The organism is Sphingomonas phoenicis, assembly GCF_047238005.1.
In the GTDB taxonomy this organism is placed as follows: Bacteria; Pseudomonadota; Alphaproteobacteria; order Sphingomonadales; family Sphingomonadaceae; genus Sphingomonas.
In genome coordinates, this window is record NZ_JBDFMC010000002.1 from 2,696,249 (window position 1) to 2,753,919 (window position 57,671).

Sequence of the window (57,671 nt, forward strand, 5' to 3'; positions counted from 1 at the left end):
GAAGTACGGCGCCAACAGCAATCTTTCGATGGCGCTGCTGATCGGCGGCGTGTCGATGGGCGACCAGATCAAGGCGCTGGAAAAGGGCGTCGACGTGCTGATCGCCACGCCCGGCCGCCTGATGGACCTGTTCCAGCGCGGCAACATCCTGCTGACCGGTTGCTCGCTGCTGGTGATCGACGAGGCGGACCGGATGCTCGACATGGGGTTCATCCCCGATATCGAGGAGATCTGCACGAAGCTGCCGAAACAGCGCCAGACCCTCCTCTTCTCCGCGACGATGCCGCCGCCGATCAAGAAGCTGGCCGACAAGTTCCTCGAGAATCCCAAGCAGATCGAGGTGTCGCGCCCCGCCTCGACCAACCTCAACATCACCCAGTGGCTGGTGCCGGTGAAGGCGTCCGCGTTCGAGAAGCGCGATCGCCTGCGCCAGCTGCTCGCGCAGGAAGAGGTGACCAACGCGATCATCTTCTGCAACCGCAAGACGACGGTGCGCGAGCTCAACAAGTCGCTGAAGCAGCATGGCTTCCGTTCCGGCGAGATCCATGGCGACATGGAGCAGCCGGCGCGTCTGGCGGAACTCGACCTGTTCAAGCGCGGCGAGGTCACGATCCTCGTCGCGTCCGACGTCGCGGCCCGCGGGCTCGACATCAAGGGCGTCAGCCACGTCTTCAATTTCGACGCGCCCTGGCATCCGGACGATTACGTCCACCGGATCGGCCGCACCGGACGCGCGGGCGCGACCGGTACCGCCTATACCTTCGTCGCCCCCGACGATGCCGAGAATATCGAGAATATCGAAAAGCTGACCGGCCAGAAGATCGCCCGGCTGGAGGCTCCCGCCGCCGCCGCCCCCACCCCCGCCCGCAGCGAAAGCGAAGCGGTCGAACCCGCGGCCGAGCGTCCCCGCCGCGAGCGTCGGGACCGCCGCCCGGCCGCACGCGGGGAAGCGGCACCGGCCGCCGCTCCGGTCGCGGCACCCGTCGTCGATCGCGGCACCCCGCCGGCCCGCGACATCGCCCGCGCTCCCCGGCAAGAGGCGCGCCCGCCGCGCGACGACCGCCGCTTCGGCCGCGACGACCGGCACGACGGGCCGGACGAGGGCTGGAACGGTCCGATCCCGGACTTCCTGAACGTGACCCTCGCCATCCAGCCGTGATCGAATATGTCCGGGCGGAGCCGGCCGACGTGGCCAGCCCCTGCGTCAATACCTGCACGCTCCACCCCGTTACCGGCTGGTGTCGCGGTTGCGGTCGCTCCGCCGACGAGATCGCCGGCTGGGGTACCCGCGCCATCGCCGACAAGCGGGCGATCAAGGCGCGCCTGCCCGGCCGCATGGCGGCGATGGCGACGCGGAACGACTGACCGCGCGGGTACGAACCGTCCTGTCCGGGGCCGATCGACATCCAGCTTTCAAGTGGAGATCAGGGGCCGGCAAAATCCCCATCTCCCCGCGCAGGCGGTGATCCATACACGCTAGAGTCGCTGTCGATCAGCTTTGTACAGTCGTCATCCCGGACTTGATCCGGGATCCCGCTGACCGGGGGGATAAGCGGGACCCCGGATCAAGTCCGGGGTGACGATCCTGTTGACCAGACCTGATCGAAACCCAGTCTGGCGAACGACATCGAGCCGAACGCGATGCGTCTACCGGTTCCCGCCTGTGCGGGAACGACGGAAACAGGCAATAGCGCTGAACGTCGATCCGTCCCGGGAGTGCGCTTCAGCCAGGATGGATCATCCTTCAGGTCAGCTCGCGCGACGCGACGTCCCGAGCGGGCATCATCGCCGGCTTGCCGCCGATGATCCGCGCCGCCATCGCCGGCCATTCCACGTCGAACCACTGTGCCGCATTCTCCGCGGCGATCGCCTGCTCGGTATTCAGCCGGTCGCTCAGCACCACGTCTTCGTAGGGCAGGAAGCAGGCGTCGATGGTCGAGTAGAAGACACGGGCGAGGGGACAGCGGTCCGCGTGCTTCGACGGCAGCACCACCGCCAGCCGGTTCGAACGCAGCCGCACCAGCTTGCCCGGCGGGAACACGCCGATGCTGCGCATGAAGCGGAAGGTCAGCGACTGGTCGAACTCGTCGGCCGCCGCCTCCATTTCGGCGAGCGCCGCCGCCGGTGTCATGCCCTTCCGATACGGGCGGTCGGAGGTCATGGCATCGTACACGTCGCAGATCGCGGCGATGCGGGCGGCCTGGCTCACGTCGTCGCCAGCCAGCCCGAACGGGTAGCCCGAACCGTCCAGCCGCTCGTGATGGTGCAGGCAGACGTCGCGCGCCAGGGGCGGCATGTCGGTTTCCTCGTGCAACATCGCGAAGCCGAGCTCGGGATGGCGGCGCAGCGCTGCGGTCTCCTCCGCGGTCAGCGGCTCCTGCTTCTTCAGGATCGCGGCGTCGATCGACACCTTGCCGATGTCGTGGAGCAGGCCGGCGGTTCCCATCGCAAGCAGCATGTCTGGTGACACCCCGGCATCCCGCGCCAGCCCGATCATCAGCGCGCAGACCGCCACGCTGTGGGTATAGGTTTCGTCGTCCTTGGCCTTCAGGCGCGTGATGCTGACGAACGCGGCGCTGTTCTGCTCCAGCGTCGTCGCGATGTCGTCGACGACAGCCAGCACCGCCGGGCCGGCGATCGCGCGGCCGTGCAGACAGTCGTCGAACAGCGCCTTCACCGCCTTCGTCGAACGCTGCGCCAGCGCGGTCGCACGCGCGCGATCCGCGCGCCCGAACGCCGCGGGGGCGACGATGCGGGGCGGCATCCCGGTTCGCCCGGGCACGGACGCTGCCGTCGCGGCATGGGACAGGGGATTGATGGCCCGCGCGACGACGCCGTCCAGCCGGCTGGACATCGGGGCCACGACCGCGTCGGGCGATACCGCCGCCGCCGCGACATCGCGGCCCTTGCCGGTATCGATCAGCACCATCACCCCGGCCGCCCGCAATTTCTCCAGCACCTCGGTGCTTTCGATGACGAAGCGGGGTCGCCAGAACGGGTGCGACAGCCAGCTGCCCTCGAAGCCTTGCACGTACATTCCCATCTCGACTTCGTCGGGCCGGATCGATTTCAACATCCTGGTTGGTCCTTGTGCCGGTTCGGCCGCCCATCCTTCCCGCAGCGGGAGGAGTGGCGGACGATCGCGATCGGGGAGGCGACCGATGTCGGAGCGATAGGTCCAGATTGGCTTAATATACGATATGCGAATGTTAAGAGGTACAAAGTCGACGTTCTCTGGTGCTAAAGCACGGTGCTTTACATCTACTTGGTGCGCGAAAGTGTCGACAAGCGCATTTCAGCGTCGTTCGGGGCAGGTCGCGATGTCCTACTGACCCCGGTCTGCGATAGGACGTCGCAATGTCCTTTCATCGTTCGCTCCCTGCCGGATATATGGCAGCATCACTGTCAAAACATCCGCGTTCCGTCGCCGGCGTTTGCGGCCCGCATGGCACAACATCCTCAACGTTCGCGACGGCGATCTATGGGCGGAACGGCCGGCTCAGGAAACGGGATCCGGCCATGCCGAACCGCCACGGCTCGGCCACCGCCTTGCTGATGCCGATGCGCGGCCCCGTCACGATCGCCGGTTTCGCCGTGCGGGGCAGCAGTGCGAACGGCGCCGCGTCCAGCGGCGCGCCGTCCAGCGCACCGGTAATGCCCAGCGCCTGGCACAGCCGGCCGGGCCCGGCGCACAGCAGTCGCGGATCGTCCAGCCCCCGGCGGACGGCCATCCTGTCCATCCCGTCGGTGGGCTCGATCGCCCGCAGCAGCACCGCCGCCGCCGTTTCCGCGCCGCCGACCACGTTCATGCACCAGTGCAGGCCATAGCTGCGATAGACATAGGCATGGCCCGCCGCCCCGAACATCGCCGCGGTGCGCGGCCTCGGGCCGGCGAAGCTGTGCGAGGCGGGATCCCCGGCGTGATAGGCCTCGGTCTCGACGATCGTGCCGCCGACTCCATCGACCAGCAGCCGGCAACCGACCAGCGCGCGCGCCAGCTCGACGACCGGCAAGGCAAACAGGTCATCGACCGCCAGCGTCATCTCGCTTCATGCCTGCCACGGCAATGCGGTTGCACGATACGCAATCGATCAATCATCTTTAACAATTGCATGGATCGATGCTGCGCTGCAAAAGGAGCTGGCCTTTCAGGCATCCTCTCCTAAAAACTTTCACGGCCGGGCTTTGTCCCGGCCTTTTTTTTGGCGTTGCCCGGCGCGATCATTTCGCCGCCAGCGCGATCGACGCCTTCACCGCCGGATCGTCGCGCAGCGTCACCGCCAGTCGCGCGTCCGCCGCCGCCGCGGCCGGCACCGACAGCGTCTCGCCGGTAAAGCCCTCGGGCACCGTCACCGGCCCCGCCGCGCTCAGCAGGAACAGGTCGCGCCCGGCCAGCGTGCAGCGGTCCGTACAGCTGGCCGTGCTCAGTGCCGGCGTCCGCACCAGCGTGGCGAGCGGCTGCCAGTCGCCCGCCGCGTCGCCCTGCATCACCCGGAACCGTAGCGGCCCCGCCGCCGCCGGACCCAGCGCCGCACCCGGCACGATCTCGCCGATCGCCACGCCCGCATCCTGCAGCCGCAGCGGCACCGCCGCGGTCGCCGCGCCCGCCTGCACCTCCACCCGGTCGCCGGGTGCGAAGCGCGTCCCGCCGCCCGCCCGGATCGAGAAGGTCAGCCGGTCGCGCTGCGCCACCACCCCATCGGGCAGGGTCACCGCGACGGGGCCGTCCGCCGGCACCACCGTCCGCGCGATCAGCGTCGCCGCGGGCCGCGCCGGTGCCAGCGTCACCCGCACCGCCGCCGTCCGTCCGTCCGCCAGCGTCACGCGGCCCGACTTCCCCTCCGCCGGCACGGCATCGGCGATCATGGTCAGCCGGTCGCTGCCCGCCGTCCGGCTGAGCGTGCCGGGCCGGAACCGCACGCCATCGACGGCAAGCGCGGTCACCATGTCCAGCCGCGCGCCGGCCAGCACCCCCTCGCGGTCGCCGGCGTGCAGGGTGAAGCCGTCGATCCGCCCCGCCTCGGCATAGGCGACCAGCGGTATCGTCGCCGGCTCGGCCACGCCGGCCAGCTGCACGCGCAGGCTCATCTCGCCGGGCGCCGCGCCCTTCAGCGGCAGCGTCGCGACGACGCCGCTGCCCTTGCCCTCATACTCCACCGGCCGCACCGATCCGTTCGGCAGGCGCAGCGTCATCGCCTCGACACAGGCGGTGCCCGCACCCGTCAGCGGCAGCGGATTGTCGCGCCCGACGACCAGCTCGCCCGCCCCGTCGGCGCCCTTCTCCGGCGCGCGCCAGCTGTCGGCGCGCGGGTTCTGCAGGGCGAAACGCGGCCCCTCGAACGGTTCGAACCCCCAGCGGCCATGCAGCCGTCCGGTCAGCTCGGCGTCGAACTCGCCCGGCTTCAGCGCATCCGTCCGCACCAGCAGGCCGCCATGTTCCGCATCCGACACCAGCGGCAGGTCGATCTCGCGCCCGTCGCGCGCGGTGACGCGCAGCGCCAGGTCGCGGGCATAGGCGGTGGCGTGGATCAGCGGCGCGCCCTCCACCGGCAGCACCAGGCCCGGTCGCGTCAGGCAATAGGCCGCCCCCGGATGCGTCGGCCGCAGCGGCGGGGGACTGGGCGGGCCGACGGCGGGCAACGCCGCGACGAGTACCGATTTGGGCTTCCCGAACGACGGTACCGCGTTCAACAGCAGCTTCAGCCCGTCGCCGTCATGCGTGGCCAGCGCCGGGATGTACTGGTAGTTCGCGGTGCGGAATGCGCCCAGGATCCGCGCCACGTCGCGCACCACGCCGATATACGGGCTGTAATATCCGTATCCGCCCTGCGGTGTCGCGCTCAGCTGATACGCCAGGTCGGTCGGCGTGCCGGTCAGCGCCTCCGCGATCGAGCTGCTGTGCCCGTCGCTCAGCACCAGCGCGTCGCTGCCCCCGGTCAGGCAACCGGCCTGCAACTGCGGCGGCCGCGTCAGGCATTCTTCCTTCAGCCGGATCGACAGGCTGCGGGCGAGCAGCGGCGACACCTGTTCCAGCCGTATGCCGCCCTCGGTGTCGCGGGCGTTGATCGCATCGACATAGGCGTCCAGCCGCGCCCGGTCGAGCGACGCCTGGTTCAGGTCCTGCGACGCGCGCACGAACGCGCCGGGCCGGCCGCGCACCGCATCGGTCAGCGTGCCGAAATCGCCGCCGGTCGCCGGCGCCAGGAACGCCAGCGCCTGTTGCGCGCCCTCCGGCACGGTCACGGTGAGCGTCCGGCCCTTGTCCTTCCACGTCTCCGCCTCGAAGAACCATTTCTTGGGCGGCGGATTGGTCGCCCCGCGCAGGAAGGCGACGACCAGCAGATAGCGGGCGGACTGGTCCTTGGGCAGGTCGGCGGTGATGGTCAGCCGGTCGCCGGCGGTCAGGTTCGGCACCGCCGCGATCGGCAAGGTCGCGGCGTTCTTGTCGGCGCTGTGCGCCACCGTCACGCTCAGCCGCGGTCCGGCCAGGTCGAACGGGGCGACCTGCGCTGTCGCCGGGATGGTCAGGGCCGCCGCCGCCGCAAGGCCGGCGCGAAGGATCGGACGAACATTCACGCCCGCTGCCGTAGCGTCCCGGCAGCATCCACGCCACCCTCTTGCCGGCCCGCCACCCCCTCCGGTACGGGGCGGCATGGCAAAGCAGCGCGCCGACCAGATGCTCGTCGATCGCGGGCTCGCCGAATCGCGGGCCCGGGCGCAGGCGCTGATCATGGCCGGACTGGTGTTCGTTGCGGATCGAAAGGTCGAGAAGCCCGGGCAACAGCTTGCCCCCGACACCGTCCTCGATGTTCGCGGGCGCGATCATCCCTGGGTCTCGCGCGGCGGGATCAAGCTGGCACACGGGCTGGACCATGTCGGCTGGGACGTGACCGGCACGATCGCGATCGACGTCGGCTCGTCGACGGGCGGCTTCACCGATGTGCTGCTGACCGGTGGGGCGGCTCGCGTCTATGCCGTCGACAGCGGGACGAACCAGCTGGCCTGGAGGATCCGTCAGGATCCCCGCGTGGTCGTTCACGAGCAGACCAGCGCGCGCATCCTGACGGCGGCGCACATTCCCGAGCCGGTCGACCTGATCGTCTGCGACGCCAGCTTCATCGGCCTGGCGAAGGTGCTCGAACGCCCGCTGACCTTCGCCGCGCCGGGCGCGCGCCTCCTCGCCCTCATCAAGCCGCAGTTCGAGGCGGGCCGCGAGGAGGTGGGGAGGGGCGGCGTCGTCCGCGACCCCGCGATCCATGACCGCGTCTGCCGCGATGTCGCCGCATGGGTGTCGGCACAGGGCTGGGCGGTCGCGGCGCTGACGACCAGCCCGATCACCGGGCCGGAGGGCAATGTCGAGTTCCTGATCGCGGCGACGCGGGGCAACTGACCGCTTGCTCCTTCTCCCACGCCGAAGTCTGCGGCCGCGTCCCGAAACAAGTCACCGTCTCGCTTCGACACGCGCAACCCGTTGCCGCGTTGCGCGTCATGCGGCAGGAAGATCCCCGTGATCGTCCATCTGGCGGACGGATAGGAGCAGCTGTGGGCGGTATCGCGTCGAAGGGTCAGCTCAGGATGTCGTTCCTGCGATGGGCGGTCGTCACCGTTCCGCTCATCCTGCTGCTCGGCTTCGCCTCCGGCCGCGCGGTCGTCGCGGGGCAAGAGAATGGCTGGTACGCCGCCCTTGCCAAGCCGGCGCAGACCCCGCCCGACTGGCTGTTCCCCGTGGCGTGGACGACGCTCTACGTCCTGCTCGGGCTGGCCGTGGCGATCGTCATCAACGCCCGCGGCGCCCGCACACGCTGGCCGGCGATCGCCGCCTTCGTGGTCGCCTTCGGCCTGTCGCTGGCCTGGACGCCGCTGTTCTTCGGCGCCCACCGGATCCAGGCGGCGCTGTGGCTGATCGTCGCGATGCTGGCCGCGGGCATCGTCACGACGTTCCTGTTCGGGCGCGTACGGTCGATCGCGGCGTGGCTGATGGTGCCCTATCTGGTCTGGATCAGCTTCGCCGGCGTGCTGACCTGGCGGATCGGCCAGCTCAATCCCGACGGGCAGGGGGTTGCACCGCCCCCGCACACCTCCCAGATGCTGTAGAGGCAGACGGCGTCTCTCCGCCCATTTTTCGGGAAACCACATGCAGTCCGACAACCGCATCTTCGACGATTTCGCCAAGGTCATCAACGGTTTCGCCGGCACCGTCGCGGGCATGGGCCGCGAGGCGGAGGCCAGTGCCCGCAGCCGCGCGCGTGAGTGGATCGGCGGGCTCGATTTCGTCAGCCGCAACGAGTTCGAGACGGTGAAGGCGATGGCCGTCGCCGCGCGGGACGAGGCGGATGCCCTGCGCGCCCGGCTCGATGCGCTCGAAGCGAAGGGCACGGCCGACAGCATCCTGGCCTAGCGTCCGGGCTCCGTCGCGAACCCGACGCGATGGAGTTTATGCCTTACCTTAGCCTTACCTTCCGCGCGCGCCCAACCTGTGCGACAATGACGAATGGCCATTCTCGACCACCAGGATCACGATCAGGAAGACGCCGCGCCGATCGACATGCTCGAGGCGTATTACGCCGCGCATGGCTGGGACCACGAGCGGCAGGACGACGAGATCGTCGCGACCGTGAAGGGCAGCTGGGCCACCTACGAACTGCGCGCGCTATGGCGGGACGAGGATAGCGTCCTGCAATTCCTGGCGTTTCCCGACATCAAGGTCACCGACGATCGCAAGGCCGCGATCTACGAGACGATCGGGCTCGTCAACGAACAGCTGTGGATCGGCCATTTCGAGCTGTGGTCGTCCTCCGGTATCCTCCTCTTCCGTCACGCCGCGATGATCGACGGCGACGACGACATCACCCTGTCGCTGGGCGCCGCCGAATTGCTGGTCGAATCGGCGATCGAGGAGTGCGAGCGTTTCTATCCCGTGTTCCAGTTCGTTCTGTGGGGCGGCAAGAGCCCGCGCGACGCGCTCGCCGCCTCGCTGGTCGAGACGCAGGGGGAAGCGTGAGCGTCGCTCCCGCCCGGCCGGCGGCGCTGCCGGACGGTCCGCTCTGGATGATCGGGTGCGGCAATATGGGCGGCGCGATGCTGCGTCGCTGGGTCGCCGCCGGCCTCGATCCTGCCACCGTCACCGTCGTCACCCGCAGCGGGCGTCAGCCGATGGCGGGGGTGCGCGCCGTCACCGCGCTGCCGCTCGACGAGGAGCCGGCGACGTTGGTGCTGGCGCTGAAGCCGCAGCAGATCGATCACGTCGATCTGCGCCACCTCCACCCGGCGCTCCTCGTCTCGGTATTGGCCGGGGTGGAGGAGGAGGCCCTTGCCGAGCGTGTGCCCGGCGCCCGCGCGATCGTCCGTGCCATGCCCAACCTGCCGGTCGCGATCGGGCAGGGGGTCACCGCCCTCTATTCGGCCGGGGCGGACGCGGCCGCCCGCGACGCGGCGACCGCGCTCGCGGCGCCGCTCGGCCATGTCGAGTGGATCAATGACGAGGAGGCGTTCGGCGCGGTCACCGCGCTCGCCGGCTGCGGCCCCGGCTTCGTCTTCCGCTTCGCCGATGCGCTCGCCGGGGCGGGAGAGGCGCTCGGCCTGCCCGCCGATCAGGCGCGCCGGCTCGCCCTGGCGACGTTGGCCGGCTCGGCGGCGATGGCGGTCGATGCGGACGTCACGCCGGCCGTGCTGGCCGATCGCGTTGCCAGCCCCGGCGGCTCGACGCGCGAGGGGCTGAACGTCCTCGATGCCGACGATGCGCTCGCCGGGCTGCTGCGGAACACCCTTGCCGCGTCCGCCCGCCGCAATGCCGAGATGGCGGCGGCGGCGCGCGGCTGACCGGTCACTCGCGCAGGCCGATCACCTGCGCGCGGTCCTCGACCGGGATCAGCCCCTCCAGCACCGCCCAATAGCCCGCGACCGCGCTCTGCCCGGCGGCGACATAGGCGGCCGACATGCGCTGCCGTACCTCGTCGAACAGCTCGCTCTCCAGCGCCGCGCCGGCGGCCGTCAGCCGCAGCAGGCGCTGCCGCCGGTCCCGGTCGCCCGGTCGCCCCTCGACCAGTCCGCGCTCGGTCAGCTCGTTCAGCACGCGGCCCAGCGACTGCTTGGTGATCGCGAGCAGCGACAGCAGCTCGCTCACCGTCAGGTCGGGCTTGCGCGCCACGAAGTACAGCGCGCGGTGATGTGCCCGGCCCAGCCCCCTTTCCGCCAATCGCTCGTCGGTAGAGCGGGTCAGGTGGCTATGACCGAAGTACAGAAGCTCCATGCCGCGGCGCAATTCGGGCTCGCGGAGGAACAGGGCGGGTGCGGAAGGTGCTGCGGCAGCCATGTTGACCCGTTTAGCCAGCCGCCCTACGCGTCCGCAACCCGCCACGAGACGAGTTGACCACGAAATGTCCGCCACGGAGCCCAGCAGCGCCCTCGATTTCCGCTTCGACCCCCATCGGGCGCCCGTGGCGGCGGTCGAGCGGGCGCGGCAGCTGATCGATCCGGGCTTCGGCCGCGTCTTCACCGACCACATGGCGCTGGTCCGCTTCTCGGACGAGAAGGGCTGGCACGACGCGCAGATCACCGCCCGTGCCCCGCTCCAGATCGATCCCGCCTCCTCGGTCCTCCACTACGCGCAGGAGATCTTCGAGGGGATGAAGGCCTACCGCCTCGCCGATGGTGGCACCGCGCTGTTCCGCCCCGATGCGAACGCCCGCCGCTTCCGCGACAGCGCCCGACGGCTGGCCATGCCCGAGATGCCGGAGGCGCTGTTCATCGAATCGATCGAGCGGCTGGTCGCCGCGGATGCCGACTGGATCCCCGGCGGAGAGGGCGCGCTGTACCTGCGTCCCTTCATGTTCGCGTCCGAGGTGTTCCTGGGCGTGAAGCCGGCGGCCGAATACATCTACATGGTCATCGCCTCGTCGGTCGGCGCCTATTGGAAGGGCGGCATGCGCCCCATCTCGGTCTGGGTCAGCCGCGAGCACACCCGCGCCGCCGCCGGCGGCACCGGCGCGGCCAAGTGCGGCGGCAACTATGCCGCCAGCCTGATCGCGCAGAAGGCCGCGATCGCGCAGGGGTGCGATCAGGTCGTCTTCCTCGACGCCGCCGAGCGCCGCTGGATCGAGGAGCTGGGCGGCATGAACCTGTTCTTCGTCTTCGACGACGGCTCGCTCCTCACCCCGCCGCTGGGCGGCACGATCCTGCCCGGCATCACCCGCGATTCGCTGATCGCGCTCGCCCGCGACCAGGGGCTGACCGTGCGTGAGGAGCCCTACGCGATCGAGCAGTGGCGCGACGATGCGCGCAGCGGCCGCCTCGTCGAGGCGTTCGCCTGCGGCACCGCGGCGGTCGTCACCCCCGTCGGAAGCGTCGCCGATGGCGACGGCGGCGACTTCACGATCGGCAGCGGCGGCACCGGCCAGATCACCGACCGCCTCCATCAGGCGCTGAACGCCATCCAGCGCGGAAACGCCGCCGATCGCCACGCCTGGCTCCACCGCCTCCGCTGAATTCCTCGCACGGAACAGGGTTTCCAAGCCGGCCGGGCCGACTATAAGCCGGTCCGCAATTGGGGCGTCGCCAAGTGGTAAGGCAGCGGCTTTTGGTGCCGCCATTCGCAGGTTCGAATCCTGCCGCCCCAGCCAGTTTCAGAAATATGTGCTTTCCATAACTTGCGACCTAATCTGCCCCCTTTGTGGGGCAGCTTTGAGTGGCAGCACATACGCGCAGCTCCCGCTTATATCCGTTCGGCTGCCGGCGCCCCAGCCTCGCGTCAGGCCCTTCCCGGCACGGGTAGCGCCAATATGCTCTCGTATACATCCGTGACACCTGTGTAGATCGGTCATCCGGCGGATGGCGACTCGGCATCGATGCTGTAGTCGCCTCTCTGTCGCCCTCTTGGCGGCGTCCTGCCGCTACACTGTCGGGCATGTCGCGAGTAATGTCGTCGCTGCTCCTCCTAGAAGCTCGTAGGTGACGACGGTGCACGGAGGTCTGGCGATCATGGCTACCGAACGGCAGGTTTCCTGCAGCGGCAAAAGGCTGCTGAACGTCCGGGCGTGGGTCAATCGAGCTTCCGGCGAAGTGTTCTTAGGAAGGGGCCTGGGGGGAGTCGGTGCCAGCGGCGGCTGACGCTGGCTCATGTCGAGCGGGCTTGAACCGGCACGCATAGAAGGCGGAACGCTGGCCGGGCTGGGTACGTCAGTTGTCGACCAGTCCTCTGCCCGCAAGGACCAGCGCCACGCCGATATCGTTGCGAGCCGAGGCAGGGAGCGTCACTTCAAGGGCGTCCGCCATGCGGGTGAACCGCAGGGGTGCGGTGCTGTTCGACAGCATCACGCGCTCGACCTCACCGCGCCCCGCCGGGTTGCCTCCGCCCAGCAAAGTCAGTCGCACCGTCCCGTTTTCCGGCCAGCCCAGAACCAGCGCATGGAGAGCCCCGTTCCGCTTCACGTAGCGGACGTCGCGCGCCGTGTACGGCGACTTCGGGCCGCCCTCGGAAAACAGGCCCGCGCCGCTCGCCTTTGTCGGGCCCTCGGCATGGATGCGCCACGGGCGGGAACCGTAGATCGCCTCGCCGTACAGGCTCATCCAGGCGGCGATCTCTTCGACGATCCGCTGTTCCTTGTCGTCGATCGTACCGTCGCCGCGCAGCGGCACGTTCAGCATCAGGTTGCCGTTTTTCGAGACCACGTCGCACAACGTGTGGATAACTGTGGCGGCCGACTTGTACCCGCTGCGGTCATATACCTGCTGGTCGTAATGCCACTCGCCGATGCAAGTGTCGGTCTGCCAGGGGAACGTCTCGATATAGGACTTGCCGCCGCGTTCGACGTCGTCGACCACCGCCATTCGGCGCTGCACCGGCGTGTTCTTCAGCGTCATCACGCCTTCCAGGCGGCCGTCATGCCAGGCCATGCTGCGGTTGTAGTAATAGGCCGCGATGTCGAGACCCGCCTGTTCGAGCGGAAAGTCGTAATTGTCGAAATAGACCATGTCCGGCCGATAGCGATCGATGAGGTCCTTGCAGCGGAGGTACCAACGCCAGACATAGTCTGGATCGGCGGGCACGCCTTCGGTCCACAGGTTGTCATGCCCATCGTGCCAGGCGTTGGCTTCCGCAATGCTCGGCACGCCATCGGGCATGATTTCGCCCCGTCCGGTATAGAGGAGCCGCGGATCGAGCCCGTCCCACCATTTCCCGCGCCCCTGAGATGCGGTCAGGCGAAAGGCATCGTAGCGCTGGCCGCGGCGCGGACCTTCCGGATCATAGCCATAGGCGGCCTGGTTCCAGTGCCACGCATGGGCGGAATGGTTGGATACCGCGAAACGAAGACCGCGCTCACGCGCCAGCTTTTCCCATTCACCGACAATGTCGCGCTTCGGCCCGATGCGCAGGCTGTTCCATGGGTGGTATTTGGAATCGAAGCAGTCGAGGTTGTCGTGATGGTTCGCCAGCGCCATGAAGTAGCGCGCACCCGCCTTCTGGTAGAGGTCTAGAAGGGCGGCCGGGTTCCAGTTCTCCGCCTTCCAGCGATTCTGGATCTCCATGAAGCCGGTGTCGGCCGGATGGCCGTAATGCTTCAAGTGATGTTCGTATTGTGGGTGCCCCTGGATGTACATGTTGCGGGCGTACCAATCTCCCGCAGCCGGCACACATTGCGCGGTCCAGTGGGCCCAGATGCCGAACTTCGCATCACGAAACCAGTCAGGCACGCTATAGCCGGAAGTGAGCGACAGCCAGTCGGGCGTGAACGCGTTTGGTGCCGGTACCCGGATCGGGCGGCCGGCGCCCGACCGGGTAGCCACCGTGCACGCCGCCGCCGCGGCGTCCGGGACCGCCGCAAACGACCCGATCGCTGCGGCCCCGCTTATCGCCTGCCTGCGCGTTACACCCATCAGCTTGCCTATCCGATACAAGAAGGGCGATCGGCACAGCCGATCGCAAGTCGATGAAAACAAGCTCCGCCTGGCGCAGCGGCCGGGGCAGGGCGGATGTGATTTTCGCCTGCGAGAACGGTAGACAAGACCATGGGCGTCAATACTTGACGCGGACGCCGAACAGCAGGCGGCGACCAAAGCTCACATTGTTGAGGAAGCGATTTTCATAGACCGAGTATTGATAGGTATAGGCGTTGTTGAGGTTTACTCCCTCCAGATAGACCTGGAAGTAGTTGGTGATGTCGTAGGCGATGCTGGCATCGAGCTGACCGTAGGGGTTCGCGTTCTGCGGCTTGCCCTGGAGGCCGCGGCAGGCCACGAGGTAACCGGACCGCCAGTTATAGGAGCCCCGCGCCTGGATGCCATATTTCTCGTAGAAGGCGGTCGCGTTGTAGCTGTGCTTAGACAGGCCCTCGATCTGGGTGCAGTCGCCCGGCGTCACGACCTTCTGGTCGCTGGTGACGTAGGTGTAGTTGGCGCCTACGCCGAAGCCCGATAGGAAGCCGTCGCCGGGGAAGGAATATTGCCCCGCAACCTCCGCGCCGGTGACCGTGCCGCTGTTGCCGTTGCGCGGGCGGGTGTCGTTGAAATTGTACGTTGTGGGTTGGCCCGACAGATTGGTGCCCGCACGGGGCACGATGATCGTCTGGTTGCTGAGGAAGCTCGAGAATTTCTTGCGGAATACGTCGGCGGTAAGCGAAATGTCCCGGGTCGCATACCATTCGATCGAAGCGTCGTAGTTCCACGATGTGAATGGCTTCAGCAGGGGATTGCCGCCGCTCGAGATCGGCTGGGTGACGCGGCCGGCATAATTGTTGTTCAGCCCCAGGTTCGACAAGGTCGGGCGGGTAAGCGTCTTCGATACCGCTAAGCGGGCCACCAACGTCGACGTCGCATCGATCTTGAGGTTCGCGGCGGGCAGCACGTTGAAGTAATCGTTCTTGACCGTGGTCGGCGTCGCCGGTCCGTAAGTGAACTGCAGCAACGAGGAGTCGTTGATGTTGGGAGCGATCGCCGTCACTGGCTGAATCACGCCCGACGAGCTGGTGTTCGTCTTGGTGAAGCGCACGCCGACGTTTGCCGACCAGAAGCTGCCCTTCCAGACCGTGTTGACATAGCCGGCGGCCACCTGCTCGGTCACGTCGAAGCTGGAACCCGGCTGCAGCACGCGCGCAAAGCCGCCGGTCGCCAGGAAGGCCGCGGTCGGCAGGGCAGCCTGCTCGCCGGCCGTACGGCTGTTGAGCGTCGCCGGCAACGACTGATAGGCCAGGATGCTTGGCACATCGAAGGTGTAAAAGCTGGAAATGATGTTATTGCTGCCCGACGAGTTCGGTAGCCAGTTGTTGAGCGTGAACGATCGGATCTGCGCGGTGTCGATTGGCGTCGTATAGCCGCAATAGGCGCAGAAATTCGACCCGGGGGTCTGGAAGTAATCGGATGTCTTGCGTCGTTCCGAGTAAAGGCCGCCCGCCTGCACACGGTCGAGTACGCCCCAATCCGTCTTCCACTCGGCCTGTAGACGGCCCTCGGTGATGTCGTCCTTGAACTTGTTGGCGATATCCCAGGTGAAGTGGTTCGTCAGCTGCGCGGGCGTGATGGTGTCGGCGCGCGTGATCGAGGGCAGCAGCTGGCCCGGCCGGATGTCGAAGGCGAGGTTGCCGTTCAGGTAGTTTCCAATCACGCTCGCCGGCTGGCTCATCAGATAGTTGGCGCGCGAGCTGGACAGGTCGGCTTCGAAGCTCAGCCGATCGCTCGTGACGTGCTCCCCTGAAACTCTGCCAGTTTGAGCTAGAGTCCGCCTTCGTGAGGAGACGGACGTGAAGAAGACCAGGTTCAGCGAGGAGCAGATCATCGCGGTGCTGCGCGAGCAGGAAGGTGGGATGAAGACCGCCGATGTGTGTCGCAAGCACGGGATCAGCAGCGCGACGCTGTACGCGTGGAAGGCCAAGTATGGCGGCATGGACGTGTCGCAGGCGCGCAAGCTGAAGGTGCTCGAGGAGGAGAACGGCCGGCTCAAACGGCTGCTGGCCGACGCCATGCTCGACAATGCCGTGCTGAAGGAAGTCGCGGCAAAAAACTGGTAAAGCCCGCCGCTCAACGGAAGGCTGTCGAGCATGCTCGGCAGTTGTTCGGCATCAGCGAGCGTCGGGCGTGTACCATCTTCAGCGTGGACAGGACGTCGGTGCGCTACGCGCCCCGGCGTAGTGATGATGGCGACCTTCGGTCGCGGCTGCGCGAGATCGCGGCGGAACGTCGGCGCTTCGGCTACCGGCGGCTGGGGATCATGCTGGCTCGCGAGGGTCTGGTCATGAACCACAAGAAGCTGCTGCGGCTTTACCGCGAGGAGAACCTGCGGGTCAGGCGTCGGCGTGGCCGCAAGCGAGCGATAGGCACCCGAGCACCCATGACGCTGCCACAGGGACCGAACCAGCGCTGGAGCCTCGACTTCGTCAGCGACACGCTGATCAGCGGCCGGCGCATCCGTATCCTGGCGGTGGTCGACGACTTCACGCGCGAGTGCCTCGCGCTGGTGGCGGACACCTCGCTGTCAGGCGCGCGTGTCGCTCGTGAGCTCGACGCCATCATCGCGCTCAGGGGCGTACCGCCGCTGATGATTGTCAGCGATAACGGCACCGAGCTGACCAGCCTGGCGATCCTGAGATGGACGCAGGAACGGCCTCTCGAGTGGCACTACATCGCGCCGGGCAAGCCGCAGCAGAACGGCTACGTCGAGAGCTTCAACGGTCGTCTGCGCGACGAATGCCTCAACGAGACGCTGTTCGTATCGCTCGGCCATGCCCGCTCGGTGCTGCGGCTCTGGCGCGACGACTACAACCATGTGCGGCCGCATAGTGGTGTTGGCGGGCTGACGCCCGCCGATGCTGCCAGGCGGGTTGTGCAACACCGCCCCGAGGGGCACCATACCAACCCCGGACTCCAGTTATGACTGGTAGGGCTTTGGGGAGCACGTCAGTCGATCTGCAGTTCGACACGATCAAGGATTTCCTGGTACTGCACTACCGCCAATCGCAGGGTCGGACGGAGCCCTTGTGGCGCTATTTCCACGAGCTGCCCTTGCCCGATCGGTTGGTGACGATGATGGAGAACTTCCGCCGCACCGCCCGGATCGAGCCTAGCCAATGGGACCAGTTCAAGGCGGCCAGCTGGTTCAGCGTGCTGCTGGGGCAGGGCGCGATGCCGGAGGACTATGATCCGCTGGCCGACAATATCGGCGATGACGCACTGATAAACCATCTGGCGCAGGTGCGGGGAGCGATCGCGCGGGCGGCACATGCTATGCCGACGCACGAGGCGTATATCCGCGCGAACTGTGCTGCATCGTTGCCGTCGTGACTACACTGCGCCGCGCCGATCCGTCGCTGGTAGCCGCCGAGCAGGCCCTGAGGCGGGGCGATGCCGCCACCGCGTTGCGCCTGGCTGCCGACGCGACCCGCCGCGATCCGATGAGCGGGGCTGCGTGGTGGCTCCAAGCCCATGCAGCAATGGCTGCGGGGCGGAGCGGTGACGCCGAGGTCGCTTTTTCTCAGGGCGCGCGCAGCCAGAGAGTGGGGTCTGCCGCGCACGGTCGCTTCTTGGTTCAGCGCGCAAGACCGTTGATCGACGAGGGGCGAATGGCCGAGGCGGTGACCAGCGTGCGCGCCGCGATGGCCGGGGAGCTCGACGATCCGGACCAGATGCTGCTTGCAGCCTTCACGCTGATTCATGCAGGTCTGGCGGACGAGGCGCTGCCGTTGGCGACCGGGGCATGTGCCGCCGCGCCGGATGAGGCGGATGCCTGGTACAGCCTGGGCAGTGTCCACGAATATCTCGGCAACCGTGCCGAGGCACGGTCGGCGCTGGAACGCGCGATCACGACTGCGGGAGGATGTTTCAGCGCGGCCAGCTACAAGCTGTCGCATCTGCAACGCTGGACCGCGGACGACAACCATGTTGCCGCGCTCGCACAGGCTGCATGCCGTTCACCGCACGACGCCGCGCGCATCGCCTTTGCGCTGTTCAAGGAATATGACGATCTCGGCGATAGCAGCGCCGCCTGGAACAGTCTGCAACATGGCGCGACGATTATGCGGCGCCAGGAGCCATGGTCGGCCGCCGATGAAGCGGCGACCGTTGCGGCATGGCGCAGGCACTTGCCTGTCACCGCCTTCGACACGCAAAGCGTTGAGCCCAGCGGAGGACCGCGCCGCATCTTCGTCATCGGGCTGCCGCGGTCGGGAACCACGCTGGTCGAACGCATCCTGGCGGCGCACAGCCAAGTCCATGCGATGGGCGAACCCAAGGCGTTTGCCGTCGCGGTGCGCCGGCTGACCGCGCTCGACGACGCGCCGCTGATCGACGCCCGCGTCGTTGCCGCCGCCGCCGACGTCGATCCTCGACGTATCGCGGACCGTTATACGAGCGAGATGGCATTGTTCGGTGGCGGGCGGGCCGTCACGATCGACAAACGGACGCAGAATATACATTATGTCGGTCTGATCCGGCGTGCCTTTCCCGATGCCGCCATCGTAGTTTTGGACCGCGCCCCGATGGACGCTTTGTTCGGCGCCTATAAACGGTTGTTCGCCGGTAGTCACAACTGGTCCTATGCGCAGGACGATCTTGCCGATCATTACCGCAATTATCGCGACCTGATCGATCATTGGGCGGCAATCCCCGCGATCGGGCTGATACGGGTGTCGCTGGAGACCCTGATCGCCGAGCCGGAAATAGTCATCCGCGATCTGCTGGATGCGTGCGCACTGCCTTTCGAGGACGCGTGCCTGCGCCCGCACCAGGCAGCAGGCACGGTCATGACCGCCAGTGCGTCGCAAGTCCGCGATCCGATCAACGCCGCCGGCGTCGGAGCGTGGCAACGTTACCGGGCACAGTTGATGCCGTTATATGGTCGACTGGCGGCCGAGGGCTTGCTGTAAAACGGGCGTGCGCAAGCTTGCGCGACGCTCTGGACTACCTGTTTGAATCTCTATTTCTATCGTGCGCGTACCGATAACGGTCGCGAATTGATCGCCAGCGACGATGCGCACCTTCGCTGGCGCGTTGACGCCAGGTTTATGCTGAGGCAGGGCGCGAACGCCATTGGCGTCAGCTTCGCCGCGCCGATCAGCGTGCTGCGGCCGATGGCACTGGCGCAGACGAATTTGCTGCCCGGTGCGCGCGTACGGCGACGAGCTCAATGGAGTTCAGACTTCCCCTACGTTCGCAAGCCAAAGTGTCATTGCGGCTTGGGCGAAGGAGCGCGCAGCGCCGCGATCCGGCTCGGAAAGGGCGCGGATGGTGCTCGTGTCCAAGATCGTCCTTGAACTCGATCGGCCGGTTCCATAGCATTGTTGGCGATGAATAAGTTGCATGACGGCTACCGGTCGTTGGCCCATGCCTAACTCGCGTGACCCGGACGATGGGACGGCACCGGCCGAGCCCAAGTATCGCGCCCCGGCGCTCGAGAAGGGGCTCGATATTCTCGAACTGATCGCACGCGAGAACCAGCCGCTGAACGCGGTCGCGATCAGCGAGCGGTTGAAACGATCGCCCAGCGAGCTCTTCCGAATGATCCAGGTGCTGGAATATCGCGGTTTCATCCGCCAGGCACCGGGCGGCGGCGGGTTCGTGCCGACAGAGAAGCTGTTCGCGTTGGGCATGGAACAGCCGCCGGTTCGCAGCCTGTTGGAGATAGCGTTGCCGGTGATGCGTGACCTGTCGCGACGGACTGGCCAATCATGCCATCTGACGATGCGGTCGGGCGGCGACATCGTTGTAGTGGCGCGGATCGAGGCACCGGGGCAGATCGGCTTTTCGGTGCGGATCGGCCACCGCTTGCCGTTGCTCGCTTCCAACTCGGCGGTAGTCCATTTCGGGTCGATGGACCAGGAGGATCGCGCGCGCTGGATTGCTCAAGTCCCGGATCCCGACGCGGCCAGGATCGACGCGTTTCGTGCGCGCGCCGAAAGCGCCCGCGCCCGCGGATATGAAAAGGCGAAGAGCGGTTTCACCGTCGGTATTACCGATCTCGCGGCGGCGGTCCTGCGCGGGACAACGGCGGCGGCGGCGCTGGCCGTGCCCTATGTCGAAAGTATCGGCAACCAGATGGCGATCGACGACGTGCTGGGCTGCCTGTGCGACGCTGCCCACGAGATTTCGCAGCAGCTGCTGATGGCCGACCATCAGGTCTGATGCCTGGTCCTCAGGACATTGTCCAGCCGCCGTCAATTACGTGGGATTGACTATTAGGTTGGCGCCTTCGTCCCTTGCCATATCGGCGCAAGGATCGCTCCGCTGCCTACCCGATCCATCTCATCGGCTCGCGCACAACGAAGTCTGCGCATGCGGTGTCGTGTCGAGAGGGTGATGCTGACGCAAGATGCGAGGCCGCTTCCATTCGTCCGAGCGAGCGAAGCACTGGAGGTCACGCTTCCATCGGCACCGCAGAACTCCATCGGCGTCGCGCTGGTGATAACCGGAGAAGGCTTGGTCGATTGATCTGACCGGGTTACGGATTGGCGCTCCGCTGATCTTGATGCACATTGTGTTTCCGAGCAAGCATTTTGCAGTGGTGAACACCGCATCGAATTTAGCAGCTTCGCGTAAGTTCCGAAGAAGCGCCAAGCCGCGCGATCATGGTAATTATGGGCCGTACTAATACTCAACTGGTTTCAAGAGCTGCATGCCGATGAGATCTCTATGGCTTGACACAAAGCGTACGTCGGTCTCGCGCTCGCCGAGGAACGCGGTTGCTACGCGGCTACCGGACCGGGCGGGCCGCCGCTGCGATCGACAGGTCGCGGCTTCCTATCCATGAGAGATGGGTGCAGAAGCATTTCACCGAAAGCTATGGTCCTCGCCAATTTCAATGCCCCATTCTAAGCGGGCTGTTTCGAAGGCGCGTTGACCTTCTCGGACCAGTCCTTAGAGGGACAGATAATGCCCAGGAATCGACCCACGACTAAGACCTATGCCGCGCCTGCACTAGATAAAGCCTTTGAAATCCTGAACCTTCTTGCTTCTTTTCCCCAGGGCGCCTTGGTGAAGGAGATGTCTGCAGCGCTTGGCCGATCCGTCGGCGAGCTGTTTCGGATCGTGGTGGTGATGGAACAGGCCGGCTATCTGCAGCGATCGCCGATCACGGATCGCTATACGGTGTCGTTCAAGATACTCGAACTCGCCTTCAGGGCGACCCCTGCACAAGACATTGTCGATGCCGCACGGCCGGAAATGCAGAGGTTGGCACGGGAGACGGAGCAGTCCTGTCACCTGGTAGTCGCGAATGGAGCGCACGGGCTTGTCATCGCCCGTGAAGAAAACCCGGGCATGCGGGGGTTTGCGGTACGCCTGGGTGCGACGATCGACATGATCCGCAGCTGCTCTGGACAGGTATTGCTCGCGTTCTCCCCCGTCCACTAGGTTGGAGAGATGATTGCCGCCGCCCGAGATGCGCAGACGCGACCCTTCGATCCAGCTTGGCTGGAGGAGCGGCTCGAGATCGTTCGTAAGACTGGCTACGATTGCCGTCAGAGCCCCGTGACGCATGGTGTCACCGACATCAGCTATCCGGTCTTCTCGTTCAACGATGAGATCGTCGCTGCGTTGACGGTGCCATTTCTTGAGCTGATAGACGGATCGCAGAATGTTTCTCTCGATGAAGTGCGAGACCTTCTTGGCAAGACTGTGGAGCGTATTTCACTTGTGCTAGGTCATCGACAGGGGGCGAAGGCATCGTAAGGACATCGGGGATTGGAACGAGGATCAGATCGGGATTGGCCGTAGGGCAGTCCAGATATGGCCGGTATCAAGCAATGGGCATTGCCGATCGCCGTAACGACCTCATCTACACTCCTGAGCCCAAGCAGTGCGTGGGTAAACCTTGGTGATCCCGGACGAACCGATGAGCGCCCGCCGGCAGCGCAACGTCGAAGCGATGACAATAGGTGCTGATGGCGAGAGATGGCGCCGGGCGGCCCGCATCTTCCATCTCGCCCCGGGCGTCGCAACGTAGCGGACGACGACACGGGCGAGGCTGATGCGGACTGGATATCGAAGCGCCCGAGGCTCTCCGGCAGCGCCGTCACCCGCCATTGTCGGTCAGGGCGTCGAACACGTTGGCCGATGGCGTTGACGATGCCGGGATTGACCGCAATATCCGGATGAACGATCGACTTATCCCTCGGACTGGCGGGTGTCGGCGAGTGGCCGGCAGCGAGACATACGACCGTAATGAGAAGGACACTCAGGATGGCGACCGGCCGGTGAGTCAGGTCGGCCGCCCGCGGCTGCTCTTGTTTGCAGCCGGTGATTTCGCGTTCAATCTCTATTGGCAAAGCGCGATGCTTTACCTGCTGTTCTACTATACCGACGTCCTGTCGATCGCGATGGAGACGGCTGCGGCGATCTATCTCGTGGCGTCGGTGTGGGACGGAGTGGTCAGCTTTGCGGTCGGCGCCTTCGTCGACCGGCGTGGATCCGCAAGACGATATCGCATGGCGCTGATCATCGGTGCGGTGCCGCTCGGTCTCGCGTTCGTGACGGCGTACATCTCGCCGCCGGTTGCCGGCCGCGCGGCCGTGATGTTCGTGCTCGTCGGCCATCTGCTGTTCCGCACCGCCTATGCTGTGGTCAACATCCCTTATCTGGCGATGTCGGCACGGATCAGCCCGAATAGCCGTGACCGGTCGCTAGTGGCGGGATGGCGCATGCTGGCCGGGACCGGGGCCGCCGTTGTCGTCGCGATGGGCACCGTGCCGATCGGCGGCTGGCTGATGGGCGTGCCGGCCGGTCCCCGCGACTTTCTCGGCGCGGCGCTGCTGTTCGCGGGGATAGCGAGCGTACTGCTACTGGTCGTGGGCGCCACGTTCCGCGACGCCGTTCCCGTTGTCGCGGTGCCACGCCCCTCGATCCTCACTTCGCTGGTATCGGTGGTGCGCAATCGCGCTTTCGTCACCTTGTCGGGAGCTATGATGGCGATGATCGTCGCCACCACGATCCTCAGCAAGTCTGTCCTTTATTATTTCAAGTACTTCCTTGCAGACGAGCCGGCTGGACAGCTGGCACTCGCATCCATGATGGCGGTCAGCGCTGCGGCGGTGCCGCTATGGATGCTCGTGGCGCGTGTAATCGGCGTGCGGCGATTGTGGTTCCTCCTCGTCGGCTTGTGCAGCGTCGGCCTGACGTCGTTCGCGGTCGTCGACCTGCCGCGTGCCGGGGCGATGCAGCTGTTCTTGGTGGGGATGCAGGCAACGACGGTGGGGCTTCATTTCGCATTCTGGGCGATGTTGCCCGACACGATCGAGTGGGGCCAGCGTGCCAGCGATTTCCGCGCGGAAGGGACCGTCTTCGGTCTCGCCTCGCTGCTCCAGCGGGTCGCGATCGGTATCGCCACGGCCGTGCTGGGCATGGGCTTCGGCAGTGCCGGCTACACCGCCAACGTCGTCCAGTCGCCCGCGACGCTGGCGGACATGCGCGCGACGATCGCGCTGGTGCCGCTCGGCTTTTTCCTGCTCTCCGGAGCGCTGATGTGGTTCAATCCGCTGCGCGCCGGCACGCACGACCGGCTTCGGGCGGAAATGGCGGGCGAGCAGTAAGCCTTTTCCTTGATCGTTTCCGACGGGGAGAGAGCCTTATCGCACCAGGTCAAAGGTCGAATGCACTCCCGCCGCCTGCGCCGAAGGTGCGATCCAGACGTCGAACGTACCGGGCTCGACCGTCGGCTGCATATCCAGACCGAGGAACTCCAGCTGCTCGCGCGTCAGGGTAAAGCGCACTGTCTCGCTCGCCCCCGGCGCCAGGGCGACCTTGCGAAAGGCCTTCAACTCGCGGATCGGACGGGTAATGCTCGCTACCCGATCACGGACATACAGCTGCACCACTTCCTCGCAGGCGCGCGTACCGCCGTTGCTCACGGTCGCGCTTACTTCCAGCCGGCCGTCCCACGCCAATGCGGGCGGGTTCAACGCCAGTCCGGCATAGGAGATACTGCCATAGGTCAGGCCATGGCCGAACGGATACAACGCCTCGTTCGGTGCGGTTCGCCACTGTGTCTTGTACGGCTGGCGCGCACCCGCCGGCGCGGGGCGGCCGGTTGCCTTGTGATCGTAATGATAGGGCTCCTGTCCGCTCTCATGCGGAAAGCTTATGGGCAGGCGACCCGACGGGCTGTGGGCGCCGAAAAGGATGTCGGCGGTGGCGTGGCCGCTCTCCGATCCCAGGAACCAGGTGACCAGGATCGCCGGAGCGTCCTTCACGGCGCCCTCCAGTGCCAGCCCGCGGCCGTTTTTCAACACGACGACGACGGGCTTGCCGGTGCGCGCCACCGCCTCCGCCAAGGCCATTTGGGGTGCGGGCACCGTGATCGAGGTGCGCGATTGCGCCTCGCCGGACATGCCCTCGTTCTCGCCGAGGGCGAGCAGCACGACATCGGCAGCGCTCGCCGCGGCAACCGCCGCCTCGATGCCGCCGGGCAGCGCCTCTTCCACGCCCGATCCGGCGGTCACGGTCACATTTCCGGCCCCGATCACCGCGCGGACGCCGGCTGCCAGATCGACCGCATTGGCGTTGTCGCCGTACACCACCCATGGCCCGTTCAGGTCGTGCTGTCCGCTGGCGAACGGCCCGATCAGCGCGATCCTGCAGTCTTTGGCTAGGGGCAGCAGATCGCCATCGTTCTTCAGCATGACGATCGCCTTGCGCCCCGCCTCGCGCGACAGCGCCAGATTTGCCCTGGTGCGCGACCGGCTCTTCTCGCGCCTGGCGTCGATGCGGCGAAACGGATCGTCGAACAGGCCGAGCATGTGCTTGACCGCCAGCACGCGTCGGACCGACTGGTCCACCACGGCCTGCGGCACCGCACCCTCGCGAACCAGCGACGGAAGGTGGCGGGCGTACAGGTCGGATTGCATGCTCATGTCGACCCCGGCCAGGATGGCGATGCGCGCCGCATCCTTGCCGTCCCTGGCGAAGCCCGCCGCGATCATCTCCTCATCACCGGTGTAGTCGGACACGACGATGCCCGGAAACCTCCACTCGTCGCGCAGCACCGTCTTCATCAGCCAGGGATTGCCGTGCGCGGGGACGCCGTTAACCTCGTTGAACGATGCCATGCCGCTCATCGCGCCGGCGTCGAACCCGGCCTTGTACGGCGGCAGATACACCTCGCGGAGCGTCCGCTCGGACAGGTCGACGACATTGTAGTCGAGGCCCGACTCCGCCGCGCCGTACGCCGCGAAATGCTTCACGCACGCCATCATCGCGTCGTTCGCCGTCAGGTCCTTGCCCTGAAAGCCCTGCACGCGTGCGGCGGCGAACAGTTTGCCGAGCAGCACATCCTCACCCGCGCCCTCCATCGTGCGGCCCCAGCGCTGGTCGCGGGCGATGTCGACCATCGGGCAGAAGGTCCAGTCGATCCCTGCACCCGCCGCCTCGTATGCTGCCGCCCGCGCCGTGCGCATCGCCAGATCGGGCTCGAAGCTCGCCGCCTCGGCGACCGGGACCGGGAAGATGGTGCGATGACCATGGATCACGTCGGCCGCGAAGATCAGCGGTATCTTCATGCGCGAGTTCCGCATGACCGCCGTCTGCATCCGCTGCGCCATCACCGCACCGTTGCCGTTGAACACGCCGGTCAGCTTGCCCGCGACGGCGCCGGCCAGTTGTTCCTCGAAGTTGCCGGCATTCCCGGCGGGGTTCAGAGCGGTCGCGACGCCACCCGCCCAGGTGGCGGCGTTCAACTGCAACTGCCCCGCCTTTTCCTCCAGCGTCATCCGGGCGATCAGCCCGTCGATCGAGCCGGGTATCGTTCCCGCCGACGCCTGGGCCACCAGAGCCTGCGCCGGGCTCGCGGCCCAGGCGGTCATCGCACCGGCGCCGAGCAGGGCCGCACGGCGCGAAATCATCATGTCCGTCATCTCAGGCATCCATCCCCTATGGGCAGCTCGGTAGTGGCGGAGCGGGCCGCCACGCGCACCGGCTTTTCACATTGACCGTCATTTGTAACCGGTTACATAGACACCGCACCCGCCACAAGGCAATCGTGGATCGGATCGCCTCTCGGGCGATTGCCGTGATCCGGGAGAGGCTTTTGAAATCCGCATCCGCCACGATCCGCGACGTCGCGCGCCATGCGGCGGTGTCCGTCGCCTCCGTATCACGGGCGCTGAACGGACACAGCAACGTTCATCCCGACACCCGTGCGCGCGTGCTCGCCTCCGTTCAGTCGCTCGGCTATGTGCCGCATGCAGGTGCGCGCAGCCTGTCGATGGCGCGTACCCATGCGATCGGCGTGGTCCTGCCCGACCTGCACGGCGAGTTCTTCTCGGAGATCGTGCGCGGAATGGATCGTGAGACCAGTGGCCGTGGCTATCACCTGCTGCTGTCGAACATGCATGCCGATGCCGAACTGGCGGCGCAGGCGATGCGGTCGATGCGTGGCCGGGTCGACGGACTGATCGTCATGGCGCCCCAGATCGATGCAGCGGGGCTGGACGAGGCGTTGCCGGCCGGCATCCCCGCAATGCTGATCAACTCGCCCGACAGCGGAGGGCGGGCGGCGATGCGGATCGACAATCGCGGCGGCATCGATGCGATCGTCCGCCACCTGCTCGCCGGCGGCCGCCGCGCGCTGGTCCATATCGCGGGACCGGCCGGTAACATCGATGCGCGCGAGCGGCGGGAGGCGTTCCTGGCATCGATGGCACGCCATGCGCCCGGCCAGCCGACGCGGGTGGTCGAGGGAAATTTCCGCGAGGAGGCCGGTGAGCGTGCCGTCATCGACCTGCTGAACACGGGTGCGACGGTCGATGGCATCGTCGCCGCCAACGACATGATGGCGCTGGGCGCGCTGCAAGCGTTGAAGGAAGCCGGGCTCGACGTTCCCGACGCAGTGGCGGTGGCGGGTTTCGACGACATTCCGCTTGCCCGCTACATGGGCCTGACGACGGTAAGGGTCCATCTGACCGATATGGGCGCCCGCGCCGTCGCGCGCCTGATCGATGCCTTGGAAGACGGAGAACCGGGCACGGCTGGCGACGCCACGCAATGGGTGACGCCGGAACTCGTCGTCCGCACGACCACGGAACGGATCGAAGGATGAACGACATGCCCCCGTTGCTGGACCGACGCGCCCTGATCACCCGTGCCCCGCTGGTTGCCGCCGGCGCCATGCTGCCGTCGCCGGCGATGGCGGCCGACTCGTCGCGCAGCCTGCCCGCCTGGTTCGACGACCTGGAGCAACGCACCTTCCGCTACTTCTGGGATCTCGCGAACCGCCGCAACGGACTGGTTCCCGATCGCTGGCCGACCCCGTCCTTCGCCAGCATCGCGGCGGTCGGCTTCGCGCTTACCGCCTACCCCGTCGGGGTGGAGCGCGGCTGGATCAAGCGGCATGAGGCCCGCGATCTGACGCTGACGACGCTACGCTTCTTCGACACGGCACCCCAGGGAGAAGCGGCAAGCGGCACCGCCGGTCACAAGGGTTTCTTCTATCACTTCCTCGACATGGCGACCGGCACGCGCTTTCGCGACGTGGAACTGTCGAGCGTCGACAGCACGCTGCTCTTCCTCGGCATCCTGTTCGCGGGCGCCTGGTACGACGGTGCCGACCCGGTTGAGGCGGAGATCCGCGCGCTTGCCAAGCGCATCACGGATCGCGCGGACTGGCCATGGTTCACCAATAGCCGCGGCACCGTGTCGATGGGCTGGCATCCGGGGCGCGGCTTCATCGAGCGTGCCTGGGACGGCTATAACGAAGGCATGATGGTCTACATCGTCGGCCTCGGATCCGGCGGTAAGCCACTCGCCGACGGTGCCTGGGACGCCTGGGCCAAGACCTATCCCGATTTCTGGCGGGGTGATGGAGAGACCCGCCACCTCGCCTTCGCGCCGCTGTTCGGCCACCAGTACAGCCAGATGTGGATCGATTTCCGCGGCATCCGCGATGCGACGATGCGACAGGCGGGATTCGACTATTTCGAAAACAGCCGCCGGGCGACCTATGCCAACCGCGCTTACTGCACCGCCAATCCGATGAGATGGGACGGCTATTCGCGCGACATCTGGGGTTTGACGGCGTGCGACGGTCCGACCGACATCAAGCGGCCGTTCAAGGGGGAGGAGCGGCAGTTCCACGGTTATTCCGCGCGTGGCCCGATCGGCCAGCCGGACGGCCGGGACGATGGCACGCTGGCGCCGACCGCCGCGCTCGGCAGCCTCGCGTTCGCGCCCGAGATCGCGGTACCGGCCGGCGCGGCGATGCGTCGCTGGCCCGGTCTCTATGACCGCTACGGCTTTCGCGACAGCTTCAACCCGTCGTTCCGCTACACCGATGTCCGGCTCGGTTCGGGGACGGTCGATGCACGACACGGATGGGTCGCAAACGACTATCTGGGCATCGATCAGGGTGCGATCATCGGTGCGATCGCCAATCATCGCAATGACTTCGTCTGGCGTGCGATGCGTGGGTCGGCCGCGATCCGGCAAGGTCTTTCGCGGGCGGGGTTCACCGGCGGGTGGTTGGCCGGGCGATAGCCTGGGCGAGACACCGTTGCACGATCGCAACACCTGGCACTCAATCACGGCGAGAACAGAAAGGTTTGTTGAGCATCATCGCACGCCGCCGTAACCGGTTTCATAGTGTAACCGGTTACAGACAGGTGGGCGGGCCGTGCGCCCGATCCGTCAGGAGAGGATTGTCACATGAGGAAGACCGTGTTCCGCGCGGCGCTGATCGCCGCCACGACCCTGGCCGGAGGCGCGATGCTGGTGCCGGTCGCCGCCACGGCGCAGGTGGGGCAGGCATCGCTGCGCGGCAAGATCACTTCCCAGGCGAGCAATCCCGCAACCGAAGTGTCCGCGGTGGAGGTTGCGACCAATTACCGTCGTACCGTGCCCATCGCTGCTGATGGCACCTACAACTTCGCTTCGCTGCGTGCCGGAACGTATCGGCTGGAGATCAAGCTTCAGAACGGGACGCGAAACTCCGACGCGTTCACGCTGAACGTCGGCCAGAATGCGGGGCTGGACATCGATCTGTCGGCCGCCCCCGCGACGCCGGCGCCGACCACGCCAAAGGGCGCCAACGAAGCGCCGGCGGATGGGGGTGCTGCCGAGGGTGCCGAGGGCGAGATCATCGTCACCGGCAGCCGTATCCGCTCGCTGCAGGGCGGCCAGGTCGGCAAGAACATCACGCAGCGACTGATCGAGCAGTTGCCGCAGAACAACCGCAACTTCCTCGCCTTCGCCGACCTCGCCCCCGGCGTTCGCTTCGTCGAGGAGGCCGACGGATCGTCGCGCGTCCAGGGTGGTGCGCAGGGCAGCAATTCCGTCAACGTCTTCATCGATGGCGTCAGCCAGAAGGACTATGTCCTGAAGAACGGCATTACCGGGCAGGACACGTCGCGCGGTAATCCTTTCCCGCAGCTCGCCATCGGCGAGTATCAGGTGCTGAGTTCGAACTACAAGGCGGAGTTCGACCAGGTCGGTTCGGTCGCCATTACCGCCCTGACCAAGTCGGGAACCAACGAGTTCCATGGCGAGGCGTTCTACGACTATACCGATCAGAAACTGCGTGACCGCCGCCCGACCGAGCTGTTTCCCGCGAAGATCGACAAGGTGAACTCGCGCCAGATGCAGTTCGGCGGCGCGCTCGGCGGCCCGATCATCAAGGACGTCATGCATTTCTTCGTCACCTACGAAGGAAAGCGTCTCGACAGCCCCTATGACGTGCGGCCCGAGAACGGCGTTCTGCCGTCCACGCTGCCGGCGCAGTACCAGGACCGGTTCGGAAGCTATTCGCAGCGGTTCAACGAAGACCTGTATTTCGGCAAGATCGACATCGTGCCGACAGATGCGGACCTGATCGAGTTCACGGTCAAGTATCGCCGCGAGTCCGGCGAGCTGATCGGCACGGGCGTCGCGGCTCCGGAAACCGCGACCGCCAACAAGGTCGAGGATCTGCGCGGACTGGCCCGGTGGCAGCATACCGCCGACAGCTGGATCAACGATGCGCGGCTGTCCTACGAAGATGCGACCTGGGGGCCGTCGCCGATCAACAACGGCAATACCCAGCTGTTCCAGACGATCCTGCGCAACGGTACCAGCGCGCAGCGCACGGACCTGCTGCGCATCGGCGGCGGCAGCAATTTCCAGGACAAGGGCCAGAAGGGCTGGACCGTTCAGGACGATTTCACCTGGACCGGTTTCGAGGGACACACGATCAAGGTCGGTGCGAAGGGCAAGTGGGTCACGCTGAATACGCTGGAGCAGAACCTTCCCAACCCGTTGTTCACCTACGACACCACGCTGAACGGACCCGGCGGGTTCAACGATACGGTTCCGTACCGCCTGCAGTTCGGCGCAGCGGTCGGATCTACCAACCCGCGGATCAAATCCGACAATTTCCAGTTCGGCATCTACGCGCAGGACGATTGGGACGTCACCGATCGGCTGACGTTCAATATCGGCTTGCGCTGGGATTACGAGCGCACCCCGGCCTATCTCGATTACGTGACGTCGGACGCGCAGCGCGCTGCGGTGGCGCCGGGCAATTACCCCAACCTCAACAACGCCGACTACAACATCAACGATTATATCTCGACGGGTAACAACCGGAAGGCGTTCAAGGGCGCGTTCCAGCCGCGGCTGGGCTTCAGCTACCGCTTCGACGAGGCTGGGCGCTTCACGATGTTCGGCGGCTATGGCCGGTCTTACGACCGCAACCAGTTCGACTTCCTTCAGCAGGAGTTGACGCAAGGAACGTACGCGGTCCGCACGTTCGATTTCATCGGCGCCAACACACTCGATCCCTGCACCGCGAGCCCGACCTGCATCGCATGGGATCCGGTGTACCTGACGCCGGAGGGGCGGCAGCGGCTGCTGGCCGGCAGCGTCGGCGGCGGGCGTGAGCTGCGGTTCATCAGGAACGATCTGGACGTGCCGTATTCCGACCAGTTCAGCCTGGGCCTCCGCAGCCGGTTCAACCCGGTGGAGCTGGAAGTCGGCTACACCCACATCGAGAGCAAGGACGGCTTTGCCTATCTGCTCGGCAATCGGCGGCCCGATGGATCGTTCTTCTTCGACAACCCGGCGTCGACCACCGATGCGCCGGATTCACCCTTCGCCTTCTCGCCGCCCGGTTACGGGGCGGTGTTGATCGGTACCAACGGCATCGAGACCAGTTCGGACGCGGCCTACTTCAAGCTGACCAAGAACTATTCCGCGGCATCGCCGTGGAGCCTGGATGCGACGTACACCTATACCGAGGCAGAGGAGAACCGGCAGTTCGGCGAGTATTTCTCGCTCGATTTCGCGCAGCTTGCCGACTACCCGGTCCTCCGTTCGTCGGGCGTCCCCCGCCATCGCTTCGTTGCTGCAGGCAGCGTCGACACCCCGATCGGCGTGACGCTGTCGGGCAAGTTCCAGATCGAATCGCCGTCATTCCAGAAGGCGTTGGTAAGCCGGTCGGTGCCTTTCGAACGCGTGATCATCGGCAATGAAGTGAACTCGCTCGGGGACATTTGGGGGCGCCGCCAGCTTGATCTGGCGATCACTAAGTACATCCCGTTTGGCTTCATCAACGATGTGTCGCGTCTGCGGCTACGGATCGACATCATCAACGCGATGAATGACCGCAACTATATTGACTTCAACAACGCTCCAGCTGACAATACTCGCACATCCGACTCACCAACCATTTATCGTGAGCGGGTCGGTTATAGCATTGGTGGGAATCAACCTCGCACAATTAAGCTGTCCGTTGGGTTCACTTTCTAGTTCGGATCGCTCTCTTAAGTCATAGATATTTATGTCATTTTTGCCTCAACGCGGGTTTAATTAATTATCAATTCAGAAAAAGAGTGAGAGGAGGTGTGCGATGGCAAGTAAGTTTGTCCGAAATTTGGTTGTAATATCTACAATCGGTGTTTCATCTATGGCGCTAGCTCAGGATTCGTGGTGGTCCCCCCCCTCCGCCGGGCGTGACCAGAATTTTTTTCGGGTATGGAACTTCTCAGGAAATGATCCCCTGCCCGTACCTCGTGGATGGACAGCCATGCTACGTTATAGGTAGTAGTGCGAACGGTGAAGAAAGAGCGGTCGGGTGGCTTCAGCGGGGCTGCAATGGTACAGTCGTCCAAGTCGGTCGCTTGTATCCTCACACTCGATACACTGAGGTGTTCGGTGGCTCCAGCTGCTAGGCTCGGCCTGTCTGATCAGAAGTAGCCATGTCACTCTACCGGCCCAGCCTAATGCGAAAAGCATAGCCGGCAACCAACCGCGCACGGTGAAATTCTCGGCCGGCTGCTCCTTCTGCTGCTACGTCGGTGGGCGTATTCGATACACCCGCCGACCAAGTGCCTCGTGAGCGTACCCTGCGAGTACCTCACCTCGTCAGGGTATGCTGATAGCCGCCCCGCCTTCTTCACCTGTGCGATAGCCTCGCGGTTCGGCATGTTGCTGCGAGCCATGGAAGCGACGATCACCAAGGGGCGATAGAGATCCCGGTCGATCGCTTGCTATGCAGCGCCCAGACGGGAACCGTGATCGCCAAAGACCTGTCATAGTTCGCCCGCAATGTGCCGATCTCACATTGGAAGCGTAGGCGGATGCCCTGCTGCGCCCCGGGCAGGGTGCCGCTCGTCCTGACCAGATCGCTCGCCGAGTGCGCCGGCCTTCTCACAACGCGAGAAGGCCGGCGGCGACGGTCTTCGGCAGTCCTTTCGAGATCCGCACGATGCGGCATCCGAACCCGACACCCTTGTCCACACCCAATCTTCTAAGGCTTGCTCATATAACCATAATTATCTATGGTAATATCACTTAGCCAAAATGGCGCGTCGTAGAGCGTTGTCGGGTGGGAGAGGATAATGAGGATGAAGAGGGAAGCGGGCCGGCTGATGCTGGCGCTGGGCGCCAGTACCATGGCGCTGGGCGCCAGTACCATGGCGCTCTGTCATCCGGCGGCGGCGCAGGATGCGCAACCGACGGCGGTGGGTGACGGGAAGGCGCCGGCGGGAGCGCCGGTCGTCGACAGCACGCTGCCTGTCATCGGTGAGGCGGCGCCGGGCACTGCGGACGTGGAATCTGGCCAGGCTGCTGCCAGCGAAGCGCCCGCGACCGAGGATATCGTCGTCACGGGCAGCCGCATCGCTCGTTCGACGTTCCAGACGCCGACGCCGGTCACCACCATCGGCGAACGCCAGCTGGAGCAGAAGGCGGCGACCAACGTGGTCGACCTCCTGCGCGATGTCCCCGCACTTCGTCCCAACAGAAACAACGGCAGCGGCCGCAACCTCGGTCTTGCGACCTTCAACATGCGTGCACTGGGATCGACCCGCACGCTGCTGCTGATCGATGGCCAGCGCGTGCTCGACAGCAGCCCGATCGCGGGCGGGTTCGACATCAACATCATTCCGGCGCCGCTGGTGTCGCGGCTGGAGATCGTGACCGCGGGCGCGTCGTCGGTCTACGGATCCGATGCGGTAACCGGCGTCGTGAACGTCATCCTGAACGATACGATCCAGGGCGGCAAGATCGATGGCCAGTACAATGTCTCGACGCATGGCGATCTCGATCAGTACTCGCTCAGCGCGATCTATGGCGGCAAGTTCGGCGATGGACGTGGCCGCTTCGTCGTCGCCGGCTCCTATTTCGAGCAGCCGGACATCGTGTATCAGGGTGCGCGCGACTGGGGTCGTCGTGGCGTCACGTTCATCCCGAATGCGAACTACACGCCGACCAACGGGCAGTTCCGCCAACTGATCGTTCCCAATGTCCGCTATTCGTCGATGACCGCCGGCGGCGTCATCACGACGCCGGGACCGTTGCGCAACATCCAGTTCGGGCAGAACGGCGCGCAGAGCATCTTCCAGCAGGGCACCAACGTCGGCACGGTGTGGATGGAAGGTGGCGAGGGGCTGATGCCGCAGCCGGACTTCGCGCCACTCCAGGTCGCCTCGCGCCAGTTCAGCGGCTTCGGTCGACTGAGCTATGATTTTTCCGATACGCTGTCCGGCCGGGTCGACCTGCTCGTCGGCAATACGCGGGCGCGCAGCACCGGCAACTACAACACCAACAATGGCGACATCACGGTGCGGCAGGACAATGCCTTCCTGCCCACCAACATCCGCCAGGCGATGGTCGCTAACAATCTGTCGACGATCCGCGTCGGGCGCTACAATCCGGAGCAGGGCCGGAACGAGAACTCGACCGAGAACACCTATTACCGGCTGAACGCCGGCCTGACGGCGACGCTGTCGGATGTGTGGAAGCTGGAACTGGCCGGCAGCTACACTTATGCCAAGTCGCTGATCCAGGGCCGCAACAACCGGCGTCAGGCGAACTGGGCGCTCGCGCTGGATTCGGTCATCGGTCCGAACGGCCAGCCGATCTGCCGGTCGACGTTGACCAACCCGACCAATGGCTGCGTGCCCGCCAACATCTTCGGCGTGAATACCCTGTCCACCGCAGTGCTCGACTATGTCATCGGCACGTCGCGGCAGGACTCGCGCTCGCAGAGCGGCATCGTCAACGCCAACCTGACCGGCTCGCTGTTCGACACCTGGGCCGGGCCGGTCAAGGTCGCGGTCGGCGCGGAGTATCGCCGTGATTCCGTCGACAACCGTTCCGATCCGCTGTCGGATATCAACGGCTGGCGGCAGGGCACGTTCGGGTCCTACCATGGCAAGCTGGAGGTCAAGGAGGGATATGGCGAAATGTCGATCCCGCTCGCCCGCGATACCGGTTTCGCGCGCAGCCTCGACCTGGATCTCGCCGCGCGTTTCGTCGATTACAGCACGGTGGGCTCGACCAGCGTGTGGAAGGTGGGGCTGAACTACGCGATCAACGACAGCATCCGCCTGCGCAGCACCTATTCGCGCGATTTCCGGGCGCCGAAGATCAACGACCTGTTCGCGCAAGCGAACATCCGTATCGGTACGGTGACCGATTTCCTGACGAACCGCACCGCCAACGTGAACTTCCTGATCGGCGGCAATCCCAATCTGGGGCCGGAGACCGCCTACACCTTCACGGGCGGCATCGTGCTGGAGCCGTCGTTCATACCCCGGCTGCAATTGTCGGCCGACTTCTACGACATCGACCTGCGCGATGCGATCATCACCCCGGGCCAGCAGGAGGTCGTCGACCGGTGCGGCCGCGGTGACGACGTGTTCTGCGCGGGCGTGCTGCGCGACGCGTCGGGCGCGATCACCCAGGTCAATGCCAGTTCGTTCAACGCACAGACGCTGAAGACCCGCGGTATCGATTTCGAGGCGAGCTACCGCTTTCCGCTGTTCGACGGGCAGTTCTCGGCTCGCGCATTGGCCACCTATGTCGACCGGCTCATCTCTTCGACGGCGACCGGCCAGCTGGATTCGGCGGGGCAGCTGCAGGGTGGTTTCGCCACGCCCAAGTGGCGCGGATCGACGACCTTCGTCTACGAGCAGGGTCCGCTCAGCCTGCGGGCGCTGTTCAACTATATCGGCAAGGGCACGTTCGACAACGCGTTCGGCCCGCTCGACCTGAACCGGAACAACTATCCCGCCTATGTCTACACCGACCTGTCGGTGCAGTACGATCTGAGCGAGCAGATCCAGCTATACGCCAAGGTCGAGAACCTGATGGACACGGATCCGCCGCTGCTAGCGGAGTCGAGCATCACGGTCGCTCTGGCGACCCTGTCGCAATATCACGACCTGCGCGGGCGTGTGGTCGGCATCGGCGCGCGGTTGCGGTTCTGAACCGCGCGACATCCAGGAAGGGGAACGACATGAAGATCGGATTCGTCGGCACGGGCATCATGGGCCGCCCCATGGCCGGGCATTTGCAGGCGGCAGGCCACGAGTTGCTGCTGGTCCGGCACCGCTCGCCGGTACCGGAGGAGCTGCTGGCGGGCGGCGCGGCGGTCCAGGGATCGACGCGCGAACTCGCCGCCGCCGCGGACATCGTCATTCTGATGCTGCCGGACACCGGCGACGTGGAAAAGGCGCTCTTCGGCGACGACGGCGTGGCAGCCGGATTGCAGCCCGGCAACTGCGTTATCGACATGAGTTCGATCGACCCCATCGCCACGCGCGGTTTCGCGGATCGCATCCAGGCGCTGGGCTGCGACTATGTCGACGCGCCGGTGTCGGGCGGCGAGGTCGGGGCCAAGGCCGCGAGCCTGACCATCATGGTCGGCGGCAGCGAGGCGGCATTCGCTCGTGTCGCGCCGCTGTTCGCGCTCATGGGGAAGAACATCACCCATGTGGGAGAGGTCGGCGCGGGGCAGGTGGCCAAGGTTGCGAACCAGATCATCGTCGCGCTGAATATCGAGGCGGTGGCGGAAGCGCTGCTGTTCGCCGCCAAGGCCGGGGTCGATCCCGACAAGGTGCGGGCCGCCCTGATGGGCGGCTTCGCCTCGTCACGGGTGCTGGAGGTACATGGCCAGCGGATGATCGACCGCACCTTCGCACCCGGTTTCCGCATCGCGCTGCATCAGAAGGATCTGAACCTGGCGTTGACCAGCGCGCGGGCGCTGGGGCTGTCGCTGCCCAACACCGCTTCGGCACAGCAGCTGTTCAGCGCGTGCGTCGCCCAGGGCGGGGCGGACTGGGATCATTCGGCGATGGTCCGCGCGCTGGAGGCGCTGGCCAACCATGCGATCGAGAAAAGATAACTCGCACACGGCGCCACAGGGAAGGAGAAGTCGATGAGCGGATCGGAGCTGACGGGCGAAGCTACCCGGCGTGGCGTGTTGCAGACCCTGTCGTTCCTGGGGCTGGGCGTCATGGGCGGTCCGTTCGGATCTGCCGCGGCGCAATCGCCGGCTGCCGGCGGCTTCGATCCGGCACGCTGGTGGACCCAGGACTATCGCATCGTTCAGACGAACCTGCGCGAGATCGATATCCGGGAGAGTCCACGGGAGATCGCTCGCGCGATCAGGTCCTTCGGCGGCAACACGATCGTGTCGAACATCGGCGGGATCGTCGCCTTCTATCCCACCGCTCTCTCCTATCAGCGGCGCAATCCGTACATGAGGGGCGACTTCGTCGCGGCGATGATCGCAGCGGCGCACTACGAGGGTCTGGCCTATATCGGCCGCTTCGACCTGTCGAAGGCGATGAAGCCGGTCTATGACGCGCATCCGGACTGGTTCATGCTGAACCGGGACGGGACGCCGCGCGAGTTCGCCGGCACGTATCAGGCCTGCCCCAACGGAGGATGGGCGCATGATTACGGCCTGCGCATCCTCAGCGAGGGACTTGGCCGGTACAAGCCGGACGGCATCTTCTTCAACATGACCGGTTATCCGCGCACCGATTACGCCAATGTCGATCATGGCATCTGCGTGTGCGCGAATTGCCGGCGCGGCTTCCGGCAGATGTTTGGCAAGGAGCTGCCGGCGAAGGAAGGCTTTGCCGATCCGAGCTGGCACGACTATCTCGAGTTCCAGGCGCGCACATCGGAGGATCTGCGCAAGAAGATCTCCGCCCATATCGGCGCGCTCGCGCCGGGCATACCGATCACCCAGCACGACAGCGTCGAGCAGGTCGGCCGCGGCGAGGTGCAGCGCCGGGTCGATCGGTTGCCGCCCGAATGGGCGTATCAATCGGGCGATCAGTGCCGGTCCGCTTTGGCGCGCAGCCCGGGCAAGCCGTGGTCGTCCACCTCCACCGCCCATATCGATTATCCCTGGCGACAGGTGACCGAAACGGCCGCCTATCACGAGAACCGCTTCGCCCAGCAGATGGGGGTCGGCGCCAAGCTCGACCTGTACCTGATGGGTACCCTGGCCGATCAGAACGACCAGAGCTATCTGCCGCCGGTCTCGCGCCTGTTCCGCTGGCGAGCCGCCAACCAGGCGAGCTATGCGGGAATGGCGGAGACGGGGCGGGTCGCGCTGTACCAATCCGGCGTGACCGGTCGTCTGGCAGGGGCGACGCCCTACTCCCGATTTCAGACCGCCGAGTTCCAGGGGTTGTACAGCGCGCTGGTCGATTCCCGTATCCCGTTCCGCTACGCCAACAGCGCGCGCGTGGTCGACGGCACGACGCGACTGCGCGACGAGTTCGACGTCGTCATCCTGCCCAACGTCATGATGATGTCCGATGCGGAGGCCGCGGCTCTCGACCGCTTTGTCGCGGCAGGCGGCCTGCTGATCGCGACCGGCATGCCGGGCGGGTTCGACGAAGCGGGCAAGGCAAGGACAACGCTGCCGCTCGCCAGCTTCCCGCTTGCCAGCTACGCCGCGGCGCAGCCGATCAGCGGCTGGACGCTCGATCCGGCAAAAGGTGTCCTGCCGGTCGTCGGGCGCGTGCCGCTCGATGGCAGCTACTTCGGCGGTGCGGCGCGGCGGGGCGCGGAAACGCTGATGCGCTTCGCCCCCGATCAGCGTTTCGGCCCGCCCGAGTTCAGCTATGCCATACCGGGCGACGCCGCCCGGCGCGATCCGGGTGTCTCGGCGCGGGCGCATGGCAAGGGGCGGGCCGTTCACATCCCCTGGTTGATCGGCTGGCACTATCAGCGCGACGGCCTGCCGGTGCACCAGCAGGTGATCGCGGGCCTGCTCGCCCGCTATGCACCGCCGCCACGCTTTACGCTCGCCGGGGCGGGGCCGGTCGAGCTGATGGCGATGGGGCGCGCCGATGGCGCATCGCTGTTGACCGTCGTCAACTATGCCGGCCAGCGCAACACGCTGTATGCGCCGCCTCCTGCCATCCACGGCCTCAGCATCGGCGTCACCGGACCGGTGCGGGCTTCGGCGCGCGCCCTGATCGCCGGCCAGTCGGTGCCGGGCAGGACAATGGCGGGCGGCGACGCGCGGACCTGGTTCGACCTGCCGCCGGTCGGCGCGTTCGAAGCCGTATTCCTCCAGCCCTGAACATCGTCGTGGCAGCGTTCGCTCCTGCTTCCCGGCGGCAGCAAGCAGCGCTATGTCGGGATGATGATGGCAGGGGCACGCCGATGAACGCACGCTCGATCAGGCCGGCCAAGCTGGCCGACGCCATTGCGGAGCATGTGCAGCAGATGATCCTCGAAGGATCGCTGCGGCCGGGCGAGCGGCTGTTGTCCGAGCGCGAGCTGTCGGCGAAGCTGGACGTCTCGCGGCCGTCGCTGCGGGAGGCGCTGGACAAGCTGATCGAGGCCGGCTTCCTGACCACCAATGCGCAGGGCGTGGCGCATGTCAGCGAGCATATCGGCAAGAGCCTGCGGGATCCGCTGGCACAGCTGATGGACACGCCGGAGGCACGGATCGACTGCCTGGAATTGCGGGCCGAGATGGAGGCTGCCGCCGCTGCCTTCGCCGCGGAGCGCGCGTCCGAGATCGATCGCGACGCGATCCGGAAATGCTTCGAGGCGATGGTCGCCGCGCACGAGGCGCAGGATATCGATGCGATCGCCCGTACCGATGCGGAGTTCCACTTCGCCATCTACGAGGCGAGCCACAACCTGATGATGCTCCACTTCATGCGAAGCATCGAGAGCATCCTGCGCTCCAACGTCTATACCAACCGCAAGAACCTCTACGAGCACCGTCGCCACAAGGACTCGCAGCTGCAGGAGCATCAGGCGATCTATGCCGCGATCATGGCGCGGGACGTCGAGGGGGCACGCGAAGCGGCAAGGCTGCACATGACGACGGCGATGCGTACCCAGCGCGAGATCTACGACGCCGAGCGGCGCCTGGAGGCGAGCATCCGGCGGCTGGCGCGCGGCGACATCATCGCGATCAAGAAGCTGCGCGAGATCGACGCCTGACCGGACGGACGCGCCACGGCAAGGTCAGGACGTGCACGCGACCACGGTGAAGCCGACCCGTCCGAGCGGGCCATAGTCGGCCACATAGCGGCCAGGCGACAGCCAGCCGCGATCCCCCATCTTGCCGGTGACGACCAGATCGCCGTCCGTCGGCGTTCGCCCGGTCCGGCGCGCCAGGGCGAGCACCGCCTCGCGGCTGTACCGTTGCCCGCCCAGCGATTCGCCGCTGCTACCCGCGGCGATCCTCTCGCCATCGCGAAACAGCGCCGCTGGCACGGTGTCGAGGTCGATGCCCGCCGCCGGCCGCGGTGTGCCGCGAACGTAGCGGGCAGCGGAGATGTTGGCCGCGATCATGTCGATCGCGCCGTAACGGTCGGGATCGCGATAGGCGATGTCGGGCAGGTCGATGACGGGCAGGACCGCTTGGCCGACATAGCCCAGCTTCAGCTCGAACGAAGCCTTGCGATAGCCGCAGAGCGAGATCGTGGCGCCATCGTCTGCCCGGCCCGAGGCGAACAGCGTGCCGACGAGCGGCTCCGTGACATGGCGCGCCGCCAGCGATGCCGTGGACATCAGGCCGCCCTTGTACCCCGCGATCCGATCGCCGGCATCCAGGCGCTGGCGAACATAGTCGCGTTGAAGACGATACGCCCGGTCCATATCCACGCCGGGCATCGTCGCGGTAATCGGGTCGAACGGTTGCGCCTGTCGCTCGGCGGTGACGAAACGGGCGAGATAATCTCGGCCCGGGCCATGCGCCGTGCAGGCCGAAAGGCCGATCGCAAGCCCCAGCCATCCGAGCATTCGCGTCACGACGGAATGATCCACGGCACCACATACTGCTGCACCATGACGAGGCAGCCGAGGATAAGGGTAAGGAAGATGCTGTGCTTGAACGTGCGGGCGAGGATCTTGCCCTCCTGACCGCGGCAGTCGGTGGTGCTGGTCCCGGTCGAGATGTTCTGCGGCGAGACCATCTTGCCCAGCACGCCGCCGGATGCGTTGGTGGCGGCCATCAGCACGGGATTGAGATCCAGCTGACGCGCCGCGACGACCTGCAGATTGCCGAACAGCGCGTTGCCCGACGTGTCGCTGCCCGACAGGAACACGGCGAGCCACCCGAGAAAGGCCGATACCAGCGGGAACAGCGGCCCGGCCGATGCGACGCCGATGCCCAAGGTATAGGCCATGCCCGAATAGTTCATCAGATAGGCGAGGCCGATGATCGTCATCGTCGTGGCAAGCGGCAGCCGCAGTTGCAGCAGCGTACGGCGGATCGCCGTGGCCAGCTGTCCCGGCGACAGGCGTAACAGAAGCGCCGTGATGATCGTGGCGACCAGGATCGCGGTGCCGGTGGCGAGCGGCTGGAACGACCAGATCGCTCCATAGGCCCGGCCATAGGTGGTGATGAAGATGCGCTCGTGCAGGCCCGGCCATTCCACCTTCATCTCGCCGATCGTGTTGATCTTCAGATGGACCCACAGGATGACGGTGGCCGACAGGACCAGCCATGGCAGCCAACCCTTCCACCCGCTGGCCGACGTGCCGGGAACGAGTCCATCGGTGCCGGCCGGGTGGACGGGCGCGTCGAGGGCGAAGGCAGGATCGGCGGGCATTCGCCACAGCTTCACGAACACCAGCGTGCACAACAGCGATGCGAGCGACGACAGGACGTCGGTCAGCGCATAGCCCAGGAAGTTGGACGACAGGAACTGCATCACCGCGAACGATCCGCCGGCGACCAGCAGCACGGGCCACACCCCGCGCAGCGCACGGACGCCGCCATATACGGCAATGACGTAGAACGGCAGCAGCAGCGCGATCAGCGGCAATTGGCGACCAACCATTGCGGCCAGCGACACGTCGTGCAGCTGGGTGACCGCGCTCAGTGTCGTGATCGGCGATCCCAGTGCACCGAACGCCACCGGCGCGGTGTTGAACATCAGGGTGAAGACGATCGCCTCGATCGCGGGAAAGCCGAGCGTGACGAGCAGCGCGCTGGTGATCGCGATCGGGGTGCCGAATCCGGCTACCCCTTCCAGCAGGCAGCCGAACGAGAAGCCGATAACGATCAGCGCGACCCGGCGATCATTCGGCAGGTGGCGGACCATCCATCCGCTGAATGCGTCGAAGCTGCCGGATGTCACCGATACGTTGTAGAGCAGCAGGGCGTTGAGCACGATCCACATCACCGGCCATGCGGCGAAGGTGGCGCCCGCGGCGATGCTGTTCAGCGCCAGACCGACCGGCATCTGCCAGACGCCCGTCGCCAGTGCGAGGGCGACCAGTACACCGGCGATCGATGCCTGCCAGGCGGGTCGGCGGACGATGCCGAGCAGGAAGAGGACGACGACGATCGGAAGGGCGGCAACGACGAATGACATCGGCAGGCTGTCGGCGACGGGCGTAACCAGTTGGCGGAACATCTTCCCTCCTCCCAATGTCGTTCGTTGATCATCGGTGACGACGATGTCGCTCGATAGCCGCAAACCAGATTGGCAACAATAGTTATCCAAAAATGATGCAAACGACCTTGTCGGTAACCGATAATGCTGTTTGCCCACGCGCAGTTCCGCAAAATCATTCGTTGCGCTATCTGGTAAGAATGTTTAGCCAGAGGGTGACAGGCGGTTCAGCGCCGAGGAGGGGATCATCATGGTCGCAAATTCGGGCGAGCTGTTCGACAGCGTGGATCGCCGCTCCATGATCGGCGGTGCTGCGGCGCTCGGGATGGCGGCCATGCTGCCTCCGTCGGCATCCGCGCAGATGGCGCGGGCGACGATGGCGAAGGATAAGGAAGGTTGGGAATGGGGCCCGATGCGTTGGGTCCAGATCTGTGCGACGGAGGACGATCCCGGCCGGTATGACAAGGCATTCTGGCTCGACTTCCTGAAGCAGACCAGCACGCAGGGCGTGTGCCTGAGCGCCGGCGGCGTCACTGCCTTCTATCCCACCAAGGTACCCTATCATTATCGCAGTCCGTTTCTGGGCGACGGTGACATGTTCGGGGAACTGGTTCATGCCTGCAAGGCGATGGGCATCCGCGTACTGGCACGGGTCGATCCGCATGCGATGCGCGCCGACGCGCTGGCGGCGCATCCCGAGTGGGTCGCGCGCGACGCCGCCGGCCAACCGAAGCGCCACCCGACCGACCGCGACCTGTACCTGACCTGCCCGAACGGTGACGTGACGTTCGCATGGATGCCGCAAGTGTTGCGTGAGATCGTGGGCACGTACCCCGTCGATGGCGTTTTCGGCAATCGCTGGGCCGGTGCGGCCGGGCTTTGTCACTGCGGCGTCTGCACGACCAAGTTCAAGGCTGCGAGCGGTTTCGCTGTTCCGTCGTCGCTGAACGACGTCGGCGATCCGGCGACCCGCGCCTACCTGATCTGGGACAATGAAATGCGCTACGAGCAGCTGGCGCTGTGGGCGCGCACGGTCGATGCGGTCAATCCGCAGGCGTTCTTCACGCCGGGTACCTGGGGGCGGCTCGATCCGCGGCGATTGCGACGGACGGCCCGGGCGCTGTTCGCCGACCGGCAGGCCCGCAGCGGCAACGCACCGGCCTGGCTGAACGGCCGCAGCGCCAAGGAAACGGCGTGCCTGATGCCCGATCGGCCGATGAGCGGCATCTTCGCAGTAGGGGAGACGGCCACCCCCTATCGCTTCATGGATTCGGTGCAGGCGCCGACCGAGATCAGCGCCTATCTCCATGATGGGCTGGCCCATGGCTTCCGGCCGTGGATGACCAAGTTCAAGGCGGAGGTGTTCGACAAGCGTTGGGTGCCGGCGGTGACCAAGGCCTATGCCTGGCACGCCCGTCACGAAGCGTATTTCCGGAATACCGAGAACCTGGCGACGGTCGCGATGCTCCACTCGTCACAGACCAGCACCTATTACGTGCCGGACGTGCCTCGCGACATGGGGGCGGGCGGGCCGCAGGATGCGCAGTCGCTGCGCGGCGGATCCGACGACGCCACCAGCGGCTTCTACCAGGCGCTGGTCGAGGCGCGGGTGCCGTTCGCCTTCGTCGACGAGCGGTTGCTGGATCCGCAGGCGATCGACCGGTACAAGGTGATCGTCCTTCCCAACATCGCTGCCCTGTCGGACGCGCAGTGCGCGGCGCTGCGTGGCTATGTCGAGCGCGGCGGCGCGATCGTCGCGACGCACGAGACTGCATTGTATGACGAATGGGGCAAGCGGCGCACCAATTTCGGGCTTGCCGACCTGTTCGGCTGCGACTTTACCGGTACGGTCGATCAGCGGGTGCAGAACAGCTATCTGACCGTGCGCGGGCCGGGGCCGCTGACTGTCGGGCTGGACGATACGCCGCGGATCATGGCCGGAACCAAGCGCGTCCATGTCCGCCCGCGGGACGCCGGTATGCGCGCCGCCTTCACGCTGGTGCCGAGCTATCCCGACCTGCCGATGGAAAAGGTCTACACGGCGACGCGTACGACCGACATCCCGATGATCTATGCACGGAAATTCGGGAAAGGGCGGGTGGTATACCTGCCCTTCGACATCGATCGCACGTTCTGGGAGAATTCGACCGCCGATCACCTGACGGTGCTGCGCAACGCGGTGGCATGGGCGGCGGACGGCGCGCAACCGATGGAGGTGGCCGGACCCGGATTTCTCGACATCAGCTACTGGCGCCAGCGGACCTCCGTGGCGGCGCATCTGGTGAACCTGACCAATCCGATGGCGATGCGTGGCTATATGCGCGAGATCCTGCCGGCCGGCCCGTATCAGGTTCGTCTGACGCTGCCGCCCGGCGTGCGACCATCCCGCGTCCGCCTGCTCGAGGCGGAGCGCGACGCGACGTTTCGCCAGGACGGAAGCCGTTTGATCGTCGACGTGCCGCAAGTGCAGCTGCACGAGGTGGTGGCGGTAGATTTCGCATGATGGCCCAGTCGCTATCCACCTTCCCGTCATGGACGGACCAGACGGCACGGGCGGCGCTACGCCGGCTGTTCGATGTCGCGGTCGCCAATGCAGATCCGGCGCGCATGCTCGCGCGGCATCTTCCACCGCGACCGCGCGGACGCTGCATCGTCGTCGGCGCCGGGAAGGCGGCGGCGTCGATGGCGGCGGCGGTCGATTCGGCGTGGCCGGATGTGAACCTCGGCGGCCTTGTCGTCGTCCCCTATGGCTACGGCATGCCCGCCGGTCGCATAGCGGTGCGTGAGGCGGCACACCCGGTGCCGGATGCGGCGAGCGAGGCGGCCGCGCGGGAAATACTGGCGGCGGTCGGCGGCCTCGATCCGGACGATCTGGTCCTGGTGCTGATATCCGGCGGGGGTTCGTCGGTGATGGCACTGCCGGCGCCCGGTATCTCGCTGGCCGACAAGCAAGAGGTCGGCCGCCTGCTGCTGGCATCCGGCCTCGACATCCGCACCATGAACGTCGTTCGCCGCCGCCTGTCGGCCATCAAGGGCGGCAAGCTGCTCGCCGCGGCGGCGCCGGCGCGGCTTGTCACTCTCGGGATCAGCGACATCCCGGGCGACGATGCGGCGGCGATCGCCTCCGGCCCGTCGGTGCCCGATCCCACCGCGGCGATGGATCTGAGCCATGTCGTGACGCTGCTGGGCGACCGGTTGCCCGCGGTTGTCCGCGACAGGCTGATGGCACCGCCTCAGGTGGTAGCCGCAGCCGCCCCCTATGACTTCCGGTTGATCAGTACGCCGATGGCCGCACTGAAGGCCGCCAGCTATGCGGCCCGCTCGATGGGATTGCACGCCGTGATGCTGGGCGATGATCTCGAGGGGGAAAGCCACGCGCTGGCCGCAGAGATGGCGACCATGGTTCGCGACGGCGTTCGCACGCCGACGGTCCTGCTGTCGGGCGGCGAGACGACGGTGACGCTCTCGGGCGGCGGCTATGGGCGCGGCGGCCGCAATACCGAGTTCGCGCTGGCGCTCGCCTGCGAGCTCGACGGCATGGCCGGCGTCTGGGCACTGGCCGCCGATACCGATGGCGAGGATGGCGCCAGCGGGGCGGCGGGCGCGGTGATCGCCCCCGACACCGTCGCCCGTGCGGCGGCGGTCGGGCTCGATATACGCGCCCATCTGGCCGGCCATGACAGCGCGACCCTGTTCGCCGGCATCGGCGACCTGCTGATGACCGGCCCCACCCGAACCAACGTCAACGATTTCAGGGCGGTGCTGATACTGCCGCGAGAGGAACGATCATGATCCGGCTGGCTGCGAACCTGTCGATGCTGTTCACCGACCTGCCGTTCCTCGACCGGTTCGGCGCGGCGGCGGCGGCGGGGTTCAGGGCGGTGGAATGCGTATCCCCTTACGCCGAAAGCGCGGAGGACGTCGCCGACGCCGCCCGGCAGCACGACCTGACCGTCGCACTGTTCAACCTGCCGCCGGGCGACTGGGCCAGCGGCGAGCGCGGCTTCGCCGCCGATCCGGCGCGGGTCGACGAGTTTCGTCGCAGCGTCGATACCGGCCTCGACTATGCGCGGGCCACCGGCTGCACGACGCTGCACCTGATGGCAGGCAAGATCCCGCCCGGCGCGAACCGGGCGGCATGGACGCGCACCTTGATCGACAATGTCGGCCTCGCCGCCGACCGGGCGGCCGATCAGGGTGTCACGCTGGTGCTGGAGGCGATCAACACGCGCGTCGATATACCGACCTATTTCTATGATCGTACCGCCGACGTGCTGGCCGTGATCGATGCCGCAGGCCGTCCGAACGTCAAGCTGCTGTACGACGTCTATCACATGCAGATCATGGAAGGAGACGTGGCCCGGTCGATCGAACGACTGCTGCCGCGGATCGGCCATATCCAGATCGCCGACAATCCCGGCCGGCACGAACCGGGTACGGGGGAACTCAACTTTCCCTGGCTGCTCGGGCGGATCGATACGCTGGGCTATGATGGCTGGATCGGGTGCGAGTATGCACCGGCGGCCGGCACCATCGACGGGCTCGGCTGGGCATCGCCGTATCTCCATTGATCCGACGGGATCGGATGGTGAATCGGCCATGATGGGCCATGGATCGATCGTCCGCAGGAAATCGGCCGCATGACATCGCAACCCGACTGGCAGCACTGGAACGGTGGCGCCTGTCCGGTGGCACCGGATCGGCTGGTCGTCGTGCGGCGCCGCTATGCGGACGAGACGACGGGACGCGCAGGCGACCTGCGGTGGTCGCACGACATGTACCGCGACTATGGCGCCGACGACATCGTCGCCTTCCGGCTGCTGCCTTCCCCTTGAAGGGTGTGCCGCGCCACGCCGCTTTGCACTGCACGATAAAAAGCCCGCCAACTCGATGAGCTGGCGGGCCTTTTAGATGGTGGGCGTGGCAAGGATTGAACTTGCGACCCCTGCGATGTCAACACAGTGCTCTACCACTGAGCTACACGCCCACGAGGAGGGTGCCTCTAGCCGCGGTGTCGCGGCGGTGCAAGCGGTCAATTCAGCCCGGTGGCCAAATCCGTCTCGAACAGCCGATCGACCTCCGCCACCAGCTCGCGCAGGTGGAATGGCTTGGAGAGGATACGTGCGTTCGGGATCGTCTCGCCGGCGCGCAGCGTCACTGCCGCGAACCCGGTGATGAACATGACCCGCATGTCCGCCGCCAGCTCGCCGGCACGCTGGGCCAGCTCGATGCCGTCCATCTCGGGCATGACGATGTCGGTCAGCAGCAGGTCGAACCGCTCCGTCTCGAGTAGCGGCAGCGCCGCTGTGCCGCGATCGACGGCGGTCACGGCATATCCCGATTTTTGCAGGGCACGCGTCAGATATTCGCGCATGACCTGATCGTCTTCGGCCAGCAGAATTCGGATCATGACAACGCCTCGCGGGTGGTAGAGGTCGCTTATGTCCCACCGGGTTAAGATTTCCAGTCGAAAAGGACGGGCCGACGTCCTACGCTGACACGCGTGGAACAATGCGGGGGCATGCAGCTGCCAGGCTTCGACAGGTTGGGGGAGGTCGTCCCGGCGACGCCGGTGATCGTATCGGTGCCCCATGCCGGGCGCGACTATCCGGCCGCGCTGACGGGCGCCCTGCGGGTTCCCGCCACGGCGCTGGTCGCGCTGGAGGATCGCTGGATCGACGCGGTCGCTCTGGCAGCGCGCGACGGCGAGACGATGCTGATCCAGCGCCGGGCCCGTGCGTGGATCGACCTGAACCGGGGCGAGCGGGAGCGGGATCCCCGGGTCGACGACGGCGCGATCGCGGGCCATGTCCATGCCTCTGCCAAGGTCCGCAGCGGACTGGGCTTGGTGCCGCGCCGCGCATCGGGAGCAAGCGAGTTGTGGCGCCGCCGCTTCACCGCCGCCGATATCGAGGCGCGGATCGTCGACGATCACCGGCCCTATCATGCGATGCTGGAGCAGCTGTTGTGCGCGGCGCGCGACCGGTTCGGCGTGGCGATACTGCTGGATCTCCACTCCATGCCGTCGCTCGGGACGGGCGAGCCGCAGGCGGTGCTGGGCGATCGCTTCGGTCGGACGGCGGGACCGCGCTTCATCGCGCGGATGGAGGCGGTGCTCGTCGGGGCGGGAGGGCAGGGCGTCCGCAGCGCGATCAACGCCCCCTATGCCGGCGGCCACATCGTCGAGCGGCACGGCCGCCCGGCGCGCGGCATCCATGCGGTGCAACTGGAGCTCGATCGCGCCCTGTACCTCGATGATCGTCTCGACCTGCCGGGACCGGGGCTGGCGGGTACCGCGGCCATGGTCCGAACGCTGATCGACGCGCTGACCGACGAAGCGATCGGCCACCTGCCGCTGGCGGCGGAGTAAGTACATAAAAAAACCACCCCGCGGGTAATCCGCACGGGGTGGCCAAGGTTCAGGGAGGAGACACGCTGAAAGCGTGTCGTACGGCCTCGCGAAAGGGGGGACACGAAACCGTACAGGACATAAATGGGTGAAACGGTCGAATGTTCAACCCATCCGACGTAAAATTAACCTCGAACAGGATCGGCTATCGATCAAGGGCCGGGGCCATCCGCCCGAGTATGCCGTCACGCAGGATCAGGCGGTGGCGCAGCGCCGCCGCGACGTGGAGCAGGACCAGCGCCAGCATCAGCCAGCCGAGAAGCCCGTGCGCATCGTGCCCGAAGTCCCCCGCGGCGGTTCCAACCGGGAGATAGGGCAGGTCGAACAGGCCGAACCAGGTCAGCGGACGCCGCGTCTCGTCGCCGGACACCATCAGCCAGCCGGTCACCGGCATCGCGATCATCAGCAGGTACAACGTCCAGTGCGTCGCATGGGCCAGTCCGCGTTCCCAGCCGGGGGTGTGCACCGGCAGGGGCGGGGGGCGGTGCGCGATCCGCCAGGCGACCCGACCGGCGGTCAGCGCCAGCACGGTCAGCCCGATGGCCTTGTGCGCGGACATCAGGCCGATCGCGTCGTGGAACAGGCCGATGACCAGATTGGCGATCACGAGTGTCGCGATGGTCCAGTGGAACCACATCGCCACGGCCGAGTAGCGAGCGGTCTGCTCGTGACGGACGGTCATGCTGGCGATCTCCTGCTTGGGGATCGCCAGCCTATGGCCGATCGGGCGCCGTGGAAAGCGCCCGATGATCGTTACAGCGCGGGCAGCTCGACGGGCTGCGGGGTGCCGTTGCGCTGCGCCTGCCGTGCGAAGATATCGCGCATCAGCGACAGCGAGAACAGGTGGGCGTAGATCAGCGGCAGCATGCCGGACTGCGAGATCTTGCGCAGCTGATCGCCGCGCAGGGCGGCCAGCTTCTCCTCGTTGACCATCTGGAAGCCGCGATAGACGAACGGCTGGGGAGCGCCCTGCAGCTCGATCGTGACCTCGCCGTCCATGAGCAGGTTCATCTCGCGCAGTTCGCGCATGAACGCCTGGGTCCGCTGGCCGGCCTGCTCGAACGTCTCGTTGAATCCCAGGATCTGCTTGGTCGCCTCGCTCGGCTGGCCATCGGTGAACAGCGGCTCGCCCTCCTCGAACGCGCCCAGCATGTCGGACGTCGGATCGAAGCACAGCGACAGCTCCTCCGCTTCCGGCCGCAGCTTGGCCAGCATGAACGGATAGCGGCGGATATAGGCGGGCACGTAGATGTTCTCGCCCAGCGTGCCGGCGTCGTCGACGAACACGTTGACGCCCTCGTTCAGGCCCATCAGCGCCAGCGGGATCGCATCGTCGCCCAGCGAGAAGACCACCGGCATCGACCGCTGCACCAGCGGGAACTCCTCGACGGTGACGGGAATGGCGTGCTGGCCGACCAGGAACGGCGCGGTCGCCACCGGGCGGATGCGCCAGTCGCCATGAGTCTGGCTGGAGAGCGGCTCCAGGCCGTTGTAGAAGATCGGCAGTTGCGGCGCGCTGGCCATGGCGGTTACCTTCCGTGATTGATGCGCAAGGCCCCCGCCCGACGCCAATTGGGGCAGGGCTCTATTGCGCAGGCGTAACCGGCGCAAGCAGCTTGCCGGGATTGAGGATGCCGAGCGGGTCGAGTGCGGCCTTGATCGCGGCGAGCGCCGCCATCCGGCCCGGCGGCGCCAGCCGGGCCAGTTCCTCGCGCTTCATCTGGCCGATGCCGTGCTCGGCCGAGATGGTGCCGCCGGCGCGTGTCACCAGATCGTGGACGAACGCGCTGATCGCGGGCGCGTCCTCGGCATACCAGCGGTCGCGGTCGGCACCCTTCGGTGCGCGGACGTGGAAGTGGATGTTGCCGTCCCCCAGATGGCCGAACCCCGATGCGCGGGTGCCGGGAAAACGCGCCTCGCACGCCGCCGCCGCCTCGATCATGAAGCGCGGCATCGTGTCCACCGGCACGGCGATGTCGTGCTGTGCCGCCGGGCCGGTCGCCCGCTCCGCGTCCGATAGCGAGTCGCGCAATCGCCAGAATGCCTCGGCCTGTGCCTCGCTGGCGGCGATCGTCGCGTCGCCGACCAACCCGTCGTCCAGCGCGCGCGCCAGTACCCGTTCGACCAGCGATGCCGGCGGCTCGGCATCGGGCGCGGCGGCCGTCGCCTCGATCAGCAGGTGCCAGGGATGCCGACCGGCCAGCGGCGCCCGCGCATCCGGTACATGGGCGAGCGCAGCATCCAGCGTTTCGGCCGGCATGATCTCGAAACTCTCGATCGCGTCGCTCGTCCGCTGGAAACGACGGAGCAGGGCCAGCGCGGCCGTCGGATCCGCCACTCCGGCCCATGCAACCGCGCGTGCCGTCACCGCCGGCACCAGCTTCAGCGCGGCGGCGGTGACGATCCCCAGCGTCCCCTCCGCCCCGATCATCAGCTGATCCAGGCTGTAACCGCGATTGTCCTTGGCCAGCGCGGCCAGACCGTCATGGACCAGACCATCGGCCAGCACCGCCTCCACACCCAGCACCAGCCCCCGCATGGTGCCGAAGCGCAGCACCTGCGTGCCCCCGGCATTGGTCGATACCAGGCCGCCGATCGTCGCACTGCCCCGTGCGCCCAGCGTCAGTGGAAAGCGTCGCCCGGTCGCGAGCGCCGCCTCATGCAGCGTCTGCAGGATCACCCCGGCCTCGGCCACCGCCATCGTCTCGCCCTGCGTGCGGATGCGGTTCATGCGCCGCAGCGACAGGATCAGCGCGCTGCCGTCCGCCGCCGGCGTCGCGCCGCCCACCATCGAGCTGTTGCCACCCTGCGGTACCAGCGGCACGCGGTGGCTGGATGCCGCGCGGACGATGGTGACCACCTCCGCGGTCGATCGCGGCGCCAGCAATGCGGGCGTATGGCCGTGCCAGCGCTGGCGCCAGTCGGTCGTCCACGGATCGATGGCAGCGGGATCGGTGACGATGCCGGCCGGATCCAGGATACTCGACAGCTCGGTCAGCATCGTTTGCTGGGCAAGGTTCATGTCGCCGCGCTAGGCCCGGTTCAGCGATTGTTCAACGATTCCGGGCAAACCAGCCCTGCCCATGGCTCACCCCGCGTTCCCCGTCTCGCTGATCGCCCTGTCGGCGGCTGCCGTCCTCGGCGAGGCGCCGGAGGGAGCGCGTGCGCAGGTGCTGATCCACGAACGGATCACGATCCGGGTACCACGCATGTCGACGGCGCCGATCCAGCGCATCGTCTCTCCGCGGAGCGACTGGAAGGAGCACAAGGCGCCCAAGTGCCTGGGCATGGGCGCGATCGCCGCGGCGGCGATCGCGGTGCCGGCCGCGGTGGACCTGCTGCTGGTCGACGGGCGCTGGATGCGCGCCAGGCTGGCAGGAGATTGTCGGTCGGCCGACTTTTATTCGGGCCTGTACATCCGGCCCGGTCCCGACGGGCAGGTGTGTGCGGACCGCGACGCGATCCGCGTGCGCTCCGGTGCCCGGTGCCAGATCGATACGTTCAAGCTGTTGAAACCGCGCCGCTGACCGCCGCGACGGGAAAGGCTGCGGATCGGGGGATCGCGCACGCCGCCCTGGGGCGGATAGCGCGATCCCGCCATTCCGGTCAGGCGGCGAACTGGTTCATGGTGTTGTGCGCGCCGCCTGCCTTCAACGCGGCATCGCCGGCGAAATACTCCTTGTGATCGTCGCCGATGTCGCTGCCGCTCATGTTCTGGTGCTTCACGCAGGCGATCCCCTGCCGGATCTCGCGCCGCTGCACGCCCTCGACATAACCCAGCATCCCCGCCTCGCCGAAATACTCGCGCGCCAGATTGTCGGTCGACAATGCCGCAGTGTGATAGGTCGGCAGGGTGATCAGGTGATGGAAGATCCCGGCCCGCGCACTCGATTCGCGCTGGAAGGTACGGATCCTCTCGTCCGCCTCGATCGCCAGCGGCGTCGCATCATAGTCCGCGCTCATCAGCCGTGCGCGGTCGTACGCCGAGACGTCGCGTCCCTCCGCCGCCCAGGCGTCGAAGACCTGCTGGCGGAAATTCAGCGTCCAGTTGAAGCTGGGTGAGTTGTTGTACACCAGCTTGGCGGCCGGCACGGCCGCGCGAATGCGATCGACCATGCCTGCGATCTGTTTGATATGCGGCTTCTCGGTCTCGATCCACAACAGGTCGGCGCCGTGCTGGAGCGAGGTGACGCAGTCCAGCACGCAGCGATCCTCACCGGTGCCGGCGCGGAACTGGAACAGGTTCGAGGCCAGCCGCTTCGGTCGCATCAGCTTTCCGTCGCGTTCGATCACGACATCGCCGCGCAGGGTCGACAGGTCGGACACCTCCTCGCAGTCGAGAAAGGCGTTGTACTGGTCACCCAGATCGCCGGCCTCCTTCGAATAGGCGATCTGCTTGGTCAGCCCGGCACCCAGCGAGTCGGTGCGGGCCACGATGATGCCGTCCTCGACGCCCAGTTCCAGGAACGCGTAACGGCAGGCGCGCACCTTCGCCAGGAAGTCCTCGTGCGGCACGGTGACCTTGCCGTCCTGATGCCCGCACTGCTTCTCGTCGCTGACCTGGTTCTCGATCTGCAGCGCGCAGGCGCCCGCCTCGATCATCTTGTGCGCCAGCAGGTACGTCGCCTCGGCATTGCCGAAACCGGCGTCGATGTCGGCGATGATCGGCACCACGTGCGTCTCGTGCGTGTCGATCGCGTGGATCAGGCGCTGTGCCTCCACCTCGTTCCCCGCCTCGCGCGCCTTGTCGAGGTCGCGGAACATCATGCCCAGTTCGCGCGCATCGGCCTGGCGCAGGAAGGTGTAGAGTTCCTCGATCAGGGCCGGCACGCTCGTCTTCTCGTGCATCGACTGGTCGGGCAGCGGCCCGAATTCGCTGCGCAGTGCGGCGATCATCCAGCCCGACAGATAGAGGTAACGCCCCTTGGTCGTACCGAAATGCTTCTTGATGCTGATGATCTTCTGTTGCCCGATGAAGCCGTGCCAACAGCCCAGCGACTGGGTGTAGGCGGCCGGATCTTCATCGTACGCGGCCATGTCGCGGCGCATGATCCCGGCGGTATAGCGCGCGATGTCGAGCCCGGTGCGAAAGCGGTTCTGCGCCTGCATCCGTGCCACCGCCTGCGGATCGATCCCGTCCCAGCCGCCACGGCTCCCGATCACCTGCGCCGCCCGCGAAACCCCGTCCTGATATGTCATTGTCGTCGTCCTTACAGAATGCGCTCAGGTCCCCGGCCCAAATCCCGTCATCCCGGCGACCGGGGGAATCCACACACGCCGACGTTGCTAACTTCAGCCGCAGGCGTCCGTGCTCATGGATTACTGTCCAAGCGGTAACGACATGGACAGATCGAGAATGACCTTATTATCCCAGCCGGCCGAGCCGGTGATAGAGGTTGGAGAATTTGACCGACCGCGGATCGTCCGCAATCTTGCGGACATAGTCGGCAACGGCTTCCTTCATCAGGCTGAAGTCTTCGATGGAGAAGACGGCGCGGCTGCGTTGCGGCTCGGTATTCATGACGATCTCCGTTCGATTGTCCGGTGGATGGCAGCCTTGTGACGCACAGAAGCCGGCATCCGAACGAAAATCATCGTGCCGGCCGGTGATCGGGTCGGTTCGATCCACCGAGCAGGATGTAAAGCTGTAAATCGATTGACAAGCGATGCACGTCGATGAAGCATCTTGCGCGATGTCCGATCGCAAGCTCATCGCCGGCCCCCCGATCCGCCGACTGCGCCGCCGTTTGGGCTTGAGCCAGGCGGCAATGGCGGAGATGCTCGGCATCTCGCCCAGCTACCTGAACCTGGTCGAGCGCAACCACCGCCCGGTCTCCGCCTCGCTGCTGGTCGCACTCGCCGAGCAGTTCGATCTCGACCCGCGCTCGCTCACCGCGGCCGACCCGGGTGGTGGTGCCGATGCGATCCGACGGCGGCTGGCCGATCCGCTTTTCGCCGATCTGGAGGTCGACCGGTCGGAGGTGGACGACTGGCTCGCCGCCGCACCCGGCGGGGCAGAGGCGTTCGCCCGGGCGTTCGACCGGGCGGGGGGCACTGGTGGCGAAACGGCCGGCATCGCCGATCCCCTGGTCGAGGTGCGCCGTGCGATCGACCGCTGGCGCAATCATTTCGGCGATCTGGATGCCGCGGCGGAGGCGCTGGCCGACGAGCTGCGCCTCGCCGCTGCGGATCCATATGGCGCGATGGTCGAGCGGCTGCGGGTCAAGCACGGCCTGTCGATCCGCGTGCTGCCCGTCGATGTCCTGCCCGATACGATCCGTCGACTGGACCTGCACGCCCGCCAGTTGCAGCTGAGCGAGACGCTCGACCAGCCGGGCCGCAGCTTTGCGATCGCCGTCCAGCTGGCGCAGCTGGAGGCGCGGGCGGAGATCGAGGCGCTGGCACGGGGGGCCGGACTGGCCGACCGCACGGCCGAACGGTTGTTCCGCCGCCACCTCGCCGGGTATTTCGCCGCCGCCGTCCTGATGCCCTATGCCCGGTTCCTGCGCGCATGCGAGGCGACCGGCTACGACCTCGACCTGCTCCAGCGCCGGTTCGGCACCGGGTTCGAGCAACTGGCGCATCGGCTGACGACGCTCGGCCGCGTCGGCGCCCGCGGACTGCCCTTCTTCATGATCCGCGTCGATCGCGCCGGACAGCTATCGAAACGCTATGCCGGTGCCAGCGGTGCCACGCTGGTTGCCGCCGCGGGTCGCTGCCCGTTGTGGCGGCTGCATCACGGATTCGACCGGCCGGACACCACCATCGTCCAGCTGGTCGAGCTGGAGGATGGCGAGCGCTGGCTCACCCTGTCGCGCAGCGTCCGCCCGCAAGGATGGCGGGCCGAGGAGGTGCCGGCCGAATTCGCCGTCGGGCTGGGCGTCCGTGCCGATCAGGCGGGCGCGCTGGCGGCGGCACGCGGCATCGATCTTGCCGGGCGTGCCACCCCGATCGGGCTTGGCTGCCGTGCCTGCCTGCGCGCCGATTGCCGCCAGCGCTCCCATCCGCCCGCCGGCCGTGCGCTGCTGGTCAACGAGCGCGAGCGGCGGGGGAGCGCATTGGAATTCGCCGGCGACTGATCGCCGCCGTCAATCCATCCAGTCGGGCTCGCCGCCGATCGGCATGCCGGGTGGTACCTTCGGTTCCCGCTTCGGCAGTTCGGCGAGCACCGCCGTCAGCCGGTCGTGATCGCCCAGCAGCCGCGCCGTGCTGCGCGACCAGGCGTCCTTGCCGCGCGCCAGTCGCGCGGCCACGTCGACCAGCGCCGCATCGGCGATCGCGGCCGTGCCCGGCGCGGCACCCGGCGTCCGGGCCAGTTGGGCGAGATCGAGCAGCACGCGGGTCGCCACCCGCTGCCCGGCGGCATCGCGCGCACCGTCTATCGTCGCCCGGAGCAGGCGGTCGACCACCTCCTCCGCACCCGGCAGACCGGGATCGGCATGATGCTGGATGGTCAGGCGGGACAGACGCGACGGTGCCAGCAGCGCATCCAGCGTCACCGTCGCGGCGATCTCCGCCGCGACGAGCGGGTCGAACACGGGCCCGCCCGCCGTCGCCATCACCTCGATGTCGAACTGCCGGTCGTTCGGGCCGCTGCGCCCTGCCGACAACAGCGGCAGGAGGGCAGGGGGAACCGCTAGCGCCGCCGGCGACAGCGTGGCGATCAGGCTGTCGAGCGCCGCCCGCTGCGCCGCACCGGGCACCGGCGTCGACGTCTCGTGGCCGCCACCCGCGACGGCATAGGCGAAATCGACCCCGCCGATCAGCTTCGCCGCCGCCTCAACCTGATACCGGTGCAGCAGCCAGATCGGCACGAACTTGCGGCGGAGATTCTCCACCGGCTCGCCGGGGCGGAGCGCGCCGAGGCCGAACCGGTCGATCGCGGCGCGGCGGACCGTCATCATCCGGTCCAGTTCGGCCGCCGGATCGGCGCCATCGTCCCACATGCTTGCCCAGGGCTGGGGGGCGTCGACCGCGCGGGCATCGCCGTCGCTTACGAAACGCAGCCCGCTGGTCTTCACCGCCGCCGCCTTCGCTTCCGTGGCGGCGGGATCGCCGTACAACCGGTCGATCGTCGCGACGTCCCAGGCGCCCACGCCCGTGCCATAGGCGTCGGACAGGTCCGGCGCGCCATCGGTCAACAGGATGCGCGGCGCCGGATAGTCCATCACCGATGCACGGTTCTGCGTCGATGCGGCGAAATTGTGCTCCAGCCCCAGCGCATGGCCGACCTCGTGCGCCCCCAGCTGCCGGATGCGGGCCAGCGCCACGCGCACCGGATCGTTCGGTCCGCCGGTGCCGACCATGTTCGCGCCGACCAGCGCTTCGTAGATCAGCATGTCCTGCCGCACCCTCAGCGATCCCAGCAGCACCGATCCCTTGACGATCTCGCCGGTTCGCGGATCGCCGATCACCTGTCCGTACGACCAGCCACGCGTCGCCCGGTTGACCCAGTTGACGACGTTGTAGCGGACGTCGAGCGGGTCGACGCCGTCGGGCAGGATCTCGACCCGGAACGCATCCACCAGCCCCGCCTTGTCGAACGCGGCCGTCCACCAGCCGACGCCTTCGGCCAGTGCGGTTCGGATCGGCTCCGGCGCGGCACGATCGATGTAGAAGGTGATCGGCTTCCTTACCGGCGACCTGGCGGCAGCGGGATCGGTCTTCTCCAGCCGGAACCGGTTCGCGAGGGTGTAGACCACGTCCTGGCCCAGTGGTGCGCCGTAATCCACCGCCTGCGCCCCGAACCCGCCGAAGCGCGGATCGAAGCGGATCGGCTGGAATCCGGGTGCCGGCAGACGAATGAGCGAGTGGTGCACGGTGACGGCGATCGATCGCGCATCGGGCGCGATCGCGTCTACCGCATCGCCGGGCTTGTCGCTGATATAGGTCTGGCGTGCCTCCAGCTCGATATTGTCCGGAAAGACCTTGGTCGCCCCTGCATCGGCCACGCTGGCTCCGGCATCCAGCCGATACTCGCCGCCATTGCCCCGTCGCAGCGCGGCGGCGACGCCCATGCTGTCACGCAACAGAAACGGGGCCAGGTCGACGACGATCGATCCGTCCGCCTGGGTCGCGGCGATATCGCCGACCCAGGCGGTGCTGGTGGCGAAGCTCTGCCGCGCTGCCGCCTGCTCGGCGGGAGAGCCGCCGGTGGCGCGAAAGCGCGGATTCTCGAATTCGGCGACGATCTTCTTGCCCAGTCGCCG

At 66.6% G+C, this 57,671-nt stretch carries 44 protein-coding genes, 2 tRNA genes and 1 pseudogene (2 of these 47 running past the window's edge); 30 read left to right on the forward strand and 17 right to left on the reverse strand.

Annotation, left to right across the window (positions count from 1 at the left end; genetic code table 11):
- Both ABC319_RS13910 and ABC319_RS13915 read left to right on the forward strand, forming a co-directional pair.
- Window positions 1–1,159, forward strand: the 3' portion of a protein-coding gene (locus ABC319_RS13910) for a DEAD/DEAH box helicase (protein ID WP_413070802.1). 278 nt of this gene lie to the left of the window's left edge; the window shows 1,159 of its 1,437 coding nt (coding positions 279–1,437); its start codon lies off the left edge, out of view; the stop codon is at window positions 1,157–1,159.
- The gene (locus tag ABC319_RS13915; RefSeq protein ID WP_413070803.1) at window positions 1,156–1,365 is read left to right on the forward strand and encodes a DUF1289 domain-containing protein; all 210 of its coding nucleotides are present in this window, start codon (window positions 1,156–1,158) and stop codon (window positions 1,363–1,365) included. Before ABC319_RS13910 ends, ABC319_RS13915 begins: the two co-directional genes overlap by 4 nt.
- Window positions 1,366–1,744: 379 nt before the next feature.
- On the opposite strand, the gene ABC319_RS13920 is transcribed toward ABC319_RS13915, so the two are convergent.
- The 3 genes from ABC319_RS13920 to ABC319_RS13930 all read right to left on the reverse strand — a co-directional run bounded on the left by ABC319_RS13920 (window position 1,745) and on the right by ABC319_RS13930 (window position 6,576).
- On the reverse strand, window positions 1,745–3,076 hold the full coding sequence (locus ABC319_RS13920; RefSeq protein ID WP_413070804.1) for an HD-GYP domain-containing protein: 1,332 nt from the start codon (window positions 3,074–3,076) through the stop codon (window positions 1,745–1,747).
- A 403-nt stretch (window positions 3,077–3,479) separates the two neighbouring features.
- Window positions 3,480–4,043, reverse strand: coding sequence for a DNA-3-methyladenine glycosylase (locus ABC319_RS13925; protein WP_413070805.1), 564 nt, complete (start codon window positions 4,041–4,043; stop codon window positions 3,480–3,482).
- A gap of 178 nt (window positions 4,044–4,221) precedes the next feature.
- Complete coding sequence (locus ABC319_RS13930) at window positions 4,222–6,576, reverse strand: hypothetical protein (protein WP_413070806.1); 2,355 nt, start codon at window positions 6,574–6,576, stop codon at window positions 4,222–4,224.
- 76 nt (window positions 6,577–6,652) lie between these two features.
- On the opposite strand from ABC319_RS13930, the gene ABC319_RS13935 reads away from it, so the two are divergent.
- From ABC319_RS13935 to ABC319_RS13955, 5 genes are all read left to right on the forward strand, one after another.
- Window positions 6,653–7,390, forward strand: coding sequence for a TlyA family RNA methyltransferase (locus tag ABC319_RS13935; protein ID WP_413070807.1), 738 nt, complete (start codon window positions 6,653–6,655; stop codon window positions 7,388–7,390).
- Window positions 7,391–7,575: 185 nt separating this feature from the next.
- Window positions 7,576–8,094: a TspO/MBR family protein gene (locus ABC319_RS13940; RefSeq protein ID WP_413070808.1), complete on the forward strand. Its 519-nt coding sequence runs from the start codon at window positions 7,576–7,578 to the stop codon at window positions 8,092–8,094.
- A gap of 40 nt (window positions 8,095–8,134) precedes the next feature.
- Window positions 8,135–8,398, forward strand: a complete 264-nt coding sequence (locus ABC319_RS13945; RefSeq protein ID WP_413070809.1) for an accessory factor UbiK family protein — start codon at window positions 8,135–8,137, stop codon at window positions 8,396–8,398.
- A 93-nt stretch (window positions 8,399–8,491) separates the two neighbouring features.
- Window positions 8,492–9,001, forward strand: coding sequence for a type III secretion system chaperone family protein (locus ABC319_RS13950; RefSeq protein WP_413070810.1), 510 nt, complete (start codon window positions 8,492–8,494; stop codon window positions 8,999–9,001).
- A gap of 47 nt (window positions 9,002–9,048) precedes the next feature.
- The gene (locus ABC319_RS13955; RefSeq protein WP_413071699.1) at window positions 9,049–9,819 is read left to right on the forward strand and encodes a pyrroline-5-carboxylate reductase family protein; all 771 of its coding nucleotides are present in this window, start codon (window positions 9,049–9,051) and stop codon (window positions 9,817–9,819) included.
- A 4-nt stretch (window positions 9,820–9,823) separates the two neighbouring features.
- Here the strand turns inward: ABC319_RS13955 and ABC319_RS13960 are convergent, their stop codons facing one another.
- Window positions 9,824–10,312: a MarR family transcriptional regulator gene (locus ABC319_RS13960; RefSeq protein WP_413070811.1), complete on the reverse strand. Its 489-nt coding sequence runs from the start codon at window positions 10,310–10,312 to the stop codon at window positions 9,824–9,826.
- Between the two features lie 64 nt (window positions 10,313–10,376).
- Between ABC319_RS13960 and ABC319_RS13965 the strand changes: the two genes are divergently transcribed.
- Both ABC319_RS13965 and ABC319_RS13970 read left to right on the forward strand, forming a co-directional pair.
- On the forward strand, window positions 10,377–11,483 hold the full coding sequence (locus tag ABC319_RS13965; protein WP_413070812.1) for a branched-chain amino acid aminotransferase: 1,107 nt from the start codon (window positions 10,377–10,379) through the stop codon (window positions 11,481–11,483).
- A 60-nt stretch (window positions 11,484–11,543) separates the two neighbouring features.
- A tRNA-Gln gene (locus tag ABC319_RS13970) sits at window positions 11,544–11,618 on the forward strand.
- 556 nt (window positions 11,619–12,174) lie between these two features.
- On the opposite strand, the gene ABC319_RS13975 is transcribed toward ABC319_RS13970, so the two are convergent.
- Together ABC319_RS13975 and ABC319_RS13980 are read right to left on the reverse strand one after the other, a co-directional pair.
- Window positions 12,175–14,052 (reverse strand): alpha-L-fucosidase, encoded by a 1,878-nt coding sequence (locus ABC319_RS13975; RefSeq protein ID WP_413070813.1) that lies wholly within the window; start codon window positions 14,050–14,052, stop codon window positions 12,175–12,177.
- Window positions 14,012–15,766 carry a TonB-dependent receptor gene (locus ABC319_RS13980; RefSeq protein ID WP_413071700.1) on the reverse strand — a complete coding sequence of 585 codons (1,755 nt, stop codon included), beginning with the start codon at window positions 15,764–15,766 and terminating at the stop codon, window positions 14,012–14,014. The genes ABC319_RS13975 and ABC319_RS13980 overlap by 41 nt, the downstream gene beginning before the upstream one ends.
- Here ABC319_RS13980 and ABC319_RS13985 point away from each other — a divergent pair.
- The 7 genes and pseudogenes from ABC319_RS13985 to ABC319_RS14020 all read left to right on the forward strand — a co-directional run bounded on the left by ABC319_RS13985 (window position 15,732) and on the right by ABC319_RS14020 (window position 23,504).
- Window positions 15,732–16,861 (forward strand): IS3 family transposase gene (locus ABC319_RS13985; RefSeq protein WP_413068384.1). Its coding sequence is split into 2 segments (ribosomal slippage): window positions 15,732–15,984 and window positions 15,984–16,861, totalling 1,131 coding nucleotides; the frame shifts between segments, so codons are not numbered across the junction. The two genes, ABC319_RS13980 and ABC319_RS13985, sit on opposite strands and share 35 nt — an antisense overlap.
- Window positions 16,862–16,872: 11 nt before the next feature.
- Window positions 16,873–17,268, forward strand: coding sequence for a tryptophan 7-halogenase (locus ABC319_RS13990; protein ID WP_413070814.1), 396 nt, complete (start codon window positions 16,873–16,875; stop codon window positions 17,266–17,268).
- Window positions 17,269–17,546: 278 nt separating this feature from the next.
- Window positions 17,547–18,848 (forward strand): sulfotransferase family protein, encoded by a 1,302-nt coding sequence (locus ABC319_RS13995; protein WP_413070815.1) that lies wholly within the window; start codon window positions 17,547–17,549, stop codon window positions 18,846–18,848.
- A gap of 42 nt (window positions 18,849–18,890) precedes the next feature.
- Window positions 18,891–19,235 (forward strand): glycosyl hydrolase 2 galactose-binding domain-containing protein, encoded by a 345-nt coding sequence (locus ABC319_RS14000; RefSeq protein ID WP_413070816.1) that lies wholly within the window; start codon window positions 18,891–18,893, stop codon window positions 19,233–19,235.
- Between the two features lie 70 nt (window positions 19,236–19,305).
- A complete protein-coding gene (locus tag ABC319_RS14005) occupies window positions 19,306–20,103 on the forward strand; it encodes an IclR family transcriptional regulator (RefSeq protein WP_413070817.1) in 798 nt (265 codons plus the stop codon).
- A gap of 747 nt (window positions 20,104–20,850) precedes the next feature.
- Window positions 20,851–21,648: pseudogene (locus tag ABC319_RS19840) on the forward strand (IclR family transcriptional regulator).
- A 524-nt stretch (window positions 21,649–22,172) separates the two neighbouring features.
- Window positions 22,173–23,504, forward strand: coding sequence for an MFS transporter (locus tag ABC319_RS14020; protein WP_413070820.1), 1,332 nt, complete (start codon window positions 22,173–22,175; stop codon window positions 23,502–23,504).
- A gap of 36 nt (window positions 23,505–23,540) precedes the next feature.
- Here the strand turns inward: ABC319_RS14020 and ABC319_RS14025 are convergent, their stop codons facing one another.
- The gene (locus tag ABC319_RS14025; RefSeq protein ID WP_413070821.1) at window positions 23,541–25,823 is read right to left on the reverse strand and encodes a glycoside hydrolase family 3 N-terminal domain-containing protein; all 2,283 of its coding nucleotides are present in this window, start codon (window positions 25,821–25,823) and stop codon (window positions 23,541–23,543) included.
- A gap of 173 nt (window positions 25,824–25,996) precedes the next feature.
- On the opposite strand from ABC319_RS14025, the gene ABC319_RS14030 reads away from it, so the two are divergent.
- The 7 genes from ABC319_RS14030 to ABC319_RS14060 all read left to right on the forward strand — a co-directional run bounded on the left by ABC319_RS14030 (window position 25,997) and on the right by ABC319_RS14060 (window position 39,648).
- Window positions 25,997–27,007 carry a LacI family DNA-binding transcriptional regulator gene (locus ABC319_RS14030; protein WP_413070822.1) on the forward strand — a complete coding sequence of 337 codons (1,011 nt, stop codon included), beginning with the start codon at window positions 25,997–25,999 and terminating at the stop codon, window positions 27,005–27,007.
- Complete coding sequence (locus ABC319_RS14035; protein WP_413070823.1) at window positions 27,004–28,440, forward strand: glucoamylase family protein; 1,437 nt, start codon at window positions 27,004–27,006, stop codon at window positions 28,438–28,440. The genes ABC319_RS14030 and ABC319_RS14035 overlap by 4 nt, the downstream gene beginning before the upstream one ends.
- Window positions 28,441–28,608: 168 nt before the next feature.
- A complete protein-coding gene (locus ABC319_RS14040; protein ID WP_413070824.1) occupies window positions 28,609–31,683 on the forward strand; it encodes a TonB-dependent receptor in 3,075 nt (1,024 codons plus the stop codon).
- A 1,097-nt stretch (window positions 31,684–32,780) separates the two neighbouring features.
- On the forward strand, window positions 32,781–35,648 hold the full coding sequence (locus ABC319_RS14045; protein WP_413070825.1) for a TonB-dependent receptor plug domain-containing protein: 2,868 nt from the start codon (window positions 32,781–32,783) through the stop codon (window positions 35,646–35,648).
- A complete protein-coding gene (locus ABC319_RS14050) occupies window positions 35,645–36,565 on the forward strand; it encodes a 2-hydroxy-3-oxopropionate reductase (RefSeq protein ID WP_413071701.1) in 921 nt (306 codons plus the stop codon). Before ABC319_RS14045 ends, ABC319_RS14050 begins: the two co-directional genes overlap by 4 nt.
- 33 nt (window positions 36,566–36,598) lie before the next feature.
- The gene (locus tag ABC319_RS14055; protein ID WP_413070826.1) at window positions 36,599–38,770 is read left to right on the forward strand and encodes a beta-galactosidase trimerization domain-containing protein; all 2,172 of its coding nucleotides are present in this window, start codon (window positions 36,599–36,601) and stop codon (window positions 38,768–38,770) included.
- A gap of 83 nt (window positions 38,771–38,853) precedes the next feature.
- Complete coding sequence (locus ABC319_RS14060; protein WP_413070827.1) at window positions 38,854–39,648, forward strand: FCD domain-containing protein; 795 nt, start codon at window positions 38,854–38,856, stop codon at window positions 39,646–39,648.
- A gap of 24 nt (window positions 39,649–39,672) precedes the next feature.
- Here ABC319_RS14060 and ABC319_RS14065 read toward each other — a convergent pair whose 3' ends face one another.
- Together ABC319_RS14065 and ABC319_RS14070 are read right to left on the reverse strand one after the other, a co-directional pair.
- Entirely contained in the window at window positions 39,673–40,461 is a 789-nt protein-coding gene (locus ABC319_RS14065) for a 2-keto-4-pentenoate hydratase (protein ID WP_413070828.1), read from the reverse strand.
- A complete protein-coding gene (locus tag ABC319_RS14070) occupies window positions 40,458–42,074 on the reverse strand; it encodes an L-lactate permease (protein ID WP_413070829.1) in 1,617 nt (538 codons plus the stop codon). Before ABC319_RS14070 ends, ABC319_RS14065 begins: the two co-directional genes overlap by 4 nt.
- Before the next feature lie 229 nt (window positions 42,075–42,303).
- On the opposite strand from ABC319_RS14070, the gene ABC319_RS14075 reads away from it, so the two are divergent.
- The 4 genes from ABC319_RS14075 to ABC319_RS14090 all read left to right on the forward strand — a co-directional run bounded on the left by ABC319_RS14075 (window position 42,304) and on the right by ABC319_RS14090 (window position 46,888).
- Window positions 42,304–44,556 carry a ThuA domain-containing protein gene (locus ABC319_RS14075; RefSeq protein WP_413070830.1) on the forward strand — a complete coding sequence of 751 codons (2,253 nt, stop codon included), beginning with the start codon at window positions 42,304–42,306 and terminating at the stop codon, window positions 44,554–44,556.
- The gene (locus tag ABC319_RS14080; RefSeq protein WP_413070831.1) at window positions 44,553–45,845 is read left to right on the forward strand and encodes a glycerate kinase type-2 family protein; all 1,293 of its coding nucleotides are present in this window, start codon (window positions 44,553–44,555) and stop codon (window positions 45,843–45,845) included. Before ABC319_RS14075 ends, ABC319_RS14080 begins: the two co-directional genes overlap by 4 nt.
- On the forward strand, window positions 45,842–46,624 hold the full coding sequence (gene otnI / locus ABC319_RS14085; RefSeq protein WP_413070832.1) for a 2-oxo-tetronate isomerase: 783 nt from the start codon (window positions 45,842–45,844) through the stop codon (window positions 46,622–46,624). The genes ABC319_RS14080 and otnI overlap by 4 nt, the downstream gene beginning before the upstream one ends.
- 69 nt (window positions 46,625–46,693) lie before the next feature.
- Window positions 46,694–46,888: a hypothetical protein gene (locus ABC319_RS14090; RefSeq protein WP_413070833.1), complete on the forward strand. Its 195-nt coding sequence runs from the start codon at window positions 46,694–46,696 to the stop codon at window positions 46,886–46,888.
- Window positions 46,889–46,965: 77 nt separating this feature from the next.
- On the opposite strand, the gene ABC319_RS14095 is transcribed toward ABC319_RS14090, so the two are convergent.
- Both ABC319_RS14095 and cpdR read right to left on the reverse strand, forming a co-directional pair.
- Window positions 46,966–47,040, reverse strand: a tRNA-Val gene (locus ABC319_RS14095).
- A gap of 45 nt (window positions 47,041–47,085) precedes the next feature.
- Window positions 47,086–47,463 (reverse strand): cell cycle two-component system response regulator CpdR, encoded by a 378-nt coding sequence (gene cpdR, locus ABC319_RS14100; protein WP_413070834.1) that lies wholly within the window; start codon window positions 47,461–47,463, stop codon window positions 47,086–47,088.
- Window positions 47,464–47,574: 111 nt separating this feature from the next.
- On the opposite strand from cpdR, the gene ABC319_RS14105 reads away from it, so the two are divergent.
- Window positions 47,575–48,423 carry an N-formylglutamate amidohydrolase gene (locus ABC319_RS14105; protein ID WP_413070835.1) on the forward strand — a complete coding sequence of 283 codons (849 nt, stop codon included), beginning with the start codon at window positions 47,575–47,577 and terminating at the stop codon, window positions 48,421–48,423.
- Between the two features lie 184 nt (window positions 48,424–48,607).
- Here ABC319_RS14105 and ABC319_RS14110 read toward each other — a convergent pair whose 3' ends face one another.
- The 3 genes from ABC319_RS14110 to ABC319_RS14120 form a co-directional block, all read right to left on the reverse strand.
- Window positions 48,608–49,144, reverse strand: a complete 537-nt coding sequence (locus tag ABC319_RS14110) for a cytochrome b (RefSeq protein WP_413070836.1) — start codon at window positions 49,142–49,144, stop codon at window positions 48,608–48,610.
- 71 nt (window positions 49,145–49,215) lie between these two features.
- Window positions 49,216–49,986, reverse strand: coding sequence for a SapC family protein (locus tag ABC319_RS14115; protein WP_413070837.1), 771 nt, complete (start codon window positions 49,984–49,986; stop codon window positions 49,216–49,218).
- A 61-nt stretch (window positions 49,987–50,047) separates the two neighbouring features.
- Complete coding sequence (locus ABC319_RS14120) at window positions 50,048–51,484, reverse strand: FAD-binding oxidoreductase (RefSeq protein WP_413070838.1); 1,437 nt, start codon at window positions 51,482–51,484, stop codon at window positions 50,048–50,050.
- Between the two features lie 61 nt (window positions 51,485–51,545).
- Between ABC319_RS14120 and ABC319_RS14125 the strand changes: the two genes are divergently transcribed.
- The gene (locus tag ABC319_RS14125; protein WP_413070839.1) at window positions 51,546–51,989 is read left to right on the forward strand and encodes a hypothetical protein; all 444 of its coding nucleotides are present in this window, start codon (window positions 51,546–51,548) and stop codon (window positions 51,987–51,989) included.
- Between the two features lie 79 nt (window positions 51,990–52,068).
- Here the strand turns inward: ABC319_RS14125 and ABC319_RS14130 are convergent, their stop codons facing one another.
- Both ABC319_RS14130 and ABC319_RS14135 read right to left on the reverse strand, forming a co-directional pair.
- Window positions 52,069–53,661 carry an isocitrate lyase gene (locus tag ABC319_RS14130; RefSeq protein WP_413070840.1) on the reverse strand — a complete coding sequence of 531 codons (1,593 nt, stop codon included), beginning with the start codon at window positions 53,659–53,661 and terminating at the stop codon, window positions 52,069–52,071.
- A 166-nt stretch (window positions 53,662–53,827) separates the two neighbouring features.
- Window positions 53,828–54,250, reverse strand: a complete 423-nt coding sequence (locus ABC319_RS14135; RefSeq protein ID WP_413071765.1) for a hypothetical protein — start codon at window positions 54,248–54,250, stop codon at window positions 53,828–53,830.
- On the opposite strand from ABC319_RS14135, the gene ABC319_RS14140 reads away from it, so the two are divergent.
- Complete coding sequence (locus ABC319_RS14140; RefSeq protein WP_413070841.1) at window positions 54,156–55,541, forward strand: helix-turn-helix domain-containing protein; 1,386 nt, start codon at window positions 54,156–54,158, stop codon at window positions 55,539–55,541. The genes ABC319_RS14135 and ABC319_RS14140 overlap by 95 nt on opposite strands.
- Before the next feature lie 9 nt (window positions 55,542–55,550).
- On the opposite strand, the gene ABC319_RS14145 is transcribed toward ABC319_RS14140, so the two are convergent.
- On the reverse strand, window positions 55,551–57,671 hold the 3' portion of the coding sequence (locus ABC319_RS14145) for a zinc-dependent metalloprotease (RefSeq protein ID WP_413070842.1). It continues 306 nt past the right edge of the window; 2,121 of the gene's 2,427 nt are visible here — the last part of the coding sequence; its start codon lies beyond the right edge, outside the window; its stop codon occupies window positions 55,551–55,553.

Excerpts from the sequence above, each read along its gene's own strand:
- ABC319_RS13965 (WP_413070812.1), top strand. The coding sequence starts at position 10,377 with ATGTCCGCCACGGAGCCCAGCAGCGCCCTCGATTTCCGCTTCGACCCC.
- ABC319_RS14060 (WP_413070827.1), top strand. The coding sequence starts at position 38,854 with ATGAACGCACGCTCGATCAGGCCGGCCAAGCTGGCCGACGCCATTGCG.
- cpdR (WP_413070834.1), bottom strand. The coding sequence starts at position 47,463 with ATGATCCGAATTCTGCTGGCCGAAGACGATCAGGTCATGCGCGAATAT.
- ABC319_RS14105 (WP_413070835.1), top strand. The coding sequence starts at position 47,575 with ATGCAGCTGCCAGGCTTCGACAGGTTGGGGGAGGTCGTCCCGGCGACG.
- ABC319_RS14130 (WP_413070840.1), bottom strand. The coding sequence starts at position 53,661 with ATGACATATCAGGACGGGGTTTCGCGGGCGGCGCAGGTGATCGGGAGC.
- ABC319_RS13935 (WP_413070807.1), top strand. The coding sequence starts at position 6,653 with ATGGCAAAGCAGCGCGCCGACCAGATGCTCGTCGATCGCGGGCTCGCC.
- ABC319_RS13980 (WP_413071700.1), bottom strand. The coding sequence starts at position 15,766 with ATGATCTGCTCCTCGCTGAACCTGGTCTTCTTCACGTCCGTCTCCTCA.
- ABC319_RS13940 (WP_413070808.1), top strand. The coding sequence starts at position 7,576 with ATGTCGTTCCTGCGATGGGCGGTCGTCACCGTTCCGCTCATCCTGCTG.
- ABC319_RS14025 (WP_413070821.1), bottom strand. The coding sequence starts at position 25,823 with ATGACGGACATGATGATTTCGCGCCGTGCGGCCCTGCTCGGCGCCGGT.
- ABC319_RS14090 (WP_413070833.1), top strand. The coding sequence starts at position 46,694 with ATGACATCGCAACCCGACTGGCAGCACTGGAACGGTGGCGCCTGTCCG.
- ABC319_RS13920 (WP_413070804.1), bottom strand. The coding sequence starts at position 3,076 with ATGTTGAAATCGATCCGGCCCGACGAAGTCGAGATGGGAATGTACGTG.
- ABC319_RS13955 (WP_413071699.1), top strand. The coding sequence starts at position 9,049 with ATGATCGGGTGCGGCAATATGGGCGGCGCGATGCTGCGTCGCTGGGTC.
- ABC319_RS14135 (WP_413071765.1), bottom strand. The coding sequence starts at position 54,250 with ATGCCGAGCATCTCCGCCATTGCCGCCTGGCTCAAGCCCAAACGGCGG.
- ABC319_RS14045 (WP_413070825.1), top strand. The coding sequence starts at position 32,781 with ATGAAGAGGGAAGCGGGCCGGCTGATGCTGGCGCTGGGCGCCAGTACC.
- ABC319_RS14080 (WP_413070831.1), top strand. The coding sequence starts at position 44,553 with ATGATGGCCCAGTCGCTATCCACCTTCCCGTCATGGACGGACCAGACG.
- otnI (WP_413070832.1), top strand. The coding sequence starts at position 45,842 with ATGATCCGGCTGGCTGCGAACCTGTCGATGCTGTTCACCGACCTGCCG.
- ABC319_RS13995 (WP_413070815.1), top strand. The coding sequence starts at position 17,547 with ATGGCCGAGGCGGTGACCAGCGTGCGCGCCGCGATGGCCGGGGAGCTC.
- ABC319_RS13925 (WP_413070805.1), bottom strand. The coding sequence starts at position 4,043 with ATGACGCTGGCGGTCGATGACCTGTTTGCCTTGCCGGTCGTCGAGCTG.
- ABC319_RS14055 (WP_413070826.1), top strand. The coding sequence starts at position 36,599 with ATGAGCGGATCGGAGCTGACGGGCGAAGCTACCCGGCGTGGCGTGTTG.
- ABC319_RS14120 (WP_413070838.1), bottom strand. The coding sequence starts at position 51,484 with ATGAACCTTGCCCAGCAAACGATGCTGACCGAGCTGTCGAGTATCCTG.
- ABC319_RS14040 (WP_413070824.1), top strand. The coding sequence starts at position 28,609 with ATGAGGAAGACCGTGTTCCGCGCGGCGCTGATCGCCGCCACGACCCTG.
- ABC319_RS14140 (WP_413070841.1), top strand. The coding sequence starts at position 54,156 with ATGTCCGATCGCAAGCTCATCGCCGGCCCCCCGATCCGCCGACTGCGC.
- ABC319_RS13950 (WP_413070810.1), top strand. The coding sequence starts at position 8,492 with ATGGCCATTCTCGACCACCAGGATCACGATCAGGAAGACGCCGCGCCG.
- ABC319_RS13960 (WP_413070811.1), bottom strand. The coding sequence starts at position 10,312 with ATGGCTGCCGCAGCACCTTCCGCACCCGCCCTGTTCCTCCGCGAGCCC.
- ABC319_RS14035 (WP_413070823.1), top strand. The coding sequence starts at position 27,004 with ATGAACGACATGCCCCCGTTGCTGGACCGACGCGCCCTGATCACCCGT.
- ABC319_RS14115 (WP_413070837.1), bottom strand. The coding sequence starts at position 49,986 with ATGGCCAGCGCGCCGCAACTGCCGATCTTCTACAACGGCCTGGAGCCG.
- ABC319_RS14005 (WP_413070817.1), top strand. The coding sequence starts at position 19,306 with ATGCCTAACTCGCGTGACCCGGACGATGGGACGGCACCGGCCGAGCCC.
- ABC319_RS14110 (WP_413070836.1), bottom strand. The coding sequence starts at position 49,144 with ATGACCGTCCGTCACGAGCAGACCGCTCGCTACTCGGCCGTGGCGATG.
- ABC319_RS14125 (WP_413070839.1), top strand. The coding sequence starts at position 51,546 with ATGGCTCACCCCGCGTTCCCCGTCTCGCTGATCGCCCTGTCGGCGGCT.
- ABC319_RS13945 (WP_413070809.1), top strand. The coding sequence starts at position 8,135 with ATGCAGTCCGACAACCGCATCTTCGACGATTTCGCCAAGGTCATCAAC.
- ABC319_RS14070 (WP_413070829.1), bottom strand. The coding sequence starts at position 42,074 with ATGTTCCGCCAACTGGTTACGCCCGTCGCCGACAGCCTGCCGATGTCA.
- ABC319_RS14075 (WP_413070830.1), top strand. The coding sequence starts at position 42,304 with ATGGTCGCAAATTCGGGCGAGCTGTTCGACAGCGTGGATCGCCGCTCC.